Here is a 57,671-nt window from a genome sequence, read left to right as displayed (position 1 = left end):
TATCTAGATTCAGGTACGTGGGCAACTGCGGCAATCAAAGAGGCCAAACTTTTCGGAGAAACTGTTGTCGTAGCTTCTTCAAAAGAAGACAATTATACTTATGTTCCAAAAGGTTACGAAATTCCAGCAGATGCTGATTATTTCCACTGCACTAGCAACAATACTATCTTTGGAACTCAAATGAAAGAATTCCCATCGACTAACATTCCAGTTGTTTGTGATATGAGTTCTGATATTTTTTCACGTGAATTAGATTTTTCTAAATTCGACTTAATCTATGCAGGTGCTCAAAAAAATATGGGACCAGCAGGAACTACTTTAGTAGTGGTTAAAGAAGAAATCTTAGGCAAAAACGGAAGAACTATTCCGAGTATGCTAGATTACGCGAAACACATCAAAGGAGAAAGTATGTACAATACTCCACCTGTATTTGCTGTTTATGTTTCTCTTTTAACTTTACAATGGATTAAAGAAAAAGGCGGAATCGCGACTGGTTGAAAAATTAAACAATGCTAAAGCAGAATTACTTTACGCTGAAATCGATAGAAACCCATTATTCAAAGGTGCTGCTCGCAGTAGAAGACCGTTCGAATATGAATGTGACTTTCTTATTGAACAATCCTGAACACACTGAAACTTTTGATGCTTTATGGAAAGCGGCAAACATTTCTGGATTGCCTGGACACCGTTCTGTTGGTGGTTACAGAGCTTCTATCTACAATGCTATGCCAATTGAAAGCGTTCAGGTTTTAGTTGATGTAATGAAAGCACTTGAGTCTAAAGTTTAATCGTTTATGCGTTTAACTGTTTAATCGTTAATTTGGTTAGCTGTTTAAACGTAAAATACTTCCTTTAGAAAATATCAAAAAAGAAAAATAATAGAGTGGTTCATCGATTAAACAGTTAAACGCATAAACGATTAAACAGTTAAAACGATTAACCAAATAAAACAATAAACACACAATGAAAGTATTAGCAAATGATGGAATTTCTAAAAGTGGAATTCTAGCCTTAGAAAAAGGTGGTTTTGAAGTTATCACTACAAAAGTAGCTCAAGAACAAGTAGCTAACTATATAAATGAGAACAATGTTGACGTAATTTTAGTTCGTAGTGCAACTAAAGTTCGTAAAGATATTATTGATGCTTGCCCTGGCATCAAGATCATCGGTCGTGGTGGTGTTGGTATGGACAACATTGATGTTGATTATGCTAAAAGCAAAGGAATTCATGTAATCAATACTCCTGCTTCATCTTCAGAATCTGTTGCTGAATTGGTTTTTGGACACTTATTTTCTGGTGTTCGTTTCTTGCATGATTCTAACAGAAATATGCCTTTAGAAGGTGATTCAAACTTTGACGGTTTGAAAAAAGCTTATGCTAACGGAACAGAATTAAGAGGTAAAACTTTAGGTATTGTTGGTATTGGTCGTATCGGACAAGCTACTGCAAAAATGGCTCTTGGTTTAGGAATGAAAGTTATCGCCGCTGATAGTTTTATTCCTGAAGTAGATGTAAAAGTTGAATTTTTCGACGGACAATCAATTACAACTAAAATCGTTTCTCAATCTTTAGAATCTTTATTTAAAGAAGCAGATTTCATTACCTTACACGTTCCTGCTCAAGATGGATACATCATTGGAGAGAAAGAACTTGAAATCATGAAAGACGGAGTTGGAATCGTAAACTGTGCTCGTGGAGGCGTTATTGATGAAGTTGCTTTAGTAAAAGCTTTAGATTCAGGAAAAGTTGCTTTTGCTGGTTTAGACGTTTTTGAAAGCGAGCCAAAACCAGAAATGGCAATCTTAATGCACTCTAAAATCTCTTTGACGCCGCACATCGGAGCCGCAACAGGAGAAGCGCAAGACAGAATTGGTACTGAATTAGCATCACAAATCATTACTTTGTTAAGCTAATTAACTATAATTAAATTACTTGTAAGGGATTTATTAACATTGTTTAATAAATCCCTTTCTTTTTTGATTAAATTTGAGTTCTAATCTAAATCCTTAATATCATGTTTGAACAATTAACCCAATTAGTACAGCAATATGGAGGCGATGCAGTTGTAAACAACAACGCTGTCCCAAATGAACATAATGACGCCGTAATAAGCGAAACAAGCAGTTCTATTTTTGAAGGATTAAAAAAGATTGTTTCTGAGGGAAACACAGATCAGATTGCCGGATTATTTAATGGTAACTCTCCAATAGACAGTTCAAATCCTGTTGTGCGACAAATTCAACAGCAATTAAGCGGTAATCTTGGAGAGAAATTCGGATTGAGCAGTGCAGATTCAAGCGGAGTGGCTTCTAATTTGATTCCACAGATTTTAGGTTCTCTAGTCAATAAAGCAAAAGATCCAAACGACAGCAGTTTTCAAATTTCAGATATTATAAATTCCATTTCAGGAAACAGCGGACAAGCTTCTGGAATAATGGATACCATTTCTAAATACGGAATGCAATTTGGCCTTGACCAAAACAATGACGGAAAAGTCGATGTTGCCGATGTTCTAGTCGTTACTAAAAGTAAAGGTGGCATTTCTGGTTTTATTGGTAAATTGTTTGGAAGTAAATAAAGACTCTAAGTCTCCAAGATACTAAGATTCTAAGTTCCTAAGGTTTTAGTCTCTTTGTAAGATATTCAAAAAGCTGTTTATTAAAATAAACAGCTTTTCTTTTTCACGAAACAAACAAAACTTAGAATCTCAGCATCTTAGAGACTTAGAATCTTTAAAACAAACTGTTAAATAACAAACCTCTTTCTTCAATTATTCGTAAATTTAAGTTTCAAAACTGCGTCATGAGAAAATTCATTTACATATTGATTGTTTTGTTTACAATTATAGCGTGTTCGACAGCTTCAAAAAATAATGTTGTAGCTTCAAATTCGCCTAAACCACAATCTGGCGTAAATGATACCGTCCGAATTGCAAACGATTCCTTAGAATATGAAGTAATTATTATCGACAATGGTTTTTCGACTTGGCTGGCCTCTATTGCGCAACCTCGTTTTTATTATTCTTTAGCTTATCTCGAGAACAAAAATTACTTGTATGTAACCGAGTGGAATAATCGCGTGCGTCAGCCTCAACTTTACAATCCGAATTTATATGAAATGCTGATTGACTACCGCCCAGAGATTCATTATGGTTATGAAGTAAATTACCTTATTTACAACTACATGATTTATTTTCAAAATACTTATAAACAAAAGCTTTGGGGTTACGTTCCAATTAGATAATGTTATTATATTTGTAATCATTACAAATAACAATGAACAAACTAAAACAACGCTGGGGAATTACCTCAAATTTTCAAGCCATTATAATTCTTATCGTTTTTGCCATAACCGGATCGGCATCTGCGTGGCTGTCTAAGCCTTTCTGTGTTTGGCTTGGAATTACAAAAGAAGATTTTGGCGGTTGGTTTACTTTAATTCGTTTACTGATTATTTTCCCAATTTATCAAGTTTTATTGGTCGCAATTGGAGCTATTTTTGGTCAATTCAAATTCTTTTGGAACTTCGAAAAGAAAATGCTCAAAAATATGGGACTAGGCTTTTTATTTAAAAACTAGACCTCTTTGTTCCTTCTCTGAAAATAATACGTGTAAATCCAAGTAATAGTAAAGGAAGGAATTACGTCAGTAAAAGGAAGAATCTCCTCGACAAAGGTCAAAACGCTGGCCACTTTCCCTACCCTGCCTTTATACATTCGTGTCATAATAAAAGCGGCAATTGGCGCCCAGATCACATCGCCAAATTCCCCAATAAATGGAATAGTAAACGAAATCATTCCGATTCCATCTAAAAGCAAACCCAACAAAAGTTTTCTTGTTTTATCATCTTCATCTATTGCTTTCAAATCCTGCATATTACATTTATTTAAGTTCATCTAAATTAAAAATAATTGATCAAATCGAATTATTTCTTTTCATAATTTAATTTCTAAATTCCCATTATCAATAAACATACCGATTTTAGATTTTAGATTTTAGATTTTAGATTTTAGATTTTAGATTTTAGATTTTAGATTTTAATCCGATCAAAGATCGGATTAAGAAATTTCACTTCTCCCTATTCACTATTTACTCACTGAGGAATTTGAATTTTGATTATAATCTTCGTTTCTTTGTAGAAACAGTTTCTAAAATGATACACGCAAAAAATATACATAAATTCTACGATCAGCTTGAAGTTTTAAAAGGAGTTGATTTGCATATTAAAAAAGGAGAAATTGTTTCGATTGTTGGTGCTTCTGGTGCCGGAAAAACTACTTTACTACATATTCTAGGAACTTTAGATAAACCTTCAAACGGCAATACAGACACTTCGTTAACAATAAATGGAGAAAATATCCTGAAACTCAATGACAAGGCTTTATCTAATTTCAGAAACTTAAACTTGGGTTTTATTTTTCAGTTTCATCAGCTTTTGCCTGAGTTTACGGCTTTAGAAAATGTTTGCATTCCCGCTTATATTGCTGGCAAAAAGCCATCAGAAACTGAAACCGAAGCCAAAAAACTTCTTGCGTTTTTAGGCTTGTCACATCGTGTTGATCATAAACCGAATGAACTTTCGGGCGGAGAACAACAACGTGTAGCCGTTGCAAGAGCCTTAATCAATAAACCCGATGTTATTTTTGCCGATGAACCATCGGGAAATTTAGATACACATTCTGCTGAAAATCTGCATCAATTATTTTTTCAATTGAGAGATGAATTTGGTCAGACTTTTGTAATTGTGACCCACAACGAAGAATTGGCAAATATGGCCGATAGAAAATTAATAATGGTTGACGGCCAAATCAGCAATACAGGAACGGTTGCAGATGAATAAAACAGAACTCAAAGAATTTCTTGACGAAAAAGTCATTCTATATAATAATCAGGATTTTATAGAAAGCGATCCTGTGCAAATTCCCCATTTATTTTCACAAAAAGAAGATATTGAAATTGCCGGATTCTTAAGTGCATCGATTGCTTGGGGAAACCGTAAAATGATTATCAAAAATTCGCATAAAATGATGGAATTAATGGGCAATACGCCTTATGATTTTGTCATGTCACATTCTGAAGAAGATTTAGCCCGATTAGAAAATTTTGTTCACCGCACTTTTAACGGGAAAGATTTGGGCGGTTTTATAAAAGGCTTACAGCATATTTACAAAAACCATAATGGGCTCGAAGCTGTTTTTGCCAAAAATCAGGACAAGAATAGTTTGCAGAAAAGCATCAGCGAATTCAAAAAAATATTTTTCGAAATCGATCATTTGGCCAGAACACAAAAACACATTTCAGATCCTTTGAATAATTCTGTCGCAAAGCGAATCAACATGTACTTGCGCTGGATGGTTCGACAAGATACAAAAGGAGTTGACCTTGGAATCTGGAAAACTATTTCTCCTTCTATTTTATCTTGTCCTTTAGATGTTCATTCTGGAAATGTAGCCCGAAAATTAGGATTACTTTCGCGAAAGCAAAACGACGGAAAAGCTTTGGCCGAATTAGATTCAAAACTTCGAGAAATGGACAGCCAAGATCCTGTAAAATATGATTTTGCTCTTTTTGGCTTAGGCGTTTTTGAAGGATTTTAATCCTAAACTGAGTTCTTTTTCGTTAGCTTTTTTCTGTTTTTTTCGTAATATTACAGTATAAAGCTATTGGTATGGAGCAACTTATAGATTATATCAAATATTTTGTCATTCCGTTTTTTTATGCATAACCTTATCTTTAATCGTAATTCTTCTTTTTAAAAGAATACGTTATCAACTCACGTCGCCATATCGATCCAGCATTATTCGCAAATCGGAAATTTTCTTAACTGAAATTACACTTTCAAACCCTGATAAAAACACTTTAAAATACAAAATTTCAGAATTTAAATCGGAAATTCCGATACATAAAAACTGGTGCAAAGACATGCTGATCAGTAATATGATCCTCATGAAAAGCAATTTAAAAGGGAAAACAGCTAAAAATATACTTTCGATCTACAAACAACTTGAATTGAATCGTTACTCAGCACGTTTGATCCGAGATTTTAGAAAATATAAAAAGTGTATTGGTTTTTATCATTTTCAGGCATTAGGATACACGCCAGGAATAATGATGATAAAAAAATATTTACTGCATCCCAACAAGATTATCATGTCGAATGCCAATATTGCATTTTTAGCACTTTCAAAAGGCAATTGGCTGGCTTTGGACAAAATCCCTCTCAAAGTATCTCGCATTACGACTATCAAAGTAATGGATGTACTTCATTCAGAAAACATTCCAATGCCAAAAGACATTGATCTTTGGATACATTCCAAAAACAAAGCCATTTTGAAATTAGCTGTAATGACGATGGTTTTTTACAACTACAGAAACAAATCGGCTGAGATTATAAAATTGCTCAATCACGAACATAAAGCATTAAGAACTGATGTAATTATTGCCATTCGCGAACTTTTTTATATGAGGCAGAAGATGAACTTCTTTCTATAATTAATTATGAAACACGGGATACTCAAATCGAAATAATGGAGACTTTAGCTGTAATTGGATCAGGAAAAACAATTTCTTTCTTAAAGAGTGAAATCCCAAAACAAGAAATAAAAGATGTAAAGCTGAAAATGGTTTTTTGTTATAACAACCTAGATTCTAAGGGCGTAGACAAATTAGGTATTCAAGATCCTGATACTCAAAAAATGATCAACCATATTAGAAAAGTAGAATTATGATCCAGGAGTTTTTTTACTTGCTGATTCATTGCTATGCAATTTTTGCAGGCATATTTTCTATTGCTTATATTTTATTTTATGTTTTTTTAGCCAGCATGTCTTATTTGGCAATCATACGACATGTCAAATATCAGCGTTATCTTGAAGAGGAAGTTTTGCTTCGTTCCAATCATATATTAGGAGTCTCAATTGTAGCGCCTGCGTTCAATGAAGGTGTAAATATTGTTTATAATGTAAAATCACTCCTTTCGCTTACTTATCCCAAATATGAAATTATAATTGTAAATGACGGAAGCTCTGATGACACGTTAGAAAAATTGATAGCCGAATTTGAGCTGGTGAAATTTGATTTTTATTATCAGGAAAAAATCCCAACACAGCCTGTAAGAGGCCATTATAGATCCAAAAATCCAGTCTATTCAAAATTGCTCGTTGTAGACAAAATAAACGGAAAGAGCAAAGCCGATGCTTCAAATGCAGGCATAAATTCGTCACAATATCCTCTTTTTTTATGTACTGATGTTGATTGCATTTTAAAAAAAGATACTATTCTAAAACTAGCGAAACCGTTTATGGAAAGCGATATTCGTATTATAGCTACTGGCGCAGGAATCAGAATTTCGAATTCATGCGATGTAAAAGAAGGTTTTTTGTTCAAAGTGCATTATCCAAAAGAGTGGTATCCACGTTTTCAGGAATTAGAATATGTTCGCTCTTTTTTATTTGGCCGAATGGCTTGGAGTCAAATAAACGGCTTGCTTTTAGTATCTGGCGGACTTGGAATGTTTGATAAGGAAATAGTAGTAAAAGCTGGCGGATATTGGCATCAGTCGCTTGGAGAAGATATGGAACTTGTCACAAGAATGCGAAGATATATGCACGATACCAACCAAGAGTTTTTGATCAAATATATTCCCGAATCACTTTGCTGGACTGAAGTTCCAAGTACAAGAAAAATATTTTTGAGGCAAAGAATTCGCTGGGCAAGAGGACTTATACAAACACTATATCTGCACAGAAAAATGTTTTTGAACCCGAAGTACGGAAGAACTGGTTTTCTGGTTTTGCCTTTCTTTTTCAGTTTTGAGTTTTTAGTGCCAATAATCGAGCTTATTGGAGTTATTATTCTCATTGCTAGTTTTATGCTTGGCATAATAAATTACGAGTATTTATTCATTGTGAGCCTTTTGGTATATCTTTTTTATTTATTCATCACTATAATTTCAATATTGATTGATGAAACATTATACAGGACATATTCTAATTACAAAGAACTTTTGACATTGATCGGGATGGCGGCTATTGAACCTTTTGTCTACCATCCTGTAAATGTTTATGCGTCAATAAAAGGATATTGGTATTTCTTTGGAAAAAAAGAACAAAAGTGGGGCGTCATGGTTCGAAAAGGTTTTGATCAGCCAAACAAAAAATAAAGGAATTATGAAATACAACAGCGTTTTACATACATGCCTGATGATCTGGATTATTCTATTTTCTGTCCAAAATATAAAAGCACAGAAAATAGATACTGACAGCCTATTGACTGTTATAACCAAGGATATGCAAACCAAACATCCTGATTATACACTCAATATCCAAAGAGCTCTATTAGGAAAAAACTGGCTCCAGATTATCTTGATTTTCATTTGGCTCTAGGACGTAATTATGATTTTGTAAATGCAAAAGACAGCGCAAGATATTATTACAATTATGTCATCGACAAAAACCCAAAATATCAGGAAGCTTTTATTTATTTGATCAATTTAGATATTGAGGAAGAAAAATATGATGACGGCGTTGCAGTTGCAAACAAGGCAATAGAATTATACCCTGAAGAAAAAACATTCCGCCTTAAAAGAATTGCTTTTTATTCATTACAAAATGATACTAAAAACGAAGCCAAGTATTTAAAATCCATCAGAGAAAAATTTCCTCATGATCCTGATATTGAGGTTCGTCTTTTTGAATTGTACAATACCGTCAATATGGATCGAATAGGAACATACTACAATTATACAACAATCAGTCGTGATGGCGTTGGCCCTTGGCATCTAGCAAGCGCAGATTATACCAGACAGCGATCTTGGGGAAGCTTAATCGGAAGAGTGAGTTATGCTAAACGGCTGTCGTCAAATTTAGTTATGTCCAGCGGACTTCAGTTTGAAGTAGAATCTTACCTTTTTGCAAAACACAATAATTATTCATACATTGATTTGGCTTACAGTGCAGACAGCGCCTTTCCTGAATGGCGATTTGGGTATTCTTTTTCAAAGCTTTCAAAAAAGGATGGGAAGCAGATTTAGGTGTGCGCTATATTAAAATGCAAGATAATAGCGACATAAAAACATTAAATATTGGCGTTGGAAAATATTTTGGTGAATACTGGATTAATTTAAGATCTTTTATTCAAAAAGATGATCCGTCATTTACACTTACATCGCGGTATTATTATAAAACAAAGTTTGACTATGTCACTTTAATAGCTGGTTACGGAACTTCTCCAGATGATCGTACTAGAGGAGCCGAATTTGACAAAAGAATGTCTTTGAATTCCTATAGAATCAGTGGAGGCTTTTATAAATTGATCAAGAGCCATTACATAGCAGGAATTCTTGTTACATGCAATCAACAGGAATATACTCCTGATAAATACCAAACAGAACTTGATTTTGCCTTTTTATTGCAATATAAATTTTAAATAATCATGAAAAAGAAGCTTTACTTTAAATTACCGCTCCTCTTTTTTTCCTATTTAACTTGAATATGATGGCTCAATCTGAAATTATTATAACCCACAAAAACAGCGTCATTTCTAAATCTGATGAAAGCCGTGACGCCGCTTTGATTTTAAAAAAATATCTTGATAAGGCTTTTGGAAGACAATTTGAGAATATTACCCAAAATAAAAGTGATGATGCATCTGAAATAATTCTGCAAATTTCTGATGAAGAAAAATTAAAACCAACTGAGTTTTTAATCAAAAGCGATTCAAAATCTATTTATCTAATTGCTCAAAATCCAAAATACCTGCGTTATGCGGTTTATACTTTGCTAGAAATCTGGGAATTCAGAAAATTTACTGCCACAGAAACTTATATTCCGAAAGTAACTGAATTTTCATTTCCTAAAAATAGTACAAAACGTTATGAACCCGCTTTTGATTATCGCGCATTGTTTTTTCCTGATTGTTATGACGAAAGCTTTCGCGATTGGCACAAACTAGATTGGCATATTGACGATTTCGGAATTTGGGGACATTCTTTCAATGTTCTTGTGCCGCCAAAGGAATATTTTAAAACCAATCCAAAACTTTTTGCTTTGTATGAAGGTAAACGAAACGGCGAATCTTTATGCATGACGAACGACACCGTTGTCGATTTGGTAGAGAAAAAATGGCTAAGATTATTGCCGAAAAACCAGGTGCTCAATTTTATTCGGTAAGCCAAAATGATGATGTAGTATATTGCGAATGTACCGAATGCCGAAAATTAAATGAGAAATTCGGCGGGCCACAAGGCTCTTTCTACTATTTTTTGAATAAAATTGCTTGCTCATTTTCCAAATACAAAAATTACGACGCTCGCCTATTTGCATACTTTCAAACCACCAACTAGTTTAAAAATAGCATCAAATATTTATACTATTTTATGCCCAATAGAATTAAACCGAGGAAAAGCAATTTCGGTACAAAGCGCGCCTTCATTTGTAAAAATTTTAGAGAATTGGAGCAAAACTTCTCCACATTTATTCCTTTGGGATTATACAGTTCAATTTTCTAATTATATGTCGCCTTTTCCAAATTTTGAATCTTTTCAAAGCAATTACAAGCTTTTTGAAAAAAACAAAGTCACAGGATTATTTGTTCAAGGCTACGCCGACGTCCCTGGAGATTTTTCTGAATTGAGACAGTATCTTTTAGCGAAATTACTTTGGGATCCCAATATTGATATTAAAGCCGTTACAGCCGATTTTTTAAGAGGTTTTTATGGAAAAGCGACGCCACATATAAGCGATTATTTGAAACTTCTGATTGAGAATCAAAATAAAAGCAATTCCTATCTCGATGTTTATTCCGGTCCAGTTCAGGCCCGAAATACTTTTTTATCGCCTGAAGCAATGGATCAATACGATAAATTGCTCGAACTGGCTTCTGATGCTGTTGCCGATGATACTGTTTTAAAATCGAGAGTTTTAAAACTTCGCTTGGGTCTTGAATTTGTCTATTTTGAACAGTCTAAGTTTTATGGAAAAAACCAACACGGAATGTTTACCGTAAATAATAATGGAGAAAAACAAGTCAAAGATAAATTGACCGAAAGAGTTCAAAATTTCACTAAATCCTGCAATGATTTTGGAATTTATGAACTAAGCGAAGATGGACTTTCACCCGATAAATATTATCAGCAATGGCTAAAAATTTGTGAAAACACAACAACACATTTGGGTGAAGATTTGAAAATCAATTTTATAACCCCGCCTTCAGATGACTTTAAAGGAAAAGGAAGTTACGGACTTGTGGATGGAAATAGAGGTTATAAAGATTTCAACATCAATTGGATTGGCTGGTATGGGACAAATCCTTCTTTTGAAATTGAAACCAAAAAGTTAGATTTTAATCTTTTAAAATTGAATTTCCTTGAAGATCAGAGACATTGGATTTTTCCACCAAAAAAAATAAAAATTTATGGTTTTAAAGATCAGAAATGGAAACTTATACAGGAGAAAATTTATGATAATTTAACAGAAGACTATGAAATTACAACAAAATCATGGGAATTTAAAAACCTGAACATTAGTACTTTTGCCAAAATAAAAGTACTCGTAGAAAATCAAACCAAATTACCTGAATGGAGATTACGAAAAAATAAAAAACCTATGGTTATGATTGACGAAATCGAACTGTACAAAAAATAAAAGCCAAAAACAGCAAAATGGGTATCAGCGAAAAAAAATTTTGATCATCGAAAATGATGATATGGCAATTGAAATTCTAAAATTTATTTTAAAAAAGAAGGTTACAAAATAAGCATTGCTAAAGATGGTATGAGTGCATTGGAACGTATTCCGGTAATTTTGCCAGATTTAGTGATCACCACAATCATTATTCCGTTGAAATCGGGTCTGGAAATTATTAATCATATTAAAAAAAACTTCCAAAATATTCGTGTTATTGCGCTCTCATCGCTTGGTGAAGAGGAAAATACAGTCGAAGAAGCTTTTGAATTGGGTGTTGACGATTTTATTGCAAAACCATTTAATCCGAACGAACTTTTATTGCGAATAAAGCGATTATTATAGCTTTTTGAAGTCTGTTTTTAAGAAATACGAAAACCATAAACTATCGTAATTTTTAACAGATGCCAATTTTTCAGCTATTTATAGCTATCTTTGCACAAAATTTAATGCAAATGAGCACTTTCGAAAAATTCAATCTTCCAAAATCATTACAAAAAGCAGTTGACGAATTAGGATTTGTTACGCCTACTCCTATTCAGGAAAAATCTTTTTCTGTAATCATGTCAGGAAGAGATATGATGGGAATTGCACAAACCGGAACCGGTAAAACATTTGCTTATTTATTGCCACTTTTAAAGCTTTATAAATTTACGCATACGAATACGCCAAAAATCGTAATCCTTGTTCCAACACGTGAATTAGTGGTTCAGGTTGTCGAAGAAGTTGAAAAACTGACGACTTATATGTCGGTTAAAACTTTGGGAATTTACGGAGGCGTAAACATCAATACACAAAAAAAGTCGTTTATGAGGGTGTCGACATTTTAGTTGGAACGCCTGGTCGTACAATGGATTTAGCGCTTGACGCTGTGGTTCGTTTTGATGAAACTCAAAAACTGGTTATCGACGAGTTTGATGAAATGCTGAATTTAGGTTTCAGACCACAATTGACTGCGCTTTTTGCAATGATGAAAACCAAACGTCAAAACATTCTGTTCTCAGCAACAATGACAGATGAAGTTGATGATTTATTAAATGATTATTTTGATTTTCCTGAAGAAGTTACACTTGCGCCATCAGGAACGCCACTTGAAAAAATTACTCAACTTACTTATAACGTTCCGAATTTCAATACCAAAGTAAATCTGTTGAAGCATTTACTAGAAAACGACGAAAGTATGAGTCGTATTTTGGTTTTCGTGAACAATAAAAAGATTTCAGATATGCTTTTCAATCGTATTGATGAGCTATTTGAAGGACAGTTTGGTGTTATTCACTCTAATAAATCTCAAAATTACCGTTTGAGCACAATGGCCGAATTTCAAGAAGGAAATCTTCGTGGCTTAATTACAACAGACGTTATGGCCAGAGGTTTGGATATTTCGAATATCACGCACGTAATCAACTTTGAACTTCCAGAAGAACCAGAACTTTATATGCACAGAATTGGTCGTACAGGTCGTGCAGATGCAACGGGAACCGCAATTAGTTTTGTGACTCCAAGAGAGGAAGAATTCAAAATTGAAACTGAACTTTTGATGGATCAAGAGCTTGAAATTGCTGATTTTCCTGAAGAAGTTGAAATTTCAGAAAAACTGATTGAGGCTGAAAAAGACAAATTGCCAAGAAAGTTTTTAATGAAAAAACCAAAACTTGAAGGTGACGGCGCTTTTCACGAAAAATCAAAAAAGAATCAAAAAATCAATCTTGGAGGTCCTTCAAAAACCAAAAAGAAAACTCATGGTTCTGTCAACAGAAATATGTTGAAAACGAGAAATGAGAAAAAGAAGAAGAAAAAATAAAAAATAATAAAATCCAATAAAAAATCCAAATTCCAATCAAACTTGGAATTTGGATTTTTTGCTTTATAGGAATTCCAAAATTAGAATTCCAATTACTGCTAAAATAAAGATGCTTGACAAAAGCCAGATCTTTTGATGCTTTTCGACTCCTAGCTCACCTTTTATTCCGTTCTCATTTAATGTTCTAAAGGCAAAAATCAATATACTTCCGCTTATTATTGCTGTTGAAAAATAATTCCAATTTATACTTTCAAAATGTCTAGCAAAATCAGATAGCAAATTAATCGCGACTGAGACAGAAAGTTAAAAACACAAAAGCCTGTGTACAAATCCATGCTAGAACATTTTTGCTTACAAAACCTATTCCGCCAATTAACAACAATGACCAACGGAAAATATTATAAAACAAAACGTCTTTTGGAGGAATCCCTCCGCCAATCATTTTATAATAATCATTGGAAAACAATGCATGCCAATGAGATACCAAAAGGTGTACATCTGTAATAATAGAAACAATCGAAATGACTATTAAAAGATAACCTAAGCTACTTAAAACTTTATCAATATTGTTCATGTATTTACTTTGTAAAAACCAAACCTACAGGCGAACACAATTCAATCTTTTTACCTGTATTAGTAAGTTTTCCTGTGGTTTTATCTCTTTTAAAAATAATAATGTCGTTTGTATATTGATGCCCTACTAAAAGATAATTCCCTGTTGGATCAATAGCAAAATCTCTTGGACCTTTTCCTAAAGTGCTTTGTTGCTCTACCAATTCCAAACTTCCATTTTTCAGAATTTTATATACTGAAATTGCATTTGCATCAACGCGGTCTGTTAGATATAAGAATTGTCCGTCAGGCGAAATTTTAATTGTCTGCTGCGCCTGTTCCTCCTTTAAATCCTTTAGGCAGAATACTTGTTTCGGCAACTATTTTTAGGCTTCCGGTTTTATCATAACTCAAAGTTGTCAATGTGCCATCTAGTTCCTGAACCAAATAAACAAATTTGCCATCTTTACTAAAAGTCAAATGCCTTGGTCCGCTTCCGGCTTTAACATCAACACTTCCTTTTAAAGTCAGCATTTCGTTTTTAGAATTCGGGTTGTATTTGTAAATAAAAACTTTATCTAAACCTAAATCATTAGATAAAACGAACTTTTTATCTGGTGAAAAAACAACTTGATGAACATGCGCTTTTTCTTGGCGCGCTACATTTGGTCCTTTTCCTTCGTGCTGGATTAATTGTTGTACAGTCGTAATGCTTCCGTCAGCATTTTTCTTAAAAACAACAATACTTCCGCCAGAATAATTGGCTACAATTACATTTTTGTCGTCATTGATCAAATGGCAAGGATCTGCACCTAAAGCATCATTTGTATTCAAAAATTTAAGTTTTCCAGAAGCGACATCAAAACCAAATGCGCTCACAGCACTTTGAGTCCCGTTTTCGTTTACCGCATACACAAACTTATTATTTGATGAAACCGATAAATAACTCGGACTTATTACATTTTCAGAAGAATTTTTAAGCTTGAAATCACCTGATGCGGCATTGAATTCATAAACATAAATTCCGTTGCTTTGGCATTTATTGGTATAAGTTCCAACTAATAAATTGAATTTACTTTGAGCTTTTGCTGTAGTTAATGCTAAAGCTGAAAATAAGATCACATATAACTTTTTCATATTCTATATTGTTTTTTGAATACGCTAAAATACACAATAATATCTTTTTCATCATTACAAATGAAACCAGAAAAGTTACATTTTTTTGTTACATTTCACCACAGAAGTCATATAAGTTCATTTAACTGAAACGCAATAACTACTTACTTATAATCTCTTATATAACTTATATGGTTTAACTAAAAATTTGTATTTTTGACCAGCATCTACAAAACGTAGTGAAGTAAATCGAAGCCAGAATGCATTTTAAACATCCCGAAATTCTATACTTTCTGTTCTTATTGATTGTTCCAATTTTGGTTCATTTATTTCAATTAAGACGTTTTAAGACTTCTTATTTCACCAATGTTCGTTTCCTGAAAGAACTTGCCATTCAAACCAGAAAAAGTTCAAAAATCAAAAAACGATTATTGCTTGCTACTCGTTTATTATTACTTACTTGTGCGATTATTGCTTTTGCACAACCATTTTTTGAAGCAAAAGACAGCAAAAATGCTTCAAACGAAATGTATATCGTTTTAGACAATTCGTTCAGCATGCAAGCAAAAGGAAAAAAGGTGAATTGCTGAAACGTGCAGTGCAAGAATTGCTTGAAAACACTCCAGAAACGACACAATTTTCGCTTTTGACAAACACTGAAAATTATTGGAATACTGACATCAAATCGTCAAAAAGCGCCCTTCAAAATTTAAATTACAGCGCTTCGCCATTTGAGCTTACTTCTATTATAGCAAAAATAAAAGCACACAAATCAGCATATAAAAAGGATATTGTAATTATTACGGATGCTGTTGGCTTAAAAGAAAAAGATGTTAAAAATATTGATTTTGAAGAAAAACCATATTTCATCGTTCCGGAAGCAGAACAAAAAAATAACGTTTCAATTGACAGCGTTTACATCAATCAGACTTTAGAAAACTTTTATGAAATTGGGGTAAACTTATCGGCTTATGGTGATGATTTCAGCCCAATTTCGACTGCTTTATACAATCAAAACAAATTGATTGCCAAAACAATCATCAATTTTGATGCAAAGAAAAAGAAAATCAATTTTACGATTCCGAAAGAAGCTTTCCATGGTTATGTTTCAATTGAAGACAACGGATTGACGTATGACAATAAATTGTATTTCAGCATTTCTAAAAACAAAAAAACAAACGTAATCAGCATTGGCGAACCAGAAAAAAGCAATTTCTTATCCAGAATTTACACTTCTACAGAATTCAATTACAACAATTACCCAATTAGTTCTTTAGATTATAATAGTTTAGAAAAACAAAATACAATTATTCTGAATGAATTAGTTGAGATTCCGCAAGCATTACAAACAACTCTAAAAAGTTTTGTTTCAAAAGGAGGAAATTTAGTTATCATTCCTTCTGAAAAAATTACAGTTTCAAACTTCAACGCTTTCTTGGCAAACTTCGGAAAAATTCAATTTAATTATTTAAAAACCGAAAATAAGTTGATTACCAAAATCAACTTTGACCATCCGTTGTTTTCTGGAGTTTTTGAAAACAGGATTACGAATTTTCAATATCCAAAAACAAATGCTTCTTTCGCTGTTTCAAGTCCGTACCCTGCTGTTTTGTCTTATGAAGATCAAAGTGCTTTTGTGACTTCCATTCAAAATTCAGTTTCTGGTGTGACATTATTTTCTGCGGCAATAAACAGCGTCAATTCTAATTTTCAGCAATCGCCTTTAATCGTTCCTTTGTTTTATAAAATCGCAACAAACAACCAAAAAACTGGAGTTAACGCGTTGACCATTGGAAACAATCAACCTTACTTTGTTGATGTTTTATTGACAAAAGATGCTATTTTAGAAGTAAAAGGAACAGAAGATTCGTTTATACCAATTCAGCAGATTTTAAACAACAAAGTCAAATTAACGTTTAATGATTTCCCTGAAACAGCTGGAAATTATAGCATTTTTGACAAAAAAGAATGGGTTGAAAACTTAAGCTTTAATTACAAAAGAACCGAAAGTGATTTGAGTCATGTAAATACAAATGTAGTTTCTGATTTCAAAACGGCCGATACCATTTCAACCATTTTCAATACTTTACAAACTGAACGAACTGACAGCCAAATTTGGAAATGGTTTGTTATCTTTGCACTGTTATTTTTAGCACTAGAAATGGCAATTATAAAATTTGTGAAATGATTTTTCTTACCATTAAGACATTAAGATTATTAAGCTTTTGCTTTATGACCTTGCTTTTTTTAATGTCTAGAAAATTAAGTACTCCTCTTTATTAACTTAATTTCTTAATGGTAGTAAATAAAAACATTTAATGTTTTAATAAAATAAATATCCAAAATATGAAACTAATCATCAAAAGCGCCAAAATTATCGACTCAAAAAGTCCGTTTCATAATCAGACCGTTGATCTTTTAATTGCAGATGGTGTTATAGAAAAAATAGGTGTCTCTCTACCAAACGATGATGCAGAAATCGTTCGATTTGACAATCTTCATGTTTCTCAAGGATGGTTTGACAGCAGTGTTTCACTTGGAGAACCAGGTTACGAAGACAGAGAAACTATCGCAAACGGATTGAATGTTGCGGCAAAAAGCGGTTTTACAGCAATTGCATTACAACCAAATTCACTGCCTATTATTGACAATCAATCTCAGGTAAATTTTGTAAAAAATAAAGCAAATGGTTTTGCTACAGAAATTTTCCCAATTGGCGCTTTGACTAAAGCCAGTGAAGGAAAAGATATGGCAGAACTTTTTGACATGAAAAATTCAGGAGCAATTGCTTTTGGAGATTACAATAAAAGCATCGACAACGCTAACATTCTGAAAATTGCTTTGCAATATGTACAAGATTTTGACGGATTGGTAATTGCCTACTCGCAAGATCCAAATATTAAAGGAAATGGCGTTGCAAACGAAGGAATTGTTTCGACAAGATTAGGTTTAAAAGGAATTCCGAATTTAGCGGAAGAACTGCAAATTTCAAGAAACTTATTTTTATTGGAATATACAGGTGGAAAACTTCATATTCCAACCATTTCTACCGCAAAATCAGTTCAATTAATTAGAGAAGCTAAAGCAAAAGGTTTAAATGTAACTTGTAGCGCATCAGTACATCATTTGGTTTTAACCGATGAAAAACTAGACGGATTTGACACTCGTTTTAAAGTGACTCCTCCACTAAGAACAGAAGTTGACAGACAAGCTTTATTAAACGGAATTGCAGATGGGACAATCGATATGATTACCTCTGACCACAACCCTATTGATATTGAATTCAAAAAAATGGAATTTGATATGGCCAAAAATGGAACTATCGGTTTAGAAAGTGCTTTTGGAGCTTTGCTGACTGTTTTACCGGCCGAAACTATTGTTGCGAAATTAACTTCAGCAAGAGCTATTTTTGGTTTAGAAAATAATTCAATTGAAGAAGGCGCAAAAGCAAATCTGACTTTGTTTACAACCGAAGGAAAATCAACTTTCATGAAAGAAAACATTCTTTCAAAATCTAAAAATTCAGCTTTTTTAGGAACTGAAATCAAAGGTTCTGTTTACGGAATTTACAATCAAAATCAATTAGTTACAAAATAATAAAATGAACAATACAGTCGAAGAAGGAAAATCAATTGCTATTACTAGCTATATTCTAATTATTGGTGTTTTGATCGCCATGAGCATGAATTCTGAAAACAAAAACAGTTTTGCTTCTTTTCATATCCGCCAAGCTTTAGGCTTGTCTTTAACCTTTATTTCTTTAGGTACCATTGTTAGTAATTTTGATAGTTTTTTTATCACTTTCCCAATGTGGATATTTATTTCCATACTATGGACTTTCGGTATTTTTAATGCTATTCAAGGACAAATGAGACCAATTCCTTTGGTTGGAAATTTATTTCAAAAATGGTTTAAATCTATCGGTTAGAAAAAATTTCAAATTACAACAACTTTTCAAAGTTTGAGCTATGAAACAAACTCATAACTTATAACTCAAAACTCATAACTCCCAAAAATGAATCTATCTTTAGAATATAAAATAAGAGAACCAAAAGTAATTTTAGATAAAAATCCGTTATTGCTTTTATTGCACGGATACGGAAGCAACGAAGCCGATTTATTTTCTTTCGCTTCAGAGCTTCCAGATAATTATTACATCATTTCTGCCAGAGCGCCTTACGATCTACAATACGGAGCTTATGCTTGGTACGCCATCAACTTTGACGCAGATCAAAACAAATTTACGGATAATGTACAAGCTAGAACTTCAAGAGATCTAATTGCAGGTTTTATTGATGAATTAGTGGCAAATTATCCAATTGATGCCAACAATGTTACTTTGATTGGTTTTAGTCAAGGCTCAATTTTAAGTTATGCTACTGCCCTTTCTTATCCAGAAAAAATTCAGCGAGTAGTTGCAATGAGTGGTTATTTCAACGAAGAAATTATAAAAGAAGGATTTGAAAATAACAACTTCAAAAACTTAAAAATATTCGCTTCACACGGAACTGTAGATCAAGTTATTCCGATTGAATGGGCGAGAAAAACTCCAGCCGCTTTAGAAAAACTAAATATTCCGCTTACCTATAAAGAATATCCTGTTGGACACGGTGTTGCACCACAGAATTTCTTTGATTTTAGGAATTGGCTGAATCAGTAAAATAGATAAAGATTATGTTTTGGAGAAAAAACAATAAAGCTTCTAAATCAGGATTTAAATGTTCACAATGTGGAGAAGTCCATGAAGATTGGCCTGCATTAACATTTATAAGTCCTACTCCATTTCATAATTTAAGCGATAATGAAAAAGAAACTATTGGAAATCTAAGTAGCGATTTTTGCACAATTGAATATGAAGATCAAACCGACAGGTTTATAAGGGTAGTATTAAATCAAAAAGTAAATAATCATCCTGAGTCGTTACAATATGGCTTTTGGGTTTCACTTAGTGAAAAAAGTTACGATGATTATTATAATAATTTTGAAAATGAGAATCATGAAACTAAATATTTTGGATGGTTGTCAAATTATTTAGTCGATTATGACAATTCAGAAAGTATTCCAACTACTGTAATTACAAAAAGAGGAAACGACAGGCCTGAAATAATTCCTCATGATGATTTTGATCATCAATTTGTTCGAGATTATTATAATGGAATTTCAAAAGAAGAAGCTGAAAGAAGAATTCATAACATGATGAATAATAATTCTTAAACCTATTAAAAAATTAAAAACGAGAAGTCAAAACATATACCTTAAATAAAGTAACAAACAAAATCGTTGGTGAAATTGGAATTCCACAAGATAAGCTTAAATAATATAAATTAATTTCGTTCCATTTTCAATTCAAACTTATTACACTATTTTACAAATGAGCACAAAACTTGATAATCCAGCATTAATTTTAATTGATATTCAAAAAGGTTTTCATGATGTTGCGTATTGGGGCGGAGACCGAAATAATGTCAATGCAGAAGAAAAAGCTGGCGAACTTCTAGAAATTTGGAGATCAGAAAAACTGCCTATTTTTCACATACAACATTGTTCATCAAATCCGAATTCAATTTTGAATGAAACAAATCCTGGAAATGAATTTCAAGATGTTGTAAAACCATTGGAAAGCGAAACAATCATTAAAAAGAATGTCAACAGCGCTTTTATTGGAACAAATTTACAAGAGCTTTTAGATGATGCTAAAATCACAAATCTTGTAATTGTTGGATTGACAACAGATCATTGCGTTTCTACAACAACCCGAATGGCTGGAAATTTTGGATATAAGGTATATTTAGTTTCTGATGCGACAGCGACTTTCAATAAAAAAGGAATAAATGGCGAAGCCTTTTCTGCAGAAATAATTCACCAAACTGCTTTAGCGAGCTTAAATGAAGAATTTGCTCAGGTTGTAACTTCTGATTTTATTAAAGAAATAGTTTAAGTTTTCAGTCGCAGTCACAGTCACAGTTTTCAGTTTTCAGTTAGAACTTTGTCAAAGTTTTTCGAAAATCAAGACTGAAAACTGCGACTGAGACTGAATACTAAAATTTTTTATTGTCCTGTATAAAGAATCTTCTCCCCTTTTTTCAAAACATATCCTTTCCACGGAATTAATTGCCAATCTCCATTAATCCAAGAATCACCTTCGGATTTTCTTTCTAAAATGATGGATTCTTTTTGAGTGTCTAAGAAAAGTTCGGCTTTATTTCCGTCAAAAATTACATAGGAAACAGTAGAATACGTTTTTCCATCATCAGCATGATTTAATCTTGTGCTATTTTCAAAAACTCGAATACATTTTTTCTCAAAACCGACCAAGTATAGCCAGCTGAAGCTTTGCAACCATGTTCATCTGAATCAGCTCCAACGGCGCCTTCTTTTTTCAGTTCTTTTATTTCTTGCGAATCTGTCTTTTCTGGTGAAACTTTTTTAGCACAAGAAAATGAGGCAACCGCAATAAATACAACTAAAATAATCTTTTTCATAATCCTATAGTTTTACAAATTGGACAAAAAAATAGGATTAAAAAATCCTATTTTTGATATAACCAACTTTGATTTACTTCAAATGTAATATTATCATCGTTATCTACAAAATATTTTAACAAGACTTCTCCCCATAATTCACCATTGCTATAATCGGCAATAATCCATCTGTGGTTTAAAATTTTAATTTTATTGATGATAAATTTCTTTCCATCAATCATATCTTGCCCTGTGTATGGATTTCCTTTTGGACCTGCATTTAAATCCAACAATTTCTCTTTTACAACAGGAATCAATTTTTCGTATAAAATTACTTTTCCGCCAGAAGCACTGTTATCAAAATAATTTTGAGCATTTTCGTTGTGCTCTAATGAGAAATAATCGGCTTCAGCTAGTTTTTCTGTAACTAAGTTAATGCTGTCTCTTAGTTTCTTAGTTGTTTTATCATATCTCTCCTTCTCAAATTTCACTTCACCGCTGTAAAACGTATAAGTAAAAACGTTCATTAATATTGCAAGGAGAAAAAGATAAAGCATTAAGGATTTTTTCATTTTGTGGTATAATTAAATTGTAATTTCTAAATTATCATAAGCCAGAAAAACATTTTCTGGAAGTGTTTTTTGAACTTCTTCATGAAAGCCCAACACATGACTGATATGAGTTAAATAAGCTTTTTCAGGCTTGACAAGATTAATAAAATCAAGGGCTTCCTGTAAATTGAAATGTGTATCATGAGGTTCAATGCGCAATGCGTTCACAACCAAAACTTTTAGGTTTTTAAGTTTTTCAATTTCAACATCGGCAATAGTTTTGACATCAGTCAAATAAGCAAAATCGTCTATGCGATAGCCAAAAACCTGCAAATCTCCATGCATGACATTAATTGGAATTGCTAATTTATCACCAACAGCAAAAGGCTTATTGTTTTCTACTTCAATTGTCTTGACACTTGGAGCTCCAGGATATTTATTTACTGTTTCGAAAACATAGTCAAAACGATGTCTTAAATTATCAATTACACGCTGATGTGCATAAACAGGAATTTCGCCTTGTCTGAAATTAAACGGACGAATATCATCCAATCCAGCAGTATGATCTGCATGCTCATGAGTGAATAAAATAGCGTCCAGTTTACGACATCCGCAAGAAAGCATTTGTTGTCTAAAATCGGGGCCACAATCTATAACATAAGAATGTTCATCCCACGAAATCCAGATGGATACTCGGAGCCTTTTATCCTTAGCATCAGTGCTTTTGCAAACGGGATGATCAACCCCAATAATCGGGATACCTTGAGAAGTACCAGTACCTAAAAAATAGACCTTCAATTGAACTTAATTTTTTTACAAAAATAGGATTATTTCTCTTTCATTAGAAGCCTAATTTACTAACTTTGTAACAAATCTATTTAAAATAAAATGGGTACAGAAATAAAACTCAAAGGTGACAAGGTCATCGAACAGATTCCTTCTATAAAAGACAAAGCGTTACGCATCAACTTAAACGAGAATATTTACGGAACATTTGCCGAAATTGGCGCTGGACAAGAGACAGTTAGACATTTTTTCAGATCCGGAGGTTCATCGGGAACAATTGCAAAAGCGATGTCTGCCTATGACAAAGATTTTAGTGATGCCGTTTACGGAATTGAATCTGACGGACGCTATGTGACAGAAAATCGACTAAAAAAATGCTGACGTTTGAAGGTGAATTGATCGAAGAACGTTTAAGCCGAGAAAAACACCCAAACAAACTTTTTTCAGCTACGCTAATACAGTAGCAACTATAGATTTTGCCAAACAATTTAAAGGTCACGGATGGGTAGGAATTAGATACCAAATCGAACCTGACGAAGCTTACAACGAAATCATACTTCACATTCGTTTTAAAGAAACTGACGCCCGATTACAGCAGGAAACTCTAGGAGTTTTAGGTGTAAACTTGATTTACGGTGCATTTTACAAATACAATGACCCAAAACGTTTATTACGTTATTTATACGACCACTTAGACAAAGATCAGCTGGAAATTGATACAATCAACTTCTCTGGACCTCGTTTTGCAGATGTTGACAACCGATTAATGAGTTTGCAATTGGTTAAAAACGGAATGACAGATGCCGTAATGTTTAATCCAGAAGGAAAAAACGTATTGCCAGTCGCTGTTTTATACAAGAAAAACCTTCTTGCTTTTAGAGGAAGTTTCCGTCCAGTAACGAATGTAAATCTTGACATGTATGAGAAATCATTAAAAATGTTTCTCAGCGAAAATAAAGTTGACAAGGACAATACTTTAACCGTTTTTGAAATTACACTTTCAAACTTACGTTCTGATGGTGAAATTGACGAACGCGATTTCATGGACAGAGCCGAATTGCTTTGCTCACTTGGTCAGACTGTAATGATTTCGAATTTCCAAGAATATTATAAAGTAGTAGAATATTTCTCTAATTATACTAAAGCCCGAATGGGATTAGCAATGGGTGTAAACAACCTTGTTGATATTTTTGATGAGAAATACTACCGTCATCTAAGTGGCGGAATCTTAGAAGCCTTCGGAAAATTATTCTACCGAGACATGAAAGTGTTCTTATACCCAATGTTAGGTGATAATGGCGAAATTATTACTTCAGATAACTTAAAAGTTCATCCTCGAATGAAAGAATTGTACAAATTCTTTAAATTCAACGGAAAAGTGGTTGATATTAAAGATTACAACCCAAACATATTAAATGTATTCTCTCGTCAAGTATTAAAAATGATTGGCCAAGGACAATCAGGATGGGAACCAATGCTTCCTTCTGGAGTTGCCGAGATTATAAAAGAACATCATCTTTTTGGATATCATCCGCAGAAAGAATTAGAACAAAATTCTTAATAAAAAAGTCCCTTAGTTGGGACTTTTTTTAGTATTCAGTCGCAGTTTTCAGTCACAGTCTTAGTCACAGTCTCAGTCTTAGTCTCAGTCTTAGTCTCAGTTTGTCAGGCTGAGCGAAGTCGAAGCCCAGGTTCCAATTGGAGCGCCCTTCGACTTCGCTCAGGGTGACAACTGGCAACTGAGACTGAAAACTGAGACTGAAAACTATTTCAAAATCTGCTCTGCATGTTCTTTTGTTTTTACTTTTTCGATTACCTCATCGATAATTCCGTTTTCGTTGATTACAAAAGTGGTTCTGTGGATTCCGTCGTATTCTCTTCCCATGAATTTCTTTGGTCCCCAAACTCCAAAAGCATTGATAACCGATTTATCTTCATCAGCTAATAAAGGAAATGGTAATTCATATTTTTCTTTGAATTTTGTTTGTGCTTTTTGGCTATCGGCACTTACGCCAAGAAGTTCGTAATTATTAGCCTGAAAACGATGAAAATTATCTCTTAGATCACAAGCTTCAGCTGTACATCCTGGCGTACTTGCTTTTGGATAAAAGAAAACTACTAATTTTTTCCGGCGTAATCTGCCAATTTATGTGCTTTTCCTTCTTGATCAATTCCTGAAAAGTTTGGCGCTTTATCGCCCGCTTTTAATGTTGTCATATCTTTTTATTTTAGATTTTAGATTGTTGATTTCAGATTAACAAAGATAACTCATAACTTATAATTCATGACTTTTTTCATGCCCCAGATTGAAGTGAAAACCCCGGAATTATGGCAATTTACATTTTTTGTATTTAAAAAGCGACTCCCGAGGCTTCGGGAGAAGCTCTTTTAAATACTTAAAAATGTTGTTGCCATAATGAGGAGTTGAAACGGAAAGCTGGATTAGGCACATCATAAAAATTATGCTATTTTTACGGGATTAAAAATACGGAAATGAATAAAGAAGCTCGCGTACAATTTGTTATCGACACCTTAAAAGAACTCTACCCTACTATACCTGTCCCGCTAGACCATAAAGATCCTTATACTTTATTAATTGCTGTTTTGCTTTCGGCACAATGTACAGATGTTCGCGTGAATCAAATTACGCCTTTGTTATTTGCAAAAGCTGATAATCCGTATGATATGGTTAAAATGTCTATCGAAGAGATTAAAGAAATTATTCGACCTTGCGGATTGTCTCCAATGAAATCGAAAGGAATTCATGGTTTATCTGAAATTTTGATTGAAAAACACAATGGCGAAGTGCCTCAAAGTTTTGAAGCGCTTGAAGCCTTGCCGGCTGTTGGCCACAAAACTGCAAGTGTTGTAATGTCACAGGCTTTCGGCGTTCCAGCTTTTCCAGTTGACACACACATTCACAGATTAATGTACAGATGGAATCTTTCGAACGGAAAAAATGTTACACAAACTGAAAAAGATGCTAAACGATTATTCCCGAGAGAGTTATGGAATGACTTACATCTTCAGATTATCTGGTACGGACGCGAATACTCACCCGCACGTGGCTGGAGTTTAGAAAAAGACATCATCACAAGGACTATAGGAAAAAAATCTATAATCGAAGAAATGACAAAATAAAAAAGGCGCAAAGATTCTAAACCTTTGCACCTTTGTTTCTTTGAACCTTTGTACCTTAAAAAACTACATTCCCGCTTTCAAAGCATTGTATTCATTTGTCATATCAAGAGACCTGTAAACTCCTAAAAGTGTTTTTGTTACATCTGGATTTTTAGGCTCTATTGTAAGCGCTTTTTTAAGATATGGAATTGCACTTCTGGCAATATCATCTTTTTTTGCATTTAGCTTGTCGTATTGCCGCATCTCTTTCGGAGTTGTTCCTAAGTTTGCAATTTCATCAGCTATTGCCTTTTTTTGTTGCAATTTTAAGTATGCAAGGTTTATATAAGCATCAATATAATTAGGGTTCATTTCTAAAACATAATTATATATTGCTTCAGCTTTAGCATAATCTTTATTTTCCATATAAGAATATGCTAAATTATTGTTTACATCAATTCTTTTTGAAGGAACAGATTCTGTTCTTGGTTTCTCATAAAGGCCTTGATCAATTGCTGATTGTCTTGCTTTTGGAGAAAGGAAAGCATCTTCTTCTTTTGTCTTTTTATTTGTAGCATAATAAAGCACGCCACTTCCCGAATAATTCTTTTTCTTTAGTTCTTCGTAATATTTAATAGCCGAATTATAATCTTTAGCGTTTATAGACGACGAAGCCGCATTGTATAAATTCAGCGTGTCTTTTTTATCAAACAAATATACTTTATAGCTTTTCTCTGCACTTTCTTTAAATTTTCCCGCTTTGAAATCGGCCATAGCACCATTTACCAAGTTCGACTTCATGTCTTTTAAAGCGGCACTCGCTTTTACGGTAAATTTGAACTTTCCAGATTCATTTTCAAACAAAAACACATCTTGATAAGCTTGTGATGCAAGACTGAAGTTGTTTGTCGCATCAATATTTTTACTGGCTAAATCCTTATATACATTTCCTTTCAAAAATAAAAATCAGATTTATCCTCATCCGGCGCGTTTATGATAAGATATTCGGTCTTGTTTAAAATTGTTAGGGCTTCTTGTGAATTACCTTTATCAAAAAGAGACTGCGCATCTTTAATTTGTGCTTTTTGGGCATATGCCCCAACATTTATCAATAATATTGATAAAATCATAAATTTCATTTTCATTGTAGATCAAGTTTGATAGTTAAATAGATTGGGTTCTTTTCTCAAACAATTTCGTTGGTTTCCAAAAATTGGACAAAATTGCACTTTTGATATCCTTCTGCAGGGATTCAAAAATTATCAAACTGAATAATTAGCGAGAGTAGTTTTTTATCATATTAAATATTTTTGAGAATTAGACATTTTCATTTTATCACTTTAAAAAAAATCACATTTTAACAGTATTTACATTATAAATAACATTATTTACTATTGTTTTCTGCAAACATTATATTTTTTTATCTAAAATAGAATTAAAAACTGAATACGCAATAAAATATTATTATTTTTTTATTCAAAATTTAACTTTTTTTAAAGAGGTGATTCGCTCAAATTCTCAATTTATTTAAATACGCACAAAAAAAACTCACTGTCAGTATTTTACATACAGAAGTGAGCTTTAAACCAAAACGACCATTTGGCTTTTCTATTAGCGATAAACTTTTAGCTTTGTTGCTAATTGCTTAATTTGCTATTATATCAAAGTTTTTATTTTCGATTTTCACAACAGTCAATGCTTGTGAATAACTGAGTAAAAAGAAACGACTTCTTTTTTAGGTTTTAAATTTTTAGAAGCTAATGCTTTTTTAGAGTAAATTTTTGCCATACTATGAAAATGTTTATACATAGTATAACGGGTTAATACTCAAATTAGTATTAGTTGGTCAAAATAATTTGATGTTTATCTATTATTTTTCTCAAATTCATTAATGCATAACGCATTCTACCTAGTGCTGTATTGATGCTAACGTCTGTCAACTCTGAGATTTCCTTGAAACTCATGTCTTGATACATACGCATTACCAATACTTCTTTTTGATCGTCTGGAAGCTCTTCGATTAATCTTTTTAAGTCGATTTCTACTTGATCAAGGATCATTTTGCCTTCAATTGTCAGGGAATCATCAGACATTACAGAGAAGATTGAGAATTCTTCTGTTTCTCTGTACATTGGCATTTTTTTGGTTTTGCGAAAGTGATCCACAATTAAATTGTGAGATATACGCATTACCCAAGGCAAAAATTTACCTTCTTCATTATATGAATTACTTTTTAAGGTTTTGATTACTTTAATAAATGTGTCTTGAAAAATATCATTTGATATATCTCTATCAGCAATCTTAGAATATATGAAACCATAAATCTTCGATTCGTGCCTTTTGATTAATGTCGACAGCGCAACTTCATTGCCATCGATATAATTTTTCACTAACAGAGCGTCTGGAATGTGCAGATGAGCCATAATACTACTTTTTTAGGTTTTTAATTTGGAGTAATTTTCTAAAAAGTAATTTTATTGTATAGGCTTCTCTTTTTTAGTTATGTTAATTAAGTGACCAAATTTAACAAATAATTATTTTAAAAAGCAAATAAAACACAGAATAATTAACAATAAAAACTTAAAAAATAGACACATAAGTTAATTTTTACTGGAAAAGACCGCTAAATCAGCAAATCAGCTATATTTGCAAAAAGACATAAATTACTTACAATTAAGCAGTTACAAAGTAATTTATGCCTTTTTTGAAATAAAAAACTATTGATAAACGCGTACGTAATCGACATAGTACTTTTGCGGAAAGATTTTATCATCTACCTCTGGCCCGCCAAAATTTCCTCCAACAGCTAAATTGACAATGATATAGAAAGGTTTGTCAAAAGGCCAAGTGTCTTCATTTTTTACCGGAGGATTAAATGTATAGACTAATGTTTTATCTACAAAAAAGTCCATTTTATCTTTTGTCCATTCGATTGCAAAGATGTGATAACCTTCTTCAATATTAGGATATGGGGTTCTTTTAGTATTTATTGTATTTCCGTGACTGTCTTGTGTATGCAAAGTAGTATAAACCATTCCTGGATCGCGACCAATGTATTCCAGAATATCAATTTCACCTGCTTTTGGCCAGTGGATTTCATCAATATTGGCGCCTAGCATCCAGAACGCCGGCCAGATTCCTTGACCAACTGGCAATTTTGCTCTTGCTTCAATTCGGCCATATTTAAATTCTTTTTTCCTTTAGTCGTAATTTTAGTCGAAGTGTATTTAGCGCCTTCTTTTCTAGCTTCTATAACTAGATTTCCATCTTTAAATTCATGATTTGTTTTGGTATAAACCTGTCTTTCATTGTTTCCAAAACCACAAAGATTAGGACAGCCATCGCCTATTTCAAAATTCCAATCTTTTTCATTCAATTCTTTTTTATTGAAGTTTTCTTCCCAAACGAGTTTTCTTTTTACTTCCTGCGCAAAACATGCACTGCTGATCAACAGCAACATAATTACCTTTTTCATACTTTCATTTAAAATTATAAAAATTGAGAAGGTCAACCTAAACTGACCTTCTCATTTCATTCTTACTAATTAATTTATACTCTATTGATACACTCTAACGTAATCAATCTCCATAGAAGACTGCGTGAAAGCCGCATCAATATTACCGCCAAAATTACCTCCCATAGCAACATTCAAAATTAAGAAAAAGTCTTTGTTGAAAGGCAAACTCGCATCATTAGGAACCGAATGAATTAACTCATCATCTACATATATTTTTACAGCTTCAGGACTCCAAATTGTTTTGTAAATATGAAATTCTGTCGAAACATTTGCAATAGTTTTTGAACCAGTATTAGCAGTTCCGCCAGAGTGTCCAGGATAATGAAGCGTTCCATGGATTACATTCTGACTGTTTCCAACATGTTCCATAATATCTAATTCTCCACATGCAGGCCATGCATTTGTTGCATAATTTGCTCCAAGCATCCAGATAGCAGGCCAAGTTCCTCCACCTATTGGAAGTTTCGCACGAACCTCAACTTTTCCATAGGTAAATTTATATTTCCCTTCAGATTTTAATCTGGCTGAAGAATAATCAGCTCCGCCAGAAGCTTCTTTTTTAGCTGTAATTTTCAAATTACCTCCTTGAACGATTACGTTTGTTGAAGAATTTGTGTAATTCTGTTTTTCATTATTTCCCCAACCGTTGTCGCCGCGTCCTAAATCATAAACCCATTTTGAAGCATCTGGCGCTCCATCTGTATTAAATTCATCAGACCAAACTAAATTTGTATAATCTTTATCAGGTGTCGTTGGGTTTTGTGTTGGTTTTGTTGTTGTAAAAATATGGTACCAAGCCAATGATGCATTTCCGCCCATAACAGCTCTAACAACCATTCTGTTTGCCGTAATAGATAAAATCTCGTATGAACTTTGACCGATATAGTAACCCATAAATCCGCCATCAGAGAAATTCATCATTGTCCCTCTTGTTTGCGTTGCATGATTTGGATTTTTCATTACAAAAGATTCTGAAGGACTCAACGAAACTGTTTTCTTTCCTGAAGTATCATAAGCCAAACAAGCATCAGATCCTGAGTTTCCTCCTCCCACGCTTTCAAATGCTTGCGTTAAAGAAAGTTGCTCCTCCGTTGTTTAATTGGAATTTAAGCTGACCACCTTCTAAAGAGAATGTCAATTCGTTTTCATATAAACAGCCGCTTGTTGGTGAACCTGCTTTTTCCCAAGCTCCAGCCTGATAATAGTTTCCATAATAGTTTTTAGTTGCATCGCCGTCATTTTGACCAACTCCTAGATGCCCAGCTTCTGAAGCCGACCAATACCATTTTTTAGAAGTACCGCCAGTCAAGAATTGTACTGCCTCGGCATCACTAAAATCACTTCTAACGGTAACATCTGTTGTTGTTGTCGTGCTTACTCCACCTTTTCCAGAAGCAATTACAGTAACTGTATAAGTATTTACTCCTGTTTTTGTAAAACGCTTTGTAATTACTCCGTTTGGCGCATTATCAGATGTTCCATCACTATATACATATTTGTATGATATTGCGCCATCAGCTTTAGCTGTAAATTTTACTGTTCCAGAACCGTCTCCGTTTGGAGTCGCGGTAGTTTTACCAATAATCTCAGCCGTAACTTTAAGATTTGTTGGTGAATCAATTGATCCAAAAGTGAAATCATCATTTTGACATCCCATCATCAAGACAATCGCAAATAAGGATACTATTTTTAAAATTATTTTTTTGTTCATGATTTCTCGTTTTAATTGGATTGTTTAATGTCATCAAAGTAATATGTCGCTCCTGTTCCTGTTTGTCCAAAATCTGGAAATAAAATTACTCTGTCATATTTGATGCTAGAATCGAAACTTGCGGCGCTTGTAAGATCAAAAGTCAAAATTTGCCACGCATTTGCTACTGTTGTTGATGCATGCACTTCAAAATTTACGCTTGGATTTCCATTTCCATCTTTTGGAGATGTCGAAAGCTCCATTTTGTATAAAATATCAGCTCCAACTTTTGGCGACCAAACGGCTACTTTTACTTTAGTTCCTTTTGAGAAATCTGGTGAAGCATCAAGATTTAAACTAGCTCCAGCCCAAGTTTCTGCACCAGATTTTTTCTCCAATTTAACTACTTTATCAGATACGTTTGCTCCTGTTTTGTCAGGATTTGTTGTCATTGAAGCAATAACATTTCCGAAACCGCCCCAATTATAAGTCAAGTTTGTAGATTCAAAATCAATAGGCAATGCAATTGATTCTGCAGGCGCTTTATAGAAATAAATATTGTCAATAAATACTGTTCCTCCAGCCCAAGGCGTTCCAACAAATTTCAATTGGAAAATTTTATCTACTGTTAATCCTTGGCTTGTCCATGCCGAAATTGGAATATCAATACTTGTCCATTGATTTGCAGTAAGATCTTTTGTAACAGGTTTTTCTGAAGGTCCAGTTTGAATCAATGAAGTTTCAATCTTTTGTGCATCGGCTGTCCACACATCCATGTGCAGATATTCCATTTTAGAAACATCTATCGTTACATTGTCTGCCAATGCAATTCCTTGGTAGCTTAATTTGATATAATTCAGCATTTTGTCTCCGTTCAAATCAAACTCTGCCCAGCTACTTCCTTGTCCTGCCTGACCCCAATCTGGGAAATAATTTGTTCCTGCAACATTAGTATATTTAGAACCATAAATTGAAATTACATCTGCCGGTTGTCTATTTGGAGGCGTTGGTGCCGATGCTGAAGGCGCTACAACCAGTTTTGCTGTAACTTGAGCAGTATACTCTGTTGTTTTAATCGCCGCACTTTTTGAAACTACACGAACGGTGTAAACTCCAGCTTCCTTATATGTATAAGAAACAGATTCACCATTGTTTGCCGAAACTGGGTCTGGTTTTCCAGCTTCTCCAAAATAAACATCATAAAACAAAGCAAAATCTGCAGTAGCTTTTACGGTTACTTTTTTAGATACTGATAAATCATTTGTGATTTCAACTACTAAATTTTCTGGAGCTCTGAATGATACAACAACATCATGTGCAACTTCGGTTGTTTTTCCGTTCACATTCATTGCCGTAATTTTCGATTTATATGTTCCTTCTTTATAAGTATGCGTTACAGTTCCGCCAGAAGGAATATAAGTTGATTCTGGAGTTCCGTCACCAAAACTGATTTTATACTGCGTTGCACCTTCTCCAGTCGGGATAAAAGTTACTTTTCCTGTATTGTCTTGTGTCACTGTTGTCAATGCCGACACATTCGTTGGTGCTCGCAGCCGCTGTCTAAATCAACATCAAGAGCATCATCGTTTGCACAAGCAATCAGCATTGTCAAAACGAAAAGATTTAATATTAGATATATTTTTTTCATAATTGTATTTTTTAGTATCCAGGATTTTGTTGCCAGTTTCCATTAGCAAATTGAATTTCTTCAATTGGAAGCGGAAATAATTCGTTTTTATTAGCTGTAAAACCAGGAATTTTCCCAACAGCTTTTCCAGTTCTTACCAAATCAAAGAAACGATGTCCTTCACCAAAAAGTTCCACTCTTCTTTCAGCATAAATAAAATCGGTCAAAGCCTGTCCTGAAGCTGTGATATCGTGATTGTTATCTCCAAAAGCACGTCTTCTTACTTGATTTAAATAATCTCTTGCTTTCGCATCATTGTTTCCTGCACGACTATACGCTTCGGTCGCCATCAATAAAACGTCTGCGTAACGAATCGCTCTGTAGTTGTTTGGATTTGTCAAATTCAAATCTCCCGCTGCAGTTGCGCTTCTTTTTCTTGGAAGGTATTTTCTGTTGAAATATCCTGTATCCTCATTTCCTTTTCCGTAGCTCACACCTTTTCCTCCGTCATAATTAGCATTTGCGGCAGCAAAAGCGGCAATGTCTAAAATCGCAACATCTTTACGTTTGTCACCAGCTTCAAAAGCATCTGCACCTTCTTTTGTTGGAACATTAAAACTGAATCCAGAAGAGAAAAGCGGTCCAGAATAATTTCTGACACCGCTAAATCCAACGGCTACGTTACCTTCACTACATTGCAGACATCCAAATCCAGCACCTTCAATATCCGTATATTGCACTTCAAAAACAGATTCCGCATTATTTTCTCCAGCTTCTTCAAAAATTGAATTGTAATCTGATACTAAAGAATATTTTCCTGAAGTAATTACGCCATCTAAAGCTGTTGCCGCCTGAGCAAATTTCCCTTCATACAAATAAGCTTTCCCAAGAAGTGCCAAAGCGAGCACCTTTTGTAATACGCCCTTTTTGAGAAGCAATTGGAGATAAATTAGCAGTACGCAAAGTTAAATCAGCTTCTATTGAAGCGTAAACTTCTTCCTTACTTGAACGCGGGATTGTTTTTTCATCTCCAATTTTAAACCTCGCATCGCCTTTCATTGGTATTCCACCAAACCATTTCACTAACTCAAACTGGTAGTATGCTCTTAAAAAACGTGCTTCGGCTATAACTTGTGTTTTTCCTGGAAAATCAGTCTTATCTTTAAATTCAAGAATATAATTTGCTCTTTGAACACCTGCAAACATCCAGTTCCAGATATCTCTTAAATTGCTGTTTACCGGAGTATGAATCATGTCATCTATTTGTTGCCAGCCAATAACGTCCGTCGGGCTTTCTCCTCCACAAAGTGTATTGTCTGAGGCAATTTCTCCTAATATGACATTTGCATATGAAGCTTGCAATAAATCATATGCGGCAACTAATGCCTGATCATAATCTTCTTTTGAATTAAAATAGTTTTCAGAATCAATTGAATATTCTGGTGTAGGATCAACAAACTCATCCGAACAAGAAATACATAAAGTCGAAAATAGAGTAAGCGTTATAACGGTTGTATATAAATATTTTTTCATTTTAATTGAAATTAAAAATTAAGGTTAAGTCCCATTAAATAGGTTCTCGGAATTGGATAGAAACCATAATCGATTCCAGCACCAATAGGAGACTGAGAAACATTATCACGATTACCTGGGCCAAATGAAGCGCCCGGATCAAAACCTTTATACTTTGTAAATGTGTATAAATTATTTACCCCAACATAAAGTCTTAATTTTGTAAGCCCTGCTTTTTGAGCCACATTTGGACTTAGAGAATATCCTAATTGAATATTTTGGATTCTGAAATACGAAGCATCTTCAACAAAATAATCAGAGAACACATTGTTTGCTGTTGCTCCCGTTGTTACTCTAGGCGTTGAATTTGTTGATCCCTCGCCTGTCCATCTGTCTAAAACATAATTCAAACGATTAGCGTCTGAAAGTGTTCTTTCGTAATTACGAACCATGTCATTTCCTACAGATGCAAAAGTGTACATTGCAAAATCTACATTTTTGTAATTCATCTGTATATTGAAACCCATTGTAGCATCGGCAATTGGATCGCCAATATTTGTTTTGTCATTTGTATCGATTTTGCCATCGCCATTTACATCAACAAAACGAAGATCACCAGGAACTGCATTTGCTCCTAAAGCAATTTGTGATGGATGAGCATCGATTTCTGCTTGATTCTGGAAAACTCCATCTGTTTTATATCCGTAGAAATATCCCATTGGTTTCCCTACTTCCATGCGTGAAGGTGCAGGCTGACCAACACCAAAAGCGCCTCCTTCAATAAATCCTGTACCGTTATTTACTTCTTGCACAACATTTTTCAGAAGAGTAACATTATATCCTACACTAAAATTGAAAGAATCTGAGAATTTATCTTTGTAGTCAATTGCGAATTCAAAACCTGAATTTTTAACTGATCCCGCATTTAAAGTTGGAGCGCTTGCGCCTGGAGCTCCTGTTCCGTTAATTCCAGAAACTGGGATATTTGGCACTAATAGATCTTTTCTAACATCATTGAAATAATCAGCTACAATGTAAACTTTATCATTTAAGATTTTCAGATCCAAACCAACATCGAATTTTTGTGCTTCTTCCCATTTTAAATTTGGATTCGGAACCTGTCCTGTTGCACTTCCGTTTACGATTGTACCATCAAAAACATACGTAGCTTCTCCATTTAAAAGTCCTAAATAACCATAATTCGGAATTTGGTCGTTTCCTAACGTTCCGTAACTACCTCTCAGCTTTAAGAAATTGATAAACTTAGATTCTCCAAAAATTCTTCTTTCGAAATGATCCATCCACCTGTAACAGAATAGAAATGCCCAATCTTGTTTCCTGGCCCAAATTTAGTCGAGGCATCACGACGCGCCATTCCAGAAAGCAAATATTTCTCTTTATAGTCATATTGAAGTCTTGCATAATAAGACAATCTTCTTTGATCATAATTATAAGAACTGTTTGTCAATGTTTCTGAAATTCCTTTTGTCAAAGAAATATCGGCAAACTGCCAAGAATTATTTGGAACATCATAACCCGTTGCTGTAAGTCCGTTACCCCATTCTTTAAAGATTGTTGTACCTACAGTTCCTGTAATATTATGTGCATCGGCAATTTTTGTTGTATAAGTTCCAAAAAGGTCAAATGAATAATTATTATCATTTACAGCTCTTTGCGTTACTGAACTTCTTTGAACATCAAAAACTTTTCCACCGTAACTAATTTGTTTTGCAAAATCTTTTCCTTCACTGTTTGAAGTATTAAAACCAATTGCACTTGACAAAGTAAATCCTTTGAAAATTTTATAATCCAAAGCAAAGTTTCCGTTCAGTTTTTTATAATTATATTTATTATAAGAATTTTCGATTTGCGCCAGCGGATTGATAATTTCATTTCCTAATCCTGTTGTATTTGGCACAAGAGCAAAACTGCCATCTGCATTATAAGGACTTAATGTTGCTGGAACGTTCAATGCATTAAACAATACAGATCCAAGACCATTTTCATTTAATGTTTTTCTAGTGAAATAGGTATAAATCACATTGGTTCTCATTTTAATCTTACTGCTAAGATCAGCGCTTAAACCAAGTCTTGCCGTATTTCTTAAATAACCTGATTTGTCGCCTCCAACAATACCTTCTTGATCCAAATGTGATCCACTGACAGAGTATGTAATATTTTCTGAACCTCCAGAAATAGTCAAATCATTATTAATAATAGGTGCCATCTGAAAAACTTCATCTTGCCAGTTTGTACCTGTTCCTAATCCGCTTACATTAGGATAAGGAATTGGTTTTCCTCCATTTGCATAACTTTCATTTAATAAAAGTGCATATTCTGTAGCGTTTAGCGTTGGAAGTTTTCTAGAAGTTTCCTGAAATCCTGCGTAGCTGTTGAAGGAAACTTTTGTTTTAGAATTCTTTTACCCATTTTGGTTGTCACCAAAATAATTCCGTTTGCACCAATTGTTCCGTAGATTGCCGCTTGTGCATCTTTTAAAACGGTAATCGTTTCAATGTCATTTGGATTCAACAAACTAAAATCTCCCACATAACCATCAATAATGGCAGTTGGTGAGTTCTGACCATTTGTAGCAATACCACGAATACGAATATCCAATCCTGCTCCCGGCGCACCAGACTGCATAGTTACATTCACACCTGAAACCGTTCCTTGCAAGGCTTGTTCAATTCTTGCTGGTTTCAAGATGTCCAGTGTTTTACTGTCAACTACAGATACTGCTCCGGTAATTTCTCTTTTTTCTGAGTACCGTAACCAATAACCACAACTTCTTCGAGTGATTTTGTGTCATCGGCCATCTTTACGTTCATCTTAGTTCCAGAAACTGCAACTTCCTGCGTTCTGTAACCTATATAACTAAAGACAATTGAAGATCCTTTTGGAACTCCGGTTAACTTAAAAGATCCGTCAAAGTCTGTGGTTGTACTTTGCGACGAACTTTTAACTTTTACATTTACGCCAGGCAATGATAATCCTGACCCATCTACTACCGTTCCGCTTACATCAATTGATTGCGCAAAGGCAAATGATGTGCACAACGATAGTACAATTAGTAACAATTTCGATTTCATAATTAGTTAGTTTTTATTGAAAGATAAATTTATTCGTTCCGATTAGGAATCCGATAAATTTAACCTCAACAAAAAACATACATCATAAAAAAACTGTTAGTAATTTTAAGATATCGTAAAATACAACTCAAAAAAGCTAATATTTACGAATGTTAATTTCTTTAACATTTGCTTTACAAAAACCCAACAAAACCATAATGTTGTGGTAATGTATAGTTTTTTTGAGTCGATTTTTACTTTACTATACAGACAAAATATATTCAACTAAACCGTTTTCGTGCTGTAAATCCATTTTTTTGCGCAAACGGTATCTTTTAATTTCAACACTTCGGACAGAAATATTGAACAGTGGTGCAATCTCTTTTGAAGAAAGATTTAAACGAAGATACGCACACAAACGAAGATCATTTGGTGTTAATAATGGATGCAATTGCTTGATGCGTTTTAAAAAATCCTTATCTGCATTATCAAAAGCTTCTTTGAAAACATTCCAGGAATCTTCTTCGGTGATATTTTTATTAATTGTACTAATCACCGATTTGATATTTTTGCCTTCGCCAGTTTTCTGCAAATCTTCTTTAATAAAAGCAAGCAATTCATTTTTGCTGTTCAAACTCATCGTTGAAACTGCCAATTCTCTGCTTTTCATATCGACATCTTGAGAAAGCTGTTCGTTTCTGAGTTTCATCAATTGCTGTTCGTTTTCCAATTCTTTGATTTCAAGCAAAAGATTATTTTCTTCTATTAGTTTTTCTTTTTGTTTTTGGTAATAATTTCGGTACGCTTTATTGATAAAATAAGCCATTGCAAGCATCAACAGAAAATATATAAAAACAGCCAAATTTGTCAAATACCAAGGTTTTGAAATTACGAAAGTGTAAACGGCGGTATTTTCAAGAATGGTATTGGCGTATTTTGCTCTAACTTTAAATGTGTATTTTCCTGGTGAAAGATTTTTGAAATTTACCGTCGCTTTTGTACTCCACTCGCTCCATTCATTCTGAAAACCTTCTAATAAGTATTGATATTCAGTATTGATGTATTTATTGTACTCCGGAACCGTATAATTTAAAGTGATATTGTTGTCGTTTGAGTGAAAACTTCCTTCTTCTCCAATTGCAACATCTTTCAAAACTTCATTTTGCTTATTTATGGCGATATCTGTAATATTAACTTTGTAATTTTTAAAAACCAAATCGTCAATATTTAAGGTATAATAACCGTCTGTTGTACCAATTAAATAAGTCGATTTAGAAATTTGAGTAATGTTTTCATATCCAAGCATTGAATTGGTCAGAGAAGCCGGAATTGGAATTACATTTTGTTTCAGCTGATTGCTGAGTTTACTCGCCGAGAAATAATGGATATAATTTTTAGAGAAAAGCCAAATTTTATTCGATTTATCTGTTATCAATTTCCCCGAAGTATATTCGTCTTTTTCAAAAATTGAACTCAAAAGAGCATCTTTTTCAAATTGTTTTGTTTTAGAATTCAACTTGAAAATTCCGCCTTTGTAAGCATAATAAATCGCATTATTGAATTTGGTCAAACTTGCTCGCGTACCATTTTTAGGCGATTTATAAGTGTAAAATCCATCTGTTTTTTGCAGTGAATTATCAACTTTTAATCTAAAAATCCCTTTATATTCGTGGCTTACATAAATTTCTGAACGATTTGCAATTTCAAAATAGCGCGAAGAATAATCGAATCCTTGAATTTTATTTCGAAATACCCATTGATTATTGATTTTCTCTAAAACCGAAATTCCGTAATAATTTCCTTGAAGCAGTATATTTTTATTATTTGGAGAAGGTTCAAATTTCCAAGTTCCTGAAGCCGAAAAAATACTTCTGGCCGTATCATTTGTTACTACAAAAGTTCCCGAATCATGCCCGCAAAACAGCGTATCTTCATAAACAAAAAGCGACCAAACCTGCCCTTTTGTTCCATTTATGAATTTAAAATCACTATTGCTTTGAAGCGGTCTGCAAAAAAGCCCCTGATTTGTTCCGATATATAAAATTCCCTTATAAACCGCCGATGCGTAAACGGTTCCCAAAACGCCCGAATCGTCTGTGAAACTATGAACGGGCGATTGCATATTGATACAATTGATTCCGTTGTCAAGTCCGGCCCATAAATTTTGATCTTTATCTTCAAAAAGCGACAAAGCCGTATTGTTGCTCAAACCTTTGCTTTGCGAAAGATGATATTTTAATTTTCCTTTATCTGATAAAACAAAAATTCCATTCGAAACCGTTCCCAAAGCAAAACTTCCATCTTGAAGACGCTGGCTACTATAAACAAAACTCGATTTTAATTCTGAATCAACATCAGTAACAAAAGGCGTTAAGGTATTTCCAACGAGTTTATACATTCCGTCAAGTTGAGTTTGAAGCAACAATCCTTCATCGGTTGTAAAAATATTGGCAATCGTGAATTTTTTAAGAATTGGATTATCTGAAACCAATTTGGCTTTACCACTTTCAATTTCAAAAAGACCTTCTTTTAAAGTCTGAAAATAAATTGCGTTTTTTGGTGCAAACGATTTTACAACACCATTTTTGGGAGCGATTATTTTGAATTGCCCCGTTTTTGTATTATAAATATAAATTCGGTTTAATGACTGAAACAAAATCCATTGATCGTACTTTAATATGTTCCAAAATTGCTCATCGTCGAGAATCTTTCCTTTTATCTTGTCACTTAACGAAGTATATCTTAGCTTCCCATCCGATTTTCTCGTCCAATAGCCAAAATTCATGTATGTTCCTGTGTAAATCTTATTTCCTATGACCTTTACAGAACGTAGAATCGTTTCGTTTGGCGCAGGATACAACTGCCAATTTGTGCCATTATACTCTAGCAGTCCATCATTATTCGCAAAATACAAATAGTTCTCATCATCTTGCGAAATCATCCAACTTTGATTTCCAGCGCCATAAACTGAAGCCGAATATTTTACAATTGGCGGAAACTCTTGCGCAAACAAGAACAAACTCATTAAAAGAAAAAGGGCAGAAAGTTTTGTTTTCAATTCCAGTAAAGTATTAATTTATTATAAAAACAGTTCTAAAATAGCTTATTTTATATTGATATAACAAGTTTTTAATAAAATAAAGAATTTATAAACAACTTTTTATTTTATACATCAAAAATGGATTGTGTTTTACGTTGCGTTCCTGCGGTTGAAACCCGCAGGCTATGCTTTTAAAGCATTTCTCAAATATATTCTAGTATAACCTGTGGTTTCAATCACGAAAAACCGATTGCGATTATACGTTGCGCCCCAGCGGTTGAAACCGCTGGCTATGTTTTACAAGCATCTCTCAATCACATTCAAATATAGCCCGTGGTTTCAACCACGGGAAACATGTTGCGATTATGCGTTGCGCTCCTGCGGTTGAAACTACGAACTATGAAAAATCTTTTTTTAATTACAAGAAATTTAATTTTCAATATTTAAAAGGGTAATTCTGTTAAAATTTGGAACAATCTCGTTAACTAAACTCAATTCAAAATTGATTACTTTTGTAAAAATTGACTTTTTTTATGCAAATTGATCTTTCTACACTCGACCCTAAGCAAAATATCATCATCAAAGGTGCACAAGTACATAATCTAAAAAATGTAGATGTTGCGATTCCGAGAAATAAGCTTGTTGTGATTACAGGGCTTTCAGGATCAGGAAAATCCAGTTTGGCATTTGATACTTTGTACGCCGAAGGACAACGTCGTTACGTAGAAAGCTTATCGTCATATGCGCGTCAGTTTTTGGGGCGTTTAGACAAACCAAAAGTTGAATATATAAAAGGAATTGCACCAGCAATTGCAATTGAGCAAAAAGTAAATACTACAAATGCGCGTTCGACAGTTGGAACGTCAACGGAAATCTACGATTACATCAAACTTTTATATGCCAGAATTGGTCGTACTTTTTCTCCGATCTCTGGGCAAGAAGTCAAAAAAATACTGTCAGCGATGTTATTGCAGATGTAAAATCACTAGAAATTGACAGTAAATGGCTTTTATTGGCTCCAATTCATTTAGAAGAAGGAAGACAGAGACAGCTTGAAGACAAACTTAAAGTACTTTTACAACAAGGTTTTGCGCGTATTCTAGTTGATAATGAAATGGTTCGACTGGATGATTTTACAGCTTCTGAAATGCATTCGTTAGACAATAAAGATATTTTATTGATTATTGACAGGATTGTTGTTAAAGAGGAAGAAGAATTCTACAATCGACTTGCAGATGCGGTACAAACTGCTTTTTTTGAAGGAAAAGGAATTTGTTTTCTGCAGGAATTAGGTTCAGAAAAACGTTTTTCATATTCCAATAATTTTGAGCTCGACGGCATTACTTTCTTAGAGCCAAATGTTCATTTATTCAGTTTCAACAATCCGTATGGTGCTTGTCCAGTTTGTGAAGGCTATGGAAATATAATTGGAATTGACGCCGATTTGGTAGTTCCAAATACTTCTTTATCTGTTTTTGAAAGTGCAATTTATCCTTGGCGTGGAGAAAGTATGAGCTGGTACAAAGATGAATTGGTAAAACATGCTTATAAATTTGATTTTCCGATTCACAAACCTTATTTCCAGCTGACGGATGATCAAAAAGATTTAATTTGGAAAGGAAATCAGTATTTTCAAGGATTAAATGATTTCTTCAGAGAATTAGAAGAAAAAATTATAAGATACAAAATCGCGTAATGTTATCGCGTTACCGCGGAAAAACAAAATGTCACGCTTGTCGCGGAAGACGCCTTCGCGAAGAAGCTTCTTACGTAAAAATCAATGGAAAAACGGTTTCAGAATTAGTTGATTTACCAATCAGACATTTGGTTACTTTTTTCAAAAATATTGAGTTGAACGTTTATGAAACACAAATCGCAAAACGTTTGATGGTTGAAATTAACAATCGATTATCATTTTTGACAGAAGTTGGCTTGGATTATCTTACTTTAAACCGAAATTCATCTACACTTTCTGGAGGTGAATCACAGCGTATCAATCTTGCAACTTCGTTAGGAAGCAGTTTAGTTGGTTCAATGTATATTTTAGATGAGCCAAGTATTGGTTTGCATCCAAAAGATTCTGAACGATTGATCAAAGTTTTGCTTTCACTACGTGATTTAGGAAATACCGTCATTGTGGTTGAACACGACGAAGATATTATGAAAGCGGCTGATATGATTATCGATATTGGTCCAGAAGCGGGAACTTTTGGAGGAAAATTAGTGGCTCAAGGCACTTATCCTGAAATCTTGAAATCTGATTCGCTTACTTCTAAATATTTGAATGGCGATTTAGAAATTTCGGTTCCAAAAAGAAGACGAAAATTTAAAAATCATATCGATATTATTGGCGCGAGAGAAAACAATCTGAAGAATATTGATGTTACTTTCCCTTTGGATGTATTAACTGTTGTTACAGGAGTTTCTGGAAGCGGAAAAAGTACTTTGATCAAGAAAATCTTATTTCCAGCCATGCAGAAAAAACTGGAAAGCGCTTCTGAAAAAGCGGGACAATTTAGTGAAATAAAAGGTTCTTTTTCTCAAATCAAACATATTGAATACGTAGATCAAAACCCGATTGGAAGAAGTTCGAGATCAAATCCCGTAACTTATATCAAAGCATATGATGATATTCGAGATTTGTATGCAAAAGAAAAATTATCAAAAATAAGAGGCTATCAGGCCAAACATTTTTCATTTAATGTTGATGGAGGACGTTGCGAAACTTGTAAAGGAGAAGGCTCAATAAACGTTGAAATGGTCTTCATGGCCGATGTTTCTCTTCCGTGTGAAACTTGTGGCGGAAAACGATTCAAAAAGAAATTTTAGAAGTTACTTTTGACAATCAAAACATCAATGACATTCTGACTATGACTATTGATGATGCGATTGCATTTTTGAAAAAAACAAGCAATCTAAAATCACTCAAAAATTACAGCCTTTGCAGGATGTTGGCTTAGGATATGTTCAATTAGGACAATCTTCTTCTACTCTTTCGGGCGGTGAGGCACAGCGTATCAAATTGGCTTCATTCTTGGTAAAAGGTGCAACAAAAGACAAAGCTTTATTTGTATTTGATGAACCAACAACAGGCTTACATTTTCATGATATCAAAAAATTATTAGCTTCATTTGATGCTTTAATTGAAAAAGGACATTCTATAATTGTTATCGAGCATAATCTAGATTTAATAAAATGTGCCGATTGGATCATTGATCTTGGTCCTGAAGGCGGTGAAAACGGAGGACATTTATTAGCAACCGGAACTCCAGAAGATATTGTAAAAGTGAAAGAATCGGTTACTGGAGTTTATTTAAAAGACAAACTTTAAAAAAGTTTCTGAAACACTAAGCAACTAAGATTCTAAGTTTTTTTAGTTTAGTATTTAGGTATAGAAAAACAGCCATTAAAAATGGCTGTTTTTTTTAAGTTACTTCTGCTTATAACTTATGGCATTAAGCCTATAGCATTAAGCGACTAAACATCTTTCTTCAAAAGGAACACCATCTTCATCGATGGCAACTAATATTTTTTTCTGCTTTGAAGCTTCTAAAGTAAGATAAAGCCATGCAAACGACCACAATCCTAAAGTCAAGCAAAAAATAATAAAATTCAAACCATGATTTACTGCTTTTCCGCCTTTTGAAAGCACTGCAAAAAGCAATTCATCATTTCTCTCTTCTAGAGTAAATCCATTATGAACTTTGTTTGAGATCATGTTGGAAAATACTTGTAAACTTTGTTCTTGACTAAGTGGATTGCCTTTCATAATCATTAATTAATTTTAAAATATTAATTTATACTACTACAATTACTTAATACATTTCAGGTTCTGAAAAGTATTTCAAACTCAATAAAACACAAATCAGCTGACTTTATTGCTTAATGAACGTATTTTTTTATCATTCTCAACAAAGTATTGCTGAATTCTCAGCTAAAGTTAGTTTTAATAAAATTAACTGCAAAGAAATACAGTGTTAAAATTTCAAACTTAACAACTAAATATCAATAACTTAACCTTTATTCTTCACCTCAAATGCAGGTGCTTCGTAATCTGGATTCAAATAATTTGCCGGAATAGTGGTAGCATTTCCATCACGAAGCGAGTTATAATGAGGCGACATAATTTCTGATGCCTGCTCGCGTTGAATGAATCCTGAATATTTTGATGCAAAGAGGAATAAATTCTAGGCTGTTTTGTTGGTTCTTTGGTATAAACATTAATTTGGTAGGAAACATAAAAATCATCCAAACTAGTTTGAAGAACAAAAGGCGCCGGAGTCTGCTCTGTCATCTCTGTTTTAAGTGCCGCATCAATCAAAGCTTTATGAATGTCTTTCCAAGGCACATCATACCCAATTGTTACTGTAGTATGAATAAGCAATCCGTTTGTAGAATGCCTTGTATTAGCAGAAAAATTGGTAGAAGTACTGGACAACACTGTCGCATTCGGAATTGTAATATCTTCAAATTTTGGCGTTCTGATTCGGGTAACTAGAGCCGTTTTTTCGATTACTTCTCCGCTTACATCTCCGATTTTTATAAAATCTCCAATTCTAAAAGGTCGCATGTATGTTATGACCAATCCAGCAACCATGTTTGCAATGGCGTTTGATGAACCTAATGAAAACAAAATACCAACAAATACAGAAACTCCTTTAAAAATATCCGAATCTGATCCTGGCAAATAAGGAAAAATAATTACCAACATAAAGGCAAACATCAAAAATCGGATAATATTGAATGTCGGCATTGCCCAATCGCTGTAAAAGCCATCAATTTTTATATTCTCTTTTTTAATTTCATCAAAAAAGAATTTAATTATTTTGATCGTATATCTAAAAATTACGATTATAACGGCAATTGTAATCAGACTTGGCAAGAAATCAACAAACCCCATAACTGCCAATTTTGCTGGAGTTAATATCCAACGCAGTAAAGTTTTGGTATAAGCTTCGGTTGCCGGAAAAATACTGAATAAAACCGGAAGAGAAAGATAAACTATAAAAACCAAAGTTAGTATCTTGATAAAACTGAAGACTTTCATCAATAGAAATTGTTCTTTCTCTGCTGACAAAATGCTAATTTTATTATAGAAAAACCCTTTAAAATACTTGTCTTTTCTATTTAAGATTCGGGTTCTAACCCAATTGAAAATTTTGCTGACTGCATATAGCACAAGCACTATTATAAAAATCAACAATGCAGTATATCCGAGTCTTTTTGGGAGTCGCGAATAATTTTCATTTTGGTAGGCAATCGCCTTTTTGATCAGACCTAAATTCCGTTTTGCAATAATGGTCGCCGTTTGATTTTCGGCTTTTGCATCATTGCCTAAGACAGACATAATGATTAAATCATTTTTATAAGTAATATCCTGAGAAATATCAGACTGAACAATCGCTAAGGAATCAGAATCAAAGAAGGAATCCTCATAAAGTTTCTTAATCTTTTCGGTAATGGCACGCGCCCTATTTTCAGCAGAAAATGATCCTACATTATTATAAACATAAAAAAGGGTATCTTTAAAAGGACTTACGGGATATCCTTTTAGCTTCTTACTATGACTGTCTTTTTGAGCAAAAATAAACGGAGAAGATAAAACAAAACAGAAAACTAAAAAATAATTGAATTTACTTTTCATAATTCATTAGAAATAAATTGGTTATCCTTTCTAACAAATATAAAACAAAATAAACTCAAATTTAAGTTAGTTCTAATTTTCTCACAAAAATCATATTAGATTTTAATTCCTACTTTTCTCAAAAGACTATCGATTACCTTATTGATATCAGGTGAAATATTAAATCTATAATTGAGATATACATATAATATTGTAACCAAAATAGATTTTAAAGCAATGCTGATTAATTGGAAAAATGGAAATTCCCAAAAATAAAACACTAAAAACAATACAAACGTCAACAATGCCGAATAGATTGTTTGCTTTGTAAACGGATATAAATCCAATTTTTTAACCACAAAAAGCAGTTTTGCCAAACTATATAAGGTAATCGACAATAAAGTAGCAATAGCAGATCCTAAAATTCCTAAAATTGGAATAAAAATCATATTTAAGATTACAGTCAAAACTACAAGCATCAAGCCTAAATACAATACCATTCTGTAATATTTGGTATTAAAGATAATAGCGTTGTTGTTTCCTAAAATCAAGTCAAAATATTTCGATAATCCAATCATGAATACAACAACGATTCCGCCACTGTATTCCTTAGGAACTAATTCATAAAGCTGATTGATATTCACAAATATGCAAAGCATCACAAATCCGCCTACGATTTGCAAATTAATAGACGTTTTTTTGTAAAGTGAATTCAAGTCGTCGTGTTTGTTTTCATGCATCAGTTTTGCTGTGATTGGGTAAACAATTTGATGCATCGCGCGACTCGGAACTGAAATTACCAAAGCAATGTAAGTTGCAACCGAATAATAAGCAATATTTTCGATTTTCATGTATTGATTCAACATCAGCTTGTCACCATCCAAAAGCAAATTGGCAACACTTCCTGAGAGAATAATATAAAATGTATATTCCATTACCGCTTTTACATTGTCAGGAATGGTAATTTGAAAATTTGGTCTTTTGATATAAAATGCATAAAACATTGTGATCAAAAATGCAAAAAAGTAGATTCCGGCTGTTATATAGACAAAACCAACCAATGAAATCCAATTAAAATACAAACCAATCAAAGCAACAGTCGAAAGCAACCTTAAACCAACTTCTTTAATGAAATTTCCAAAAACAGAATGCATATGAACTCTTGCCCAAGCGTAAAAAATCTCAAAATAAGCCATACAAATTCCAATAAACGGAATCAAGTACATAAATTCCTTTACAACTGGATTTTTCTTGGTTACAAAAGCCGTAATATCATCAAAGAAAAATATACCAATTATTCCTAAGGGAATACACATCAAAATAGGAAATAAGGCCGTAAAAGATAAAAATTGTTCTCGTTTTTCTTCTGTATCATACTGCGAATAAAACTTGACCAAGGTATTTTGCATTCCGATCGCAAATAAAGGCATGATCACATTTGCCGCCGATGTGATGTAATTTGTTAATGCATAATATGTTGCACCCAAAAAAACTGGATACAAATAAAGTGTATTAATGGCTCCAATAGCGAAACCTATGTAGGTTATGATTGTATTTTTAAAAGATTGGTTTAAAACAATACCCATTTCTTGATTGCAGAGTTTAGATTGTAGAGTTTAGATTTTTGATTTCTGCTCTCCTTTTATTTTGAAATTGTTATTTTACTGAATTAATTGCGCTAATTGTTTCGTCAAGTTTTTTCGGGAATATTGCTGTAAACCAATTCCATGCGATTGCAATTTCCCTTCTAAAAATTGATTATAAAAGTCCAAAATTACACTTTTTAATTTCGCTTTTTCAGAATAATCAAAAAATACTCCAGTATTTGTCTGTGTAACAATATCTGCAAAGTCAGAACCTTCTGGTCCAATTGCAATTATCGGACGGTTTGAGACCATATATTCGAATAATTTTCCTGGAATAATGCTTTTAGTATCTTCTGAATTAATTTCTATTAAAAGCAAAACCTGAGATTTTCTTTGGTGTTCAACCGCTTCTTTATGCGAAACGTAACCAACTAAATTCAAATAATCATTTAATTGATGTTCCTTAATTGCATCTAGAACTTCCTGACTTACGGCTCCAATTAATTTAATTTCTAAATGAGTTTTAAATTCAGGAATCTCTTGCGGCAATTCTACCAAAACTTCCCATAAAAAAGGAGGATTTCTATCAGATAAAAAAGAGCCAATATGTGCTAAAGTGAATTTACTGTCTAAAGTTTGTTTATCTACCGTTTCAACATCATAACCATTTGTAATTACCGTAATTGGTTTATTGGTAATTGCTTCAAATTCGGTTTTTGTTGTTTTGCTTGTTACAATAATTTCATCTGCCGAATTAAGAACCTTATGCTCTAAATTTTTATGCTTTTTCTCGGCGTAAGAAGATAGACGAAGCGCTTTATGATAGCCAATTGTCGTCCAAGGGTCACGAAAATCGGCAAACCATTTTACATTTAGTTTTTCTTTTAATTCTAAACCAATTAAATGCAGACTATGTGGCGGTCCCGAAGTTACAATCGTATCGATATTATTCTCTTTGATGTATTTTTCGAGATAAGAAACAGAAGGTTTTACCCAAAAAACACGTGCGTCGGGAATAAAAAGATTACCACGAATCCAAAGAAACGTTTTGTCTAAAAATGTCTGCTTTTTTTATGCGGAAATATCCCAGAACTAATTTTCTTAGTCTTATTTTTTGAAAATATAGAAGCCAATTGATAAGGCTCCCAAATTTTATTCTTCAAAATAATTACCTTGTCAGATATTTCACTTACTAATCCTTCATCAACTATAGGATATGTTGGGTTTTCAGGAATATATACAATAGGTTGAACATCAAACTCAGGCAGATATTTAGTAAATTTCAGCCATCGTTGCACGCCAGGTCCACCTGCAGGCGGAAAGTAATAGGTAATTATTAAGAGCTTTTTTTGTTCCAAGAAAAAGGGGGTTAATATTTAAGTTTATAAACTGTAAAAATATTTTGATTGATTTTTAATTGAGATTTCATTTACTTTCTTCAATGTGCTGGAAACTTCAATAAGTATCATTAAACGCTCTAATCTTTCTAAATAAGAAAGTGACTTAATTTCAGCAATTCTTTTGGCTTCCAATTCTTTTGGAGAACCAAAATTTAATACAATCTTTTCCATCACTTAAGTTTTAAAATAAACTAAAACAAAGATACAAAACCATTTACGAATCTAATTTGGTAAATCGCATCCTCTACTATTATTCCTTTTTAGTTTTTTTACTTTCAAAATAAATCCCACCAATCAAAAGCAAAAACATTCCAATTGAACTAGCCAAAGTAATTGTTCCTCCAGTTTTAATTACCTGTGGTTCAAATTTAAATTCAATCGTATGTTTTCCACCAGGAATTTCCATTGCTCTCAAAACATAATCAACAGGGAAATGATCAGTCAACTTGCCGTCAACATATGCATTCCAACCATTTTTATAATACATTTCAGAGAAAACAGCCAAACCATCATTCGTGCTATTAGACTGATATTTAATATAATTCGGCTTATATTCTACAACTTTAATCGTTCCAGTTGTGTCCCATTGCTTTTTCATACGAGCATTTTTAAATTTGGCTTCGTGCTCATGAACATTGAAAACAGCAACTTGTTTTGTATCGATATGATCTAAAGCTTTCATTACATCATCTGGTTTGTTTACCAATTTTACAGTACTTACAAACCAAGCATTTCCGTTTGCTTCAGGATTTATAGTTGGGATTTCTTTTCCTTCTTTATCTGTCTGGATTACATACTTAACATTCAACATATTAAGCACTTCTAGATTATTCTTCGCAATTTGATAATCAAAAAGTTGTTGCATTCTTCGAGGTTTTGCGGCGTGATAACCTCCAATAGAATTATGAAAATATGATGCACGTGCACTAGACATATTTCCGCTTACTTCAAAAACTCTATAATGCGTTGTATCTTCTAAAATCTTAGCATCGGCAGGAGTTTCCTGAAATGGTGTCGCGATTTGAACTGGACTAACAAAATCTTTAGCCGACACATATTTTTTATCAACAAAAAACAAATCAAAAATCATTAAAAGCGCAACAATAACTAATGCCGTAGTCTGAGAAAATTTATTTTTGATAAACAACCATAAAACTCCAAAAGTCACTACAATAAAGAATCCTGAACGAAGTAAATCTGCTGAATACAAAGACATTCTATCTTCTTTTAAAGCATCTACAAAATCAGGCCCATACGTTTCCATGTAATAACTATCACCACTTCCTGAAAAATGGAAGAAACCTTTGGCAATTACTAAAATCAAAATAACACCTAATCCAAAAACTCCTGTTTGAACAAGCGCTTTTTGTTGCAATTTTGGTTCTTCTTTCGCTTTAAAGAAAGATTGAATTCCCATTACAGCAAGTACAGGCATACACAATTCAAGAATAACCTGAATCGATGAAACTGCTCTAAACTTATCATACATCGGAACATAATCAATAAAAAAGTCTGTCAGTACAGCGAAATTTTTACCCCATGAAAGTATAAGTGAAAATAATGTTCCTGCAAGGAATACATATTTTATTTTTCGATCATCAATAAATAGAGCCAAAACAGCCAAAAAGAAAACTACAGCACCAATATAAGCTGGCGCGGCAACAATAGGTTGATCACCCCAATACGTTGGCATTCCAGACACAAAGTTTTCTGCATCTGTAGTTGGAACTCCATGCTCAATCATAAATGAATACATTCGGCTGTCTGTACCCACATTTTCATGATTTGAACCTCCAAAAAGTCTTGGTGCAATCAAGTTGAAACTTTCTGCAATTCCATAACTGTATTCTGTAATATATTCTCTGCTTAAAGCATTTTCGTTTTCTTTTTTAGTTCCATCAGGATTAAAAGTCAACTCACTATTGCTTCTTGTACTGAATTTAGCATATTCACTAGTCGCTAATAAATTTCCTGCATTAGCACCAATAGCAAAAATTCCGGCTACTGCCAATGTTCCAATCGAAATTAAAAGTGGCTTGTATTCTTTATCTTTTATAAAATTAAAGGCATAATATCCTGAAAGAATCAATAAGAAAATTAAAAGATAATACGTCATCTGAAAGTGATTGGCATTTACTTCTAACGCAACCGCAAACATGGTGAGCAAACCTCCCCAAATGTATTTTTTTGAAAAACGAGTATAAATCCGGCAATAACCAGTGGCATATATGCAATGGCGTGCGCTTTTGCATTATGACCAACGCCAAGAATGATAATCAAATAAGTAGAAAATCCAAACGCAATCGCGCCAATAAAAGCTTTTAAAGGATCTGTTTTTAAAACCAATAACAGACCATAAAAACCTAAGAAATATAGAAATAGATAATCAGCCGGTCTTGGTAAAAAACGTAAAGCATCATCAATTTTACCTACAAAATCGTATGGGTAATTTGCTCCTAGCTGATAGGTCGGCATTCCGCCAAAAGCAGAATTTGTCCAATAAGGCTCAGCGTGTTCTGCGGCTCTGAAGTCGTTCTGCTCTTTTGCCATTCCGGTATATTGAGCAATATCTGACTGGAAAATTTGTTTTCCTTGCAGAACTGGATAAAAATAAATTAATGAAACAAGGATAAAGCCCAGTACTACAAGGGCGTGCGGATAGAACTTATTTACTATTTTCAATTTTGGCTGGTTTGGTTAAATGATGAATCCTACTTTGTCAGGATACAAACTTAATCTATTTCTTCGTAATCAACATAATCACCCACTTTTTTGGTTTCGCGAGGATTTTTTGCATTCGCAGTGTTGATGATTATCTCATCATTGTTATTGTTTTGGGTTCTTTGCCAAGAATTGTCTTGGCTATATTGTTGTTGTCTCTGAAAATTTTCGCCTGCTTTTTCAACCGCTTTTTTCACCAATACTGGCAAAAAGATTCTAGCTAAAAATTTGAAAATATAATAAAACGCAATGATCCACATTATCGTTTTAAACAAATTTGTAAAAGATGCTTCTTGCATAACTATATAATTTTTGCCAAAATTAGTAAATCCGCTGTTTAAAATTAAAATATCAATCTTAAATAAATAATAAAATATAGTACATTTGAAATGCGTTATAGCTTTTTAATCAAAAAATACATTTATGTTGAAAATTAAAAACTTACTCATTGCTTCGCTTTTTTTGTGCCCCAATTCTTTTTCGGACAATACACTGATGTTATAAATTCAAATCGCCCAGGCGAAACAATGTCGGCTTACGCTGTCGGAAAATCAGTCATTCAAGGCGAACTCGGGATTTACGGAATCAAAGAAAAGCACGATTTATTAGATTATGATGCAAGCGGTTTTGGAACCGATTTTACGCTTAGATACGGCGCTTTTTTAGAGCAACTGGAGTTTGTTTTAGACGTACAATATCAAATGGAAAACTTTGACACTCCGTACACTAGCTACAAGAAAAACAATTTCAGACAAACCGTTTTAGGAGCTAAGTATTTAATTTACGATCCTTATAAAAATTACAAAAGAGAAGCCAATATTTACAGTTATAAAGCCAATCATGCTTTCAATTGGCATGAATTAATTCCTGCAGTTTCTATATTTGCAGGAGCAAATTTTGTTGGCGCAGATAATCCTTATTATTTTTCTGCAAACAGCGAAATATCTCCTAAAGTTGCTTTGGTAACCCAAAACTTATTTGGAGGTGGAAGATGGGTTTTTGTAACTAATATTATCGCAGATTATATTGGAACAGACTATCCAAGTTATGGATATATTTTAACTTTGACTCATGGATTTAATGACAAATGGTCTGGATTTGTAGAAAATCAAGGATATAAAAGCGATTTTTACAGCGATGCCATCGTTCGTGGCGGTGTCGCTTACTTGCTTTCACGAAATATGCAAGTTGATGCTTCTATCAGCACAAACTTCAAGAATACGCCTTCAATATTATATGGAGGAGTTGGTATTTCTTGGCGTTACGACGGCTGGTATCAGGAAAAATTAACAGCAGTAAAAAACAAAGAAAAGGCAGATAAGAATTCTGACAACAAAAAAGACATTGATTATCAAGCAAAAGAAAGAAAACGAAAAGCTAAATACGAATAAATTCAAACTTAAGTCTCTATAAGAGAATCTTAATAATATCACTTTAATGATTACAATAAAAGAAGCCAAAACTAAAAAAGAATTAACTGAATATATCAAATTCCCATTTTCACTTTATAAGGACAATCCGTATTGGGTACCGCCTATTATTGCCGATGAATTGGAATCTTTTGACAAAACCAAAAACCCAGCTTTTGATAATGCCGAAGCTTATTTTTATATTGCCTATAGAAATAATGAACCTGTTGGCCGAATTACTGCAATTATCAATTGGGCAGAAGTTAACAATCAGCATAAAAGAAAAGTGCGTTTTGGCTGGTTTGACGTTATTGATGATATTGAAGTGACAAAAGCATTGCTTGAAAAAGTATATGAATTAGGAAGAAAACACAATTTAGAACATGCCGAAGGCCCAATGGGTTTTTCAAACTTAGACAAAGTGGGTGTTTTGACCGAAGGCTATGACCAAGTTGGAACTATGATTACATGGTACAATCATCCGTATTATGTTACGCATTTGGAACAACTAGGTTTCCAAGTCGAAAAACAATTTATCGAAAGCATCTTTCCTTTTTCAAATGTAAAACCTGAGTTTTTCCAAAAAGCTCAAGAATTAATCAAAAAACGATACGGATTAAAACCACTTACATTTACGAAAACAAAAGACATTATGCCTTATGTTGACGAAATGTTTGACTTGTTCAATGAATCGTACGAAAAACTAGCATCATTTGTAGCTATTTCTGATGTGCAGAAAGAATATTTCAAAAAGAAATACATTGGTTTCATCAATCCAGAATACATCAAATTTGTAGTTGACAAAGACGATAAATTAGTAGCTTTTAGTATTGTAATGCCAAGTTTTGTTGAAGCTTTGCAGAAGATTAAAGGAAAATTATTTCCGTTTGGATTTCTTCAATTATTAAAAGCTAAAAAACACAGTAAAGATGTTGTTTTTTACCTAATTGGAGTTCGACCAGAATATCAAAACAAAGGAGTCACTGCTATAATTTTTGATGAATATTACAAGACTTTTTCTGCAAAAGGAATTCAGACTTGTATTAGAACCCCTGAATTATTAGAGAACAATGCAATTCACCTTCTTTGGAAAAACTTTGATCCAACTATTCATTGCCAAAGAAAAACATATTTGAAGAATCTTTAGTTTTAGTTTTCAGTCGCAGTTTTAAGTTTTAATATGAAAAAAATCGGCATAATCTTTTTAATTATAATTTCTTTTTCATTTACAAAAGATGAAAATAATCTCTTATATAAAAATTATGCTAAAGCACTAAATCAAGGTGGTACTTTTCAATTTTTTCTTGTAATTAAGATTAAAAACTTAAATACGAATGAAGTTAGAGAAATATGTACGAAAGGTGACTTTCTACAAGGAGCAATTCACCATGAATATAAAATTCCATATACTGAAAAAGGATTACTTAAGGCATATCAAATTGCTTTAAAGAATAAAAAAGGTATTTTGAATTTAAAAATGACAGTGCAATTGCAAATTTAGGCGTACAAGATTATTCAGTAAATGACTTGAAGAAATTGGAATCTAAAATTAACTTCAATTTTCTTGCTGAAAAAATAAAGAAAAACAAAAAATGGTCTTCTTATCTTGATGATAAAGATTTAACAATGTATGCTCATGCATTGTTTAACAGAGGAATTTTAACTGGAGAAAACAGTTGCATGGGAGGTTCACTTATTTACATAAGCCCTGAAACAAAATTTTAAATCCATTCGCCCCCAAACGAATGGATTTTTCAATTTAAAAACTATATTTATTCTACTTTGCAGTCTACTCTAGTCAATGTATTTTTTGCATCAAATGTCAATTTTGACTTATCTTTAAAAGTGACTCTATCATTTGTAGAAACAACGTCGCCATATCCTTCAATCAAAGCCCCGTCTTTTTGCAAAAAAACAACTTCCCTAACAGAAGAAACTCCTTCGGACAAAAACGTATAATCGCCAACTAAAGTATCACCTTTCATATTACCGACTAAAGTTCCTTCGTTTTTATCTTTTCCAGTTAAATTATAACTTAGTTTTCCGTTAACTTCTTGATGCGAATTGACATTGAAACTTATTAAAATTATATTTCCATTTTGTCGTGAAGCGTAACATTGATCGCCAGCTGGCTCAACTAATTCGGCATCTTTTGGTGCTTTTGGCTCAATTTGAACTGGTTCAGTATCAGTTGCTTTTTTACAGGAAATAAGAACTGTTAAAATAAGAGTTGCTATTGCTAATACTTTTTTCATAATTCGTTATTTTTATCTTGTTGATTATGAGATAAAGTTAGTCCAAATAAAAAAATCCATTCGTAGAACAAATGGATTTTTTTACATAATTCCCACTTCTGGGAATTTAATTTTATAATTAATTACGAAACGTCAACAGTCGTACGCTCAGCAATTTCTTTATAAGTTCCGTTAACTAATTTCTCACGAATTGCTTCGAAAGCAGTTAAAGTTTCTTCAATATCTTCTAATGTATGAGAAGCTGTTGGGATCATTCTTAACAAAATAATTCCTTTTGGAATAACTGGATAAACCACAATCGAAAGGAAAATACCGTAGTTTTCTCTTAAATCGTTAACCATTACCATTGCTTCAGGAATACTTCCTTCTAAGTAAACTGGTGTAATACAAGTATTTGTATCTCCAATATTGAATCCTTTTTCTTTAAGTCCGTTTTGCAAAGCATTTACGTTTTCCCAAAGTTTATCTTTAATTGAAGAAGAATTACGCAACAATTCTAAACGTTTCAATGAACCAATTGTTTGAATCATTGGCAATGCTTTTGCAAACATTTGAGAACGCAAGTTGTATTTTAAATAATCAATTACCGTTTTATCAGTTGCTACAAAAGCACCAATATTAGCCATAGATTTTGCAAAAGTAGAGAAGTAAACATCAATATCTGCCTGAACTCCCTGCTCTTCACCTGCTCCAGCTCCTGTTTTTCCAAGTGTACCAAAACCGTGTGCATCATCAACTAATAAACGGAAATTGTATTTTTGCTTCATAGCAACAATTTCTTTTAATTTTCCCTGTTGTCCGCGCATTCCAAAAACACCTTCGGTAATAAACAAAATACCTCCGCCTGTTTCTTCGGCCATTTTAGTAGCACGCCGCAGGTTTTTTTCCATACTTTCAAGGTCATTGTGTTTGTATGTAAAACGTTTACCCATGTGTAAACGAACACCATCAATGATACAAGCATGTGAATCAACATCATATACAATGATGTCATTTTTTGTTACCAAAGCATCAATGATCGAAACCATTCCTTGATAACCAAAATTCAATAAATAAGCAGATTCTTTCATTACGAATTCAGCCAATTCATTTTCTAATTGTTCGTGATACGTTGTGTGTCCAGACATCATACGAGCTCCCATTGGATAAGCGGCACCAAACTGAATTGCGGCATCTGTATCTGCTTTACGAACCTCTGGATGATTAGCTAAACCTAAATAATCATTTAAACTCCAGTTTAAAATATTCTTTCCGTGAAATGTCATTCTAGGACCCAACTCACCCTCTAACTTTGGGAAAACATAATAGCCCTCTGCTTGAGAAGCCCATTTTCCTAAAGGTCCTTTATTGTCCTGAATTCTCTCGAATAAATCTTTTACCATAATATAGTGTAGTAATAATTTTAACTTAATCAGCGAGCAAAAATAATCATTATTAATTTAAAATGAAGAACCTCAATTATTTTTATTGAAAATAATTCACTTGACTCTATTTAACAAGACAAATAATACAATACAAACACAAACCTTTATAATTTAAGCATATAGTTGTTCTTAAATCATGATTTTTATCATAATAAAAGACAAAACAGTCTTTTATTTTTGATTTTAATTAAACCCCTTATAAAACCAAAATTTTATGAAAAACAACAAAGACATTTCAATGAAAATGAGGCTGTTTGCATATCTGCTTTTTAGCGTATTATTTTTAACAAGTCGCAAAAAGGAAGAAAGTGTTAATTATGAAAACATTGTGACTGAAGGAGAAATGAATGCAGAATTAACTTCTCCTCCACATGTTCCAAAACCTGTTGGAAACAGACCTGCCATGAAACTTAAACTAAACATGGAAATTAGAGAAAAAGAAGGCACAATGACTGATGGTGTGAAATATACTTATTGGACATTTGGAGGATCAGTTCCGGGAAGTTTTATCAGAACAAGAGTTGGAGACGAGGTTGAATTTCACTTAAAAAACCATCCTGATAATAAATTACCTCATAACATTGATTTACACGCTGTAACTGGTCCTGGCGGAGGAGCTACTTCTTCTCTTGTTGCTCCTGGACATGAAAAAGTTTTTAGCTTTAAAGTAATCAATCCGGGACTGTATGTTTATCATTGTGCAACTGCTCCCGTGGGAATGCACA

Annotated in this window: 45 protein-coding genes and 12 pseudogenes (2 of these 57 only partly in view); 28 read left to right on the top strand and 29 right to left on the bottom strand. The window is 33.3% G+C overall.

The window, feature by feature from the left end; translation table 11 throughout:
- The 5 genes and pseudogenes from serC to ACQ9BO_RS11665 form a co-directional block, all read left to right on the top strand.
- Positions 1-788, top strand: a pseudogene (serC, locus tag ACQ9BO_RS11685) (3-phosphoserine/phosphohydroxythreonine transaminase); it begins 285 nt to the left of the window's first position.
- A gap of 175 nt (positions 789-963) precedes the next feature.
- Entirely contained in the window at positions 964-1,914 is a 951-nt protein-coding gene (locus tag ACQ9BO_RS11680; RefSeq protein WP_026729222.1) for a D-2-hydroxyacid dehydrogenase, read from the top strand.
- Positions 1,915-2,015: 101 nt separating this feature from the next.
- Positions 2,016-2,579: a DUF937 domain-containing protein gene (locus ACQ9BO_RS11675; protein WP_431244837.1), complete on the top strand. Its 564-nt coding sequence runs from the start codon at positions 2,016-2,018 to the stop codon at positions 2,577-2,579.
- A 224-nt stretch (positions 2,580-2,803) separates the two neighbouring features.
- A complete protein-coding gene (locus ACQ9BO_RS11670) occupies positions 2,804-3,244 on the top strand; it encodes a DUF6146 family protein (RefSeq protein ID WP_431244836.1) in 441 nt (146 codons plus the stop codon).
- A gap of 32 nt (positions 3,245-3,276) precedes the next feature.
- Positions 3,277-3,579, top strand: coding sequence for a DUF6787 family protein (locus tag ACQ9BO_RS11665; RefSeq protein ID WP_431244835.1), 303 nt, complete (start codon positions 3,277-3,279; stop codon positions 3,577-3,579).
- Here the strand turns inward: ACQ9BO_RS11665 and ACQ9BO_RS11660 are convergent.
- Entirely contained in the window at positions 3,576-3,875 is a 300-nt protein-coding gene (locus tag ACQ9BO_RS11660; protein WP_431244834.1) for a hypothetical protein, read from the bottom strand. The genes ACQ9BO_RS11665 and ACQ9BO_RS11660 overlap by 4 nt on opposite strands.
- Before the next feature lie 278 nt (positions 3,876-4,153).
- Between ACQ9BO_RS11660 and ACQ9BO_RS11655 the strand changes: the two genes are divergently transcribed.
- The 9 genes and pseudogenes from ACQ9BO_RS11655 (at position 4,154) to ACQ9BO_RS11615 (ending at position 13,485) form a co-directional block, all read left to right on the top strand.
- Positions 4,154-4,840 carry an ABC transporter ATP-binding protein gene (locus tag ACQ9BO_RS11655; protein ID WP_431244833.1) on the top strand — a complete coding sequence of 229 codons (687 nt, stop codon included), beginning with the start codon at positions 4,154-4,156 and terminating at the stop codon, positions 4,838-4,840.
- Entirely contained in the window at positions 4,833-5,597 is a 765-nt protein-coding gene (locus tag ACQ9BO_RS11650; protein ID WP_431244832.1) for a TIGR02757 family protein, read from the top strand. The genes ACQ9BO_RS11655 and ACQ9BO_RS11650 overlap by 8 nt, the downstream gene beginning before the upstream one ends.
- 349 nt (positions 5,598-5,946) lie before the next feature.
- Positions 5,947-6,492: a hypothetical protein gene (locus ACQ9BO_RS11645; RefSeq protein ID WP_431244831.1), complete on the top strand. Its 546-nt coding sequence runs from the start codon at positions 5,947-5,949 to the stop codon at positions 6,490-6,492.
- Between the two features lie 35 nt (positions 6,493-6,527).
- On the top strand, positions 6,528-6,728 hold the full coding sequence (locus ACQ9BO_RS11640) for a hypothetical protein (RefSeq protein WP_431244830.1): 201 nt from the start codon (positions 6,528-6,530) through the stop codon (positions 6,726-6,728).
- A 95-nt stretch (positions 6,729-6,823) separates the two neighbouring features.
- Positions 6,824-8,161 carry a glycosyltransferase gene (locus tag ACQ9BO_RS11635; protein ID WP_431245108.1) on the top strand — a complete coding sequence of 446 codons (1,338 nt, stop codon included), beginning with the start codon at positions 6,824-6,826 and terminating at the stop codon, positions 8,159-8,161.
- Between the two features lie 552 nt (positions 8,162-8,713).
- Positions 8,714-9,426, top strand: a pseudogene (locus tag ACQ9BO_RS11630) (YaiO family outer membrane beta-barrel protein).
- A 65-nt stretch (positions 9,427-9,491) separates the two neighbouring features.
- Positions 9,492-11,642: pseudogene (locus tag ACQ9BO_RS11625) on the top strand (DUF4838 domain-containing protein).
- Positions 11,643-11,771: 129 nt separating this feature from the next.
- Complete coding sequence (locus tag ACQ9BO_RS11620) at positions 11,772-12,026, top strand: response regulator transcription factor (protein WP_431244829.1); 255 nt, start codon at positions 11,772-11,774, stop codon at positions 12,024-12,026.
- Positions 12,027-12,136: 110 nt separating this feature from the next.
- Positions 12,137-13,485 (top strand): annotated as a pseudogene (locus ACQ9BO_RS11615) (DEAD/DEAH box helicase).
- Positions 13,486-13,765: 280 nt separating this feature from the next.
- On the opposite strand, the gene ACQ9BO_RS11610 reads toward ACQ9BO_RS11615, so the two are convergent.
- The 3 genes from ACQ9BO_RS11610 to ACQ9BO_RS11600 are packed head-to-tail and all read right to left on the bottom strand — an operon-like array spanning position 13,766 to position 15,174.
- Entirely contained in the window at positions 13,766-14,059 is a 294-nt protein-coding gene (locus ACQ9BO_RS11610; RefSeq protein ID WP_431244828.1) for a hypothetical protein, read from the bottom strand.
- A 4-nt stretch (positions 14,060-14,063) separates the two neighbouring features.
- Entirely contained in the window at positions 14,064-14,417 is a 354-nt protein-coding gene (locus ACQ9BO_RS11605) for a lactonase family protein (protein ID WP_431244827.1), read from the bottom strand.
- Positions 14,356-15,174 (bottom strand): lactonase family protein, encoded by an 819-nt coding sequence (locus ACQ9BO_RS11600; RefSeq protein WP_431244826.1) that lies wholly within the window; start codon positions 15,172-15,174, stop codon positions 14,356-14,358. Before ACQ9BO_RS11600 ends, ACQ9BO_RS11605 begins: the two co-directional genes overlap by 62 nt.
- A 239-nt stretch (positions 15,175-15,413) precedes the next feature.
- On the opposite strand from ACQ9BO_RS11600, the pseudogene ACQ9BO_RS11595 reads away from it, so the two are divergent.
- The 6 genes and pseudogenes from ACQ9BO_RS11595 (at position 15,414) to ACQ9BO_RS11570 (ending at position 21,091) form a co-directional block, all read left to right on the top strand.
- Positions 15,414-17,341, top strand: a pseudogene (locus ACQ9BO_RS11595) (BatA domain-containing protein).
- 158 nt (positions 17,342-17,499) lie between these two features.
- A complete protein-coding gene (locus tag ACQ9BO_RS11590) occupies positions 17,500-18,750 on the top strand; it encodes a dihydroorotase (protein ID WP_431244825.1) in 1,251 nt (416 codons plus the stop codon).
- A gap of 4 nt (positions 18,751-18,754) precedes the next feature.
- On the top strand, positions 18,755-19,081 hold the full coding sequence (locus ACQ9BO_RS11585) for a hypothetical protein (RefSeq protein WP_431244824.1): 327 nt from the start codon (positions 18,755-18,757) through the stop codon (positions 19,079-19,081).
- Between the two features lie 87 nt (positions 19,082-19,168).
- Entirely contained in the window at positions 19,169-19,813 is a 645-nt protein-coding gene (locus ACQ9BO_RS11580; RefSeq protein WP_431244823.1) for an alpha/beta hydrolase, read from the top strand.
- A gap of 14 nt (positions 19,814-19,827) precedes the next feature.
- Positions 19,828-20,367, top strand: coding sequence for a DUF2199 domain-containing protein (locus ACQ9BO_RS11575; RefSeq protein ID WP_431244822.1), 540 nt, complete (start codon positions 19,828-19,830; stop codon positions 20,365-20,367).
- 157 nt (positions 20,368-20,524) lie between these two features.
- Positions 20,525-21,091, top strand: a complete 567-nt coding sequence (locus ACQ9BO_RS11570) for a cysteine hydrolase family protein (RefSeq protein WP_431244821.1) — start codon at positions 20,525-20,527, stop codon at positions 21,089-21,091.
- 110 nt (positions 21,092-21,201) lie between these two features.
- Here the strand turns inward: ACQ9BO_RS11570 and ACQ9BO_RS11565 are convergent, their stop codons facing one another.
- From ACQ9BO_RS11565 to ACQ9BO_RS11550, 4 genes are read right to left on the bottom strand one after another with little or no spacing between them, the layout of a single operon-like run.
- Entirely contained in the window at positions 21,202-21,468 is a 267-nt protein-coding gene (locus tag ACQ9BO_RS11565) for a hypothetical protein (RefSeq protein WP_431244820.1), read from the bottom strand.
- Entirely contained in the window at positions 21,414-21,635 is a 222-nt protein-coding gene (locus ACQ9BO_RS11560) for a hypothetical protein (RefSeq protein ID WP_431244819.1), read from the bottom strand. Before ACQ9BO_RS11560 ends, ACQ9BO_RS11565 begins: the two co-directional genes overlap by 55 nt.
- A gap of 47 nt (positions 21,636-21,682) precedes the next feature.
- Positions 21,683-22,186, bottom strand: a complete 504-nt coding sequence (locus tag ACQ9BO_RS11555; RefSeq protein ID WP_320566827.1) for a hypothetical protein — start codon at positions 22,184-22,186, stop codon at positions 21,683-21,685.
- A gap of 12 nt (positions 22,187-22,198) precedes the next feature.
- Positions 22,199-22,963, bottom strand: a complete 765-nt coding sequence (locus ACQ9BO_RS11550) for an MBL fold metallo-hydrolase (RefSeq protein ID WP_431244818.1) — start codon at positions 22,961-22,963, stop codon at positions 22,199-22,201.
- 90 nt (positions 22,964-23,053) lie between these two features.
- Between ACQ9BO_RS11550 and ACQ9BO_RS11545 the strand changes: the two are divergent.
- Positions 23,054-24,512 (top strand): annotated as a pseudogene (locus tag ACQ9BO_RS11545) (TonB-dependent receptor).
- A 204-nt stretch (positions 24,513-24,716) separates the two neighbouring features.
- On the opposite strand, the pseudogene bcp reads toward ACQ9BO_RS11545, so the two are convergent.
- Positions 24,717-25,168: pseudogene (bcp, locus tag ACQ9BO_RS11540) on the bottom strand (thioredoxin-dependent thiol peroxidase).
- 276 nt (positions 25,169-25,444) lie between these two features.
- Between bcp and ACQ9BO_RS11535 the strand changes: the two are divergent.
- Positions 25,445-26,092: an endonuclease III domain-containing protein gene (locus ACQ9BO_RS11535; RefSeq protein ID WP_431244817.1), complete on the top strand. Its 648-nt coding sequence runs from the start codon at positions 25,445-25,447 to the stop codon at positions 26,090-26,092.
- 63 nt (positions 26,093-26,155) lie between these two features.
- Here the strand turns inward: ACQ9BO_RS11535 and ACQ9BO_RS11530 are convergent, their stop codons facing one another.
- The 11 genes and pseudogenes from ACQ9BO_RS11530 to ACQ9BO_RS11480 all read right to left on the bottom strand — a co-directional run bounded on the left by ACQ9BO_RS11530 (position 26,156) and on the right by ACQ9BO_RS11480 (position 40,546).
- On the bottom strand, positions 26,156-27,028 hold the full coding sequence (locus ACQ9BO_RS11530) for a tetratricopeptide repeat protein (protein ID WP_431244816.1): 873 nt from the start codon (positions 27,026-27,028) through the stop codon (positions 26,156-26,158).
- A complete protein-coding gene (locus tag ACQ9BO_RS11525; protein WP_431244815.1) occupies positions 27,025-27,201 on the bottom strand; it encodes a hypothetical protein in 177 nt (58 codons plus the stop codon). The genes ACQ9BO_RS11530 and ACQ9BO_RS11525 overlap by 4 nt, the downstream gene beginning before the upstream one ends.
- A gap of 708 nt (positions 27,202-27,909) precedes the next feature.
- Positions 27,910-28,494 carry an RNA polymerase sigma factor gene (locus tag ACQ9BO_RS11520; RefSeq protein ID WP_132990132.1) on the bottom strand — a complete coding sequence of 195 codons (585 nt, stop codon included), beginning with the start codon at positions 28,492-28,494 and terminating at the stop codon, positions 27,910-27,912.
- A gap of 294 nt (positions 28,495-28,788) precedes the next feature.
- Positions 28,789-29,226, bottom strand: a complete 438-nt coding sequence (locus ACQ9BO_RS11515) for a glycoside hydrolase family 16 protein (protein WP_431244814.1) — start codon at positions 29,224-29,226, stop codon at positions 28,789-28,791.
- A complete protein-coding gene (locus ACQ9BO_RS11510) occupies positions 29,184-29,546 on the bottom strand; it encodes a glycoside hydrolase family 16 protein (protein ID WP_431244813.1) in 363 nt (120 codons plus the stop codon). The genes ACQ9BO_RS11515 and ACQ9BO_RS11510 overlap by 43 nt, the downstream gene beginning before the upstream one ends.
- An 81-nt stretch (positions 29,547-29,627) precedes the next feature.
- On the bottom strand, positions 29,628-30,641 hold the full coding sequence (locus ACQ9BO_RS11505) for a glycoside hydrolase family 16 protein (protein ID WP_431244812.1): 1,014 nt from the start codon (positions 30,639-30,641) through the stop codon (positions 29,628-29,630).
- Between the two features lie 4 nt (positions 30,642-30,645).
- Positions 30,646-31,299 carry a hypothetical protein gene (locus ACQ9BO_RS11500; RefSeq protein ID WP_431244811.1) on the bottom strand — a complete coding sequence of 218 codons (654 nt, stop codon included), beginning with the start codon at positions 31,297-31,299 and terminating at the stop codon, positions 30,646-30,648.
- 11 nt (positions 31,300-31,310) lie between these two features.
- Positions 31,311-32,804 carry a PKD domain-containing protein gene (locus tag ACQ9BO_RS11495; protein ID WP_431244810.1) on the bottom strand — a complete coding sequence of 498 codons (1,494 nt, stop codon included), beginning with the start codon at positions 32,802-32,804 and terminating at the stop codon, positions 31,311-31,313.
- 133 nt (positions 32,805-32,937) lie between these two features.
- A pseudogene (locus tag ACQ9BO_RS11490) lies at positions 32,938-34,438 on the bottom strand (RagB/SusD family nutrient uptake outer membrane protein).
- An 11-nt stretch (positions 34,439-34,449) separates the two neighbouring features.
- Positions 34,450-37,509: pseudogene (locus ACQ9BO_RS11485) on the bottom strand (SusC/RagA family TonB-linked outer membrane protein).
- A gap of 241 nt (positions 37,510-37,750) precedes the next feature.
- Positions 37,751-40,546, bottom strand: a complete 2,796-nt coding sequence (locus ACQ9BO_RS11480; protein WP_431244809.1) for a triple tyrosine motif-containing protein — start codon at positions 40,544-40,546, stop codon at positions 37,751-37,753.
- 515 nt (positions 40,547-41,061) lie between these two features.
- Between ACQ9BO_RS11480 and uvrA the strand changes: the two are divergent.
- Positions 41,062-43,859, top strand: a pseudogene (gene uvrA, locus ACQ9BO_RS11475) (excinuclease ABC subunit UvrA).
- Positions 43,860-43,997: 138 nt separating this feature from the next.
- Here the strand turns inward: uvrA and ACQ9BO_RS11470 are convergent.
- The 7 genes and pseudogenes from ACQ9BO_RS11470 to ACQ9BO_RS11440 all read right to left on the bottom strand — a co-directional run bounded on the left by ACQ9BO_RS11470 (position 43,998) and on the right by ACQ9BO_RS11440 (position 52,157).
- The gene (locus ACQ9BO_RS11470; protein ID WP_026729185.1) at positions 43,998-44,297 is read right to left on the bottom strand and encodes a hypothetical protein; all 300 of its coding nucleotides are present in this window, start codon (positions 44,295-44,297) and stop codon (positions 43,998-44,000) included.
- 291 nt (positions 44,298-44,588) lie between these two features.
- Positions 44,589-46,172: a mechanosensitive ion channel family protein gene (locus tag ACQ9BO_RS11465; protein ID WP_431244808.1), complete on the bottom strand. Its 1,584-nt coding sequence runs from the start codon at positions 46,170-46,172 to the stop codon at positions 44,589-44,591.
- 95 nt (positions 46,173-46,267) lie between these two features.
- Positions 46,268-47,737, bottom strand: coding sequence for a polysaccharide biosynthesis C-terminal domain-containing protein (locus ACQ9BO_RS11460; protein ID WP_431244807.1), 1,470 nt, complete (start codon positions 47,735-47,737; stop codon positions 46,268-46,270).
- Between the two features lie 75 nt (positions 47,738-47,812).
- Positions 47,813-49,095 (bottom strand): annotated as a pseudogene (locus ACQ9BO_RS11455) (glycosyltransferase family 4 protein).
- Between the two features lie 24 nt (positions 49,096-49,119).
- Complete coding sequence (locus ACQ9BO_RS11450; RefSeq protein ID WP_431244806.1) at positions 49,120-49,308, bottom strand: hypothetical protein; 189 nt, start codon at positions 49,306-49,308, stop codon at positions 49,120-49,122.
- Between the two features lie 79 nt (positions 49,309-49,387).
- Positions 49,388-51,819, bottom strand: a pseudogene (locus tag ACQ9BO_RS11445) (YfhO family protein).
- A gap of 50 nt (positions 51,820-51,869) precedes the next feature.
- A complete protein-coding gene (locus ACQ9BO_RS11440) occupies positions 51,870-52,157 on the bottom strand; it encodes a DUF4834 family protein (RefSeq protein WP_026729181.1) in 288 nt (95 codons plus the stop codon).
- 228 nt (positions 52,158-52,385) lie between these two features.
- Between ACQ9BO_RS11440 and ACQ9BO_RS11435 the strand changes: the two genes are divergently transcribed.
- The 4 genes from ACQ9BO_RS11435 to ACQ9BO_RS11420 are packed head-to-tail and all read left to right on the top strand — an operon-like array spanning position 52,386 to position 54,992.
- A complete protein-coding gene (locus tag ACQ9BO_RS11435; protein WP_431244805.1) occupies positions 52,386-53,249 on the top strand; it encodes a transporter in 864 nt (287 codons plus the stop codon).
- 46 nt (positions 53,250-53,295) lie between these two features.
- Positions 53,296-54,414, top strand: a complete 1,119-nt coding sequence (locus ACQ9BO_RS11430; RefSeq protein ID WP_431244804.1) for a GTP cyclohydrolase — start codon at positions 53,296-53,298, stop codon at positions 54,412-54,414.
- Positions 54,415-54,447: 33 nt separating this feature from the next.
- Positions 54,448-54,768 (top strand): hypothetical protein, encoded by a 321-nt coding sequence (locus ACQ9BO_RS11425; RefSeq protein WP_431244803.1) that lies wholly within the window; start codon positions 54,448-54,450, stop codon positions 54,766-54,768.
- A 35-nt stretch (positions 54,769-54,803) separates the two neighbouring features.
- Positions 54,804-54,992, top strand: coding sequence for a hypothetical protein (locus ACQ9BO_RS11420; protein ID WP_431244802.1), 189 nt, complete (start codon positions 54,804-54,806; stop codon positions 54,990-54,992).
- 47 nt (positions 54,993-55,039) lie between these two features.
- Here the strand turns inward: ACQ9BO_RS11420 and ACQ9BO_RS11415 are convergent, their stop codons facing one another.
- Both ACQ9BO_RS11415 and ACQ9BO_RS11410 read right to left on the bottom strand, forming a co-directional pair.
- Complete coding sequence (locus ACQ9BO_RS11415; RefSeq protein WP_431244801.1) at positions 55,040-55,522, bottom strand: hypothetical protein; 483 nt, start codon at positions 55,520-55,522, stop codon at positions 55,040-55,042.
- A 122-nt stretch (positions 55,523-55,644) separates the two neighbouring features.
- Complete coding sequence (locus ACQ9BO_RS11410; RefSeq protein WP_431244800.1) at positions 55,645-56,904, bottom strand: aminotransferase class I/II-fold pyridoxal phosphate-dependent enzyme; 1,260 nt, start codon at positions 56,902-56,904, stop codon at positions 55,645-55,647.
- A gap of 256 nt (positions 56,905-57,160) precedes the next feature.
- Here ACQ9BO_RS11410 and nirK point away from each other — a divergent pair, with 256 nt between their 5' ends.
- Positions 57,161-57,671 carry the 5' end (the start) of a copper-containing nitrite reductase gene (nirK, locus tag ACQ9BO_RS11405; RefSeq protein WP_431244799.1) on the top strand. It continues 935 nt past the right edge of the window, so the window shows 511 of its 1,446 coding nt (coding positions 1-511); its start codon is at positions 57,161-57,163; the stop codon falls past the right edge of the window.

The organism is Flavobacterium sp. P21 (assembly GCF_050632225.1).
GTDB lineage: Bacteria > Bacteroidota > Bacteroidia > Flavobacteriales > Flavobacteriaceae > Flavobacterium.
Note: the sequence above shows the minus strand (reverse complement) of the source record. Positions and strands in the feature narration are given on the sequence as shown.

What these genes read in the sequence shown, in the direction of transcription:
- ACQ9BO_RS11555 (WP_320566827.1), bottom strand. Translation starts at nt 22,186, where the DNA reads ATGAAAAAATCCTTAATGCTTTATCTTTTTCTCCTTGCAATATTAATG.
- ACQ9BO_RS11465 (WP_431244808.1), bottom strand. Translation starts at nt 46,172, where the DNA reads ATGAAAAGTAAATTCAATTATTTTTTAGTTTTCTGTTTTGTTTTATCT.
- ACQ9BO_RS11510 (WP_431244813.1), bottom strand. Translation starts at nt 29,546, where the DNA reads ATGAAAAAGGTAATTATGTTGCTGTTGATCAGCAGTGCATGTTTTGCG.
- ACQ9BO_RS11575 (WP_431244822.1), top strand. Translation starts at nt 19,828, where the DNA reads ATGTTTTGGAGAAAAAACAATAAAGCTTCTAAATCAGGATTTAAATGT.
- ACQ9BO_RS11650 (WP_431244832.1), top strand. Translation starts at nt 4,833, where the DNA reads ATGAATAAAACAGAACTCAAAGAATTTCTTGACGAAAAAGTCATTCTA.
- ACQ9BO_RS11660 (WP_431244834.1), bottom strand. Translation starts at nt 3,875, where the DNA reads ATGCAGGATTTGAAAGCAATAGATGAAGATGATAAAACAAGAAAACTT.
- ACQ9BO_RS11460 (WP_431244807.1), bottom strand. Translation starts at nt 47,737, where the DNA reads ATGGGTATTGTTTTAAACCAATCTTTTAAAAATACAATCATAACCTAC.
- ACQ9BO_RS11535 (WP_431244817.1), top strand. Translation starts at nt 25,445, where the DNA reads ATGAATAAAGAAGCTCGCGTACAATTTGTTATCGACACCTTAAAAGAA.
- ACQ9BO_RS11435 (WP_431244805.1), top strand. Translation starts at nt 52,386, where the DNA reads ATGTCGGCTTACGCTGTCGGAAAATCAGTCATTCAAGGCGAACTCGGG.
- ACQ9BO_RS11580 (WP_431244823.1), top strand. Translation starts at nt 19,169, where the DNA reads ATGAATCTATCTTTAGAATATAAAATAAGAGAACCAAAAGTAATTTTA.
- ACQ9BO_RS11440 (WP_026729181.1), bottom strand. Translation starts at nt 52,157, where the DNA reads ATGCAAGAAGCATCTTTTACAAATTTGTTTAAAACGATAATGTGGATC.
- ACQ9BO_RS11655 (WP_431244833.1), top strand. Translation starts at nt 4,154, where the DNA reads ATGATACACGCAAAAAATATACATAAATTCTACGATCAGCTTGAAGTT.
- ACQ9BO_RS11410 (WP_431244800.1), bottom strand. Translation starts at nt 56,904, where the DNA reads ATGGTAAAAGATTTATTCGAGAGAATTCAGGACAATAAAGGACCTTTA.
- ACQ9BO_RS11450 (WP_431244806.1), bottom strand. Translation starts at nt 49,308, where the DNA reads ATGGAAAAGATTGTATTAAATTTTGGTTCTCCAAAAGAATTGGAAGCC.
- ACQ9BO_RS11500 (WP_431244811.1), bottom strand. Translation starts at nt 31,299, where the DNA reads ATGAACAAAAAAATAATTTTAAAAATAGTATCCTTATTTGCGATTGTC.
- ACQ9BO_RS11620 (WP_431244829.1), top strand. Translation starts at nt 11,772, where the DNA reads ATGAGTGCATTGGAACGTATTCCGGTAATTTTGCCAGATTTAGTGATC.
- ACQ9BO_RS11610 (WP_431244828.1), bottom strand. Translation starts at nt 14,059, where the DNA reads ATGAACAATATTGATAAAGTTTTAAGTAGCTTAGGTTATCTTTTAATA.
- ACQ9BO_RS11680 (WP_026729222.1), top strand. Translation starts at nt 964, where the DNA reads ATGAAAGTATTAGCAAATGATGGAATTTCTAAAAGTGGAATTCTAGCC.
- ACQ9BO_RS11675 (WP_431244837.1), top strand. Translation starts at nt 2,016, where the DNA reads ATGTTTGAACAATTAACCCAATTAGTACAGCAATATGGAGGCGATGCA.
- ACQ9BO_RS11520 (WP_132990132.1), bottom strand. Translation starts at nt 28,494, where the DNA reads ATGGCTCATCTGCACATTCCAGACGCTCTGTTAGTGAAAAATTATATC.
- ACQ9BO_RS11525 (WP_431244815.1), bottom strand. Translation starts at nt 27,201, where the DNA reads ATGATTTTATCAATATTATTGATAAATGTTGGGGCATATGCCCAAAAA.
- ACQ9BO_RS11600 (WP_431244826.1), bottom strand. Translation starts at nt 15,174, where the DNA reads ATGAAAAAGTTATATGTGATCTTATTTTCAGCTTTAGCATTAACTACA.
- ACQ9BO_RS11590 (WP_431244825.1), top strand. Translation starts at nt 17,500, where the DNA reads ATGAAACTAATCATCAAAAGCGCCAAAATTATCGACTCAAAAAGTCCG.
- ACQ9BO_RS11645 (WP_431244831.1), top strand. Translation starts at nt 5,947, where the DNA reads ATGAAAAGCAATTTAAAAGGGAAAACAGCTAAAAATATACTTTCGATC.
- ACQ9BO_RS11640 (WP_431244830.1), top strand. Translation starts at nt 6,528, where the DNA reads ATGGAGACTTTAGCTGTAATTGGATCAGGAAAAACAATTTCTTTCTTA.
- ACQ9BO_RS11665 (WP_431244835.1), top strand. Translation starts at nt 3,277, where the DNA reads ATGAACAAACTAAAACAACGCTGGGGAATTACCTCAAATTTTCAAGCC.
- ACQ9BO_RS11635 (WP_431245108.1), top strand. Translation starts at nt 6,824, where the DNA reads ATGTCTTATTTGGCAATCATACGACATGTCAAATATCAGCGTTATCTT.
- ACQ9BO_RS11670 (WP_431244836.1), top strand. Translation starts at nt 2,804, where the DNA reads ATGAGAAAATTCATTTACATATTGATTGTTTTGTTTACAATTATAGCG.
- ACQ9BO_RS11560 (WP_431244819.1), bottom strand. Translation starts at nt 21,635, where the DNA reads ATGAAAAAGATTATTTTAGTTGTATTTATTGCGGTTGCCTCATTTTCT.
- ACQ9BO_RS11585 (WP_431244824.1), top strand. Translation starts at nt 18,755, where the DNA reads ATGAACAATACAGTCGAAGAAGGAAAATCAATTGCTATTACTAGCTAT.
- ACQ9BO_RS11425 (WP_431244803.1), top strand. Translation starts at nt 54,448, where the DNA reads ATGAAAAAAATCGGCATAATCTTTTTAATTATAATTTCTTTTTCATTT.
- ACQ9BO_RS11430 (WP_431244804.1), top strand. Translation starts at nt 53,296, where the DNA reads ATGATTACAATAAAAGAAGCCAAAACTAAAAAAGAATTAACTGAATAT.
- ACQ9BO_RS11470 (WP_026729185.1), bottom strand. Translation starts at nt 44,297, where the DNA reads ATGAAAGGCAATCCACTTAGTCAAGAACAAAGTTTACAAGTATTTTCC.
- ACQ9BO_RS11415 (WP_431244801.1), bottom strand. Translation starts at nt 55,522, where the DNA reads ATGAAAAAAGTATTAGCAATAGCAACTCTTATTTTAACAGTTCTTATT.
- ACQ9BO_RS11570 (WP_431244821.1), top strand. Translation starts at nt 20,525, where the DNA reads ATGAGCACAAAACTTGATAATCCAGCATTAATTTTAATTGATATTCAA.